The 57,671-nt window shown below is 69.1% G+C and carries 41 protein-coding genes, 5 tRNA genes, 3 rRNA genes, 7 pseudogenes and 1 riboswitch (2 of these 57 only partly in view); of the genes and pseudogenes, 34 read left to right on the top strand and 22 right to left on the bottom strand.

Annotation, left to right across the window (positions count from 1 at the left end):
- Window positions 1-606: the 3' portion of a DsbA family protein gene (locus OG609_RS19465; protein WP_327273987.1), read on the top strand. It extends 198 nt beyond the left edge of the window; only the last 606 of its 804 coding nucleotides appear in the window; its start codon lies off the left edge, out of view; the stop codon is at window positions 604-606.
- Window positions 603-1,451: a cytochrome c biogenesis CcdA family protein gene (locus OG609_RS19460; RefSeq protein WP_327273986.1), complete on the top strand. Its 849-nt coding sequence runs from the start codon at window positions 603-605 to the stop codon at window positions 1,449-1,451. Before OG609_RS19465 ends, OG609_RS19460 begins: the two co-directional genes overlap by 4 nt.
- 38 nt (window positions 1,452-1,489) lie before the next feature.
- On the opposite strand, the gene OG609_RS19455 is transcribed toward OG609_RS19460, so the two are convergent.
- The 3 genes from OG609_RS19455 to OG609_RS19445 form a co-directional block, all read right to left on the bottom strand.
- A tRNA-Phe gene (locus OG609_RS19455) sits at window positions 1,490-1,566 on the bottom strand.
- A gap of 22 nt (window positions 1,567-1,588) precedes the next feature.
- A tRNA-Asp gene (locus tag OG609_RS19450) sits at window positions 1,589-1,663 on the bottom strand.
- A gap of 38 nt (window positions 1,664-1,701) precedes the next feature.
- Window positions 1,702-1,774: transfer RNA gene (locus OG609_RS19445), tRNA-Glu, on the bottom strand.
- Between the two features lie 340 nt (window positions 1,775-2,114).
- Here OG609_RS19445 and OG609_RS19440 point away from each other — a divergent pair.
- The 5 genes from OG609_RS19440 to OG609_RS19420 all read left to right on the top strand — a co-directional run bounded on the left by OG609_RS19440 (window position 2,115) and on the right by OG609_RS19420 (window position 7,483).
- Window positions 2,115-2,465 carry a metallopeptidase family protein gene (locus OG609_RS19440; RefSeq protein WP_030929660.1) on the top strand — a complete coding sequence of 117 codons (351 nt, stop codon included), beginning with the start codon at window positions 2,115-2,117 and terminating at the stop codon, window positions 2,463-2,465.
- Window positions 2,466-2,624: 159 nt separating this feature from the next.
- Window positions 2,625-3,194, top strand: coding sequence for a hypothetical protein (locus OG609_RS19435; protein ID WP_327273985.1), 570 nt, complete (start codon window positions 2,625-2,627; stop codon window positions 3,192-3,194).
- Window positions 3,195-3,403: 209 nt separating this feature from the next.
- A complete protein-coding gene (locus OG609_RS19430) occupies window positions 3,404-5,614 on the top strand; it encodes a DEAD/DEAH box helicase (protein WP_327273984.1) in 2,211 nt (736 codons plus the stop codon).
- 103 nt (window positions 5,615-5,717) lie between these two features.
- Window positions 5,718-7,319 (top strand): amino acid permease, encoded by a 1,602-nt coding sequence (locus OG609_RS19425; protein WP_327273983.1) that lies wholly within the window; start codon window positions 5,718-5,720, stop codon window positions 7,317-7,319.
- Window positions 7,320-7,410: 91 nt separating this feature from the next.
- A tRNA-Lys gene (locus OG609_RS19420) sits at window positions 7,411-7,483 on the top strand.
- A 35-nt stretch (window positions 7,484-7,518) separates the two neighbouring features.
- Here the strand turns inward: OG609_RS19420 and OG609_RS19415 are convergent.
- Window positions 7,519-7,884, bottom strand: a pseudogene (locus tag OG609_RS19415) (site-specific integrase); the annotation flags it as partial.
- A gap of 73 nt (window positions 7,885-7,957) precedes the next feature.
- Here OG609_RS19415 and OG609_RS46225 point away from each other — a divergent pair.
- Complete coding sequence (locus tag OG609_RS46225; RefSeq protein ID WP_442818081.1) at window positions 7,958-8,179, top strand: aromatic-ring hydroxylase C-terminal domain-containing protein; 222 nt, start codon at window positions 7,958-7,960, stop codon at window positions 8,177-8,179.
- Between the two features lie 215 nt (window positions 8,180-8,394).
- Entirely contained in the window at window positions 8,395-9,861 is a 1,467-nt protein-coding gene (locus OG609_RS19410; RefSeq protein ID WP_327278107.1) for an IPT/TIG domain-containing protein, read from the top strand.
- Between the two features lie 220 nt (window positions 9,862-10,081).
- On the opposite strand, the gene OG609_RS19405 is transcribed toward OG609_RS19410, so the two are convergent.
- The gene (locus OG609_RS19405; RefSeq protein ID WP_327273982.1) at window positions 10,082-10,504 is read right to left on the bottom strand and encodes an arsenate reductase ArsC; all 423 of its coding nucleotides are present in this window, start codon (window positions 10,502-10,504) and stop codon (window positions 10,082-10,084) included.
- 94 nt (window positions 10,505-10,598) lie between these two features.
- On the opposite strand from OG609_RS19405, the gene OG609_RS19400 reads away from it, so the two are divergent.
- From OG609_RS19400 to OG609_RS19375, 6 genes and pseudogenes are all read left to right on the top strand, one after another.
- The gene (locus tag OG609_RS19400; protein ID WP_327273981.1) at window positions 10,599-10,907 is read left to right on the top strand and encodes an ArsR/SmtB family transcription factor; all 309 of its coding nucleotides are present in this window, start codon (window positions 10,599-10,601) and stop codon (window positions 10,905-10,907) included.
- Window positions 10,904-12,031 (top strand): ACR3 family arsenite efflux transporter, encoded by a 1,128-nt coding sequence (arsB, locus tag OG609_RS19395; RefSeq protein WP_327273980.1) that lies wholly within the window; start codon window positions 10,904-10,906, stop codon window positions 12,029-12,031. The genes OG609_RS19400 and arsB overlap by 4 nt, the downstream gene beginning before the upstream one ends.
- Complete coding sequence (locus OG609_RS19390) at window positions 12,031-12,252, top strand: DUF2180 family protein (protein WP_327273979.1); 222 nt, start codon at window positions 12,031-12,033, stop codon at window positions 12,250-12,252. Before arsB ends, OG609_RS19390 begins: the two co-directional genes overlap by 1 nt.
- Window positions 12,198-12,398 carry an FAD-dependent oxidoreductase gene (locus OG609_RS19385; protein WP_327273978.1) on the top strand — a complete coding sequence of 67 codons (201 nt, stop codon included), beginning with the start codon at window positions 12,198-12,200 and terminating at the stop codon, window positions 12,396-12,398. The genes OG609_RS19390 and OG609_RS19385 overlap by 55 nt, the downstream gene beginning before the upstream one ends.
- A pseudogene (locus OG609_RS19380) lies at window positions 12,377-12,694 on the top strand (pyridine nucleotide-disulfide oxidoreductase); the annotation flags it as partial. The gene OG609_RS19385 and the pseudogene OG609_RS19380, both read left to right, overlap by 22 nt.
- Window positions 12,695-12,722: 28 nt before the next feature.
- Window positions 12,723-13,040, top strand: coding sequence for a DsbA family protein (locus OG609_RS19375; RefSeq protein ID WP_327273977.1), 318 nt, complete (start codon window positions 12,723-12,725; stop codon window positions 13,038-13,040).
- Between the two features lie 7 nt (window positions 13,041-13,047).
- Here the strand turns inward: OG609_RS19375 and OG609_RS19370 are convergent, their stop codons facing one another.
- Window positions 13,048-13,296, bottom strand: coding sequence for a hypothetical protein (locus OG609_RS19370; RefSeq protein ID WP_327273976.1), 249 nt, complete (start codon window positions 13,294-13,296; stop codon window positions 13,048-13,050).
- Window positions 13,297-13,387: 91 nt separating this feature from the next.
- Entirely contained in the window at window positions 13,388-13,753 is a 366-nt protein-coding gene (locus OG609_RS19365; protein WP_327273975.1) for an ArsR/SmtB family transcription factor, read from the bottom strand.
- A 104-nt stretch (window positions 13,754-13,857) separates the two neighbouring features.
- Here OG609_RS19365 and OG609_RS19360 point away from each other — a divergent pair, with 104 nt between their 5' ends.
- Together OG609_RS19360 and OG609_RS19355 are read left to right on the top strand one after the other, a co-directional pair.
- Complete coding sequence (locus tag OG609_RS19360) at window positions 13,858-15,252, top strand: NAD(P)-binding domain-containing protein (protein WP_327273974.1); 1,395 nt, start codon at window positions 13,858-13,860, stop codon at window positions 15,250-15,252.
- A 64-nt stretch (window positions 15,253-15,316) separates the two neighbouring features.
- Window positions 15,317-15,481: pseudogene (locus OG609_RS19355) on the top strand (VOC family protein); the annotation flags it as partial.
- Between the two features lie 223 nt (window positions 15,482-15,704).
- Here the strand turns inward: OG609_RS19355 and OG609_RS19350 are convergent.
- From OG609_RS19350 to OG609_RS19340, 3 genes are all read right to left on the bottom strand, one after another.
- On the bottom strand, window positions 15,705-16,583 hold the full coding sequence (locus OG609_RS19350; protein WP_327273973.1) for a COG4705 family protein: 879 nt from the start codon (window positions 16,581-16,583) through the stop codon (window positions 15,705-15,707).
- Window positions 16,584-17,039: 456 nt separating this feature from the next.
- Complete coding sequence (locus tag OG609_RS19345) at window positions 17,040-18,428, bottom strand: FAD-binding oxidoreductase (RefSeq protein WP_327273972.1); 1,389 nt, start codon at window positions 18,426-18,428, stop codon at window positions 17,040-17,042.
- 228 nt (window positions 18,429-18,656) lie between these two features.
- A complete protein-coding gene (locus OG609_RS19340; RefSeq protein ID WP_327273971.1) occupies window positions 18,657-19,067 on the bottom strand; it encodes an SHOCT domain-containing protein in 411 nt (136 codons plus the stop codon).
- A 293-nt stretch (window positions 19,068-19,360) separates the two neighbouring features.
- Here OG609_RS19340 and OG609_RS19335 point away from each other — a divergent pair, with 293 nt between their 5' ends.
- The 6 genes from OG609_RS19335 to OG609_RS19310 all read left to right on the top strand — a co-directional run bounded on the left by OG609_RS19335 (window position 19,361) and on the right by OG609_RS19310 (window position 25,242).
- The gene (locus tag OG609_RS19335; RefSeq protein ID WP_327273970.1) at window positions 19,361-19,582 is read left to right on the top strand and encodes a hypothetical protein; all 222 of its coding nucleotides are present in this window, start codon (window positions 19,361-19,363) and stop codon (window positions 19,580-19,582) included.
- 96 nt (window positions 19,583-19,678) lie between these two features.
- The gene (locus OG609_RS19330) at window positions 19,679-20,878 is read left to right on the top strand and encodes an SPFH domain-containing protein (protein WP_327273969.1); all 1,200 of its coding nucleotides are present in this window, start codon (window positions 19,679-19,681) and stop codon (window positions 20,876-20,878) included.
- 121 nt (window positions 20,879-20,999) lie between these two features.
- Window positions 21,000-21,073, top strand: a tRNA-Met gene (locus OG609_RS19325).
- 314 nt (window positions 21,074-21,387) lie between these two features.
- Window positions 21,388-22,476 carry a PP2C family protein-serine/threonine phosphatase gene (locus tag OG609_RS19320; RefSeq protein WP_382907483.1) on the top strand — a complete coding sequence of 363 codons (1,089 nt, stop codon included), beginning with the start codon at window positions 21,388-21,390 and terminating at the stop codon, window positions 22,474-22,476.
- 335 nt (window positions 22,477-22,811) lie between these two features.
- Window positions 22,812-22,964, top strand: a riboswitch (cyclic di-AMP (ydaO/yuaA leader).
- An 11-nt stretch (window positions 22,965-22,975) separates the two neighbouring features.
- Window positions 22,976-24,157: a M23 family metallopeptidase gene (locus OG609_RS19315; RefSeq protein ID WP_327273967.1), complete on the top strand. Its 1,182-nt coding sequence runs from the start codon at window positions 22,976-22,978 to the stop codon at window positions 24,155-24,157.
- A 140-nt stretch (window positions 24,158-24,297) separates the two neighbouring features.
- Window positions 24,298-25,242: an aldo/keto reductase gene (locus tag OG609_RS19310; RefSeq protein ID WP_327273966.1), complete on the top strand. Its 945-nt coding sequence runs from the start codon at window positions 24,298-24,300 to the stop codon at window positions 25,240-25,242.
- Window positions 25,243-25,306: 64 nt separating this feature from the next.
- On the opposite strand, the gene OG609_RS19305 is transcribed toward OG609_RS19310, so the two are convergent.
- From OG609_RS19305 to OG609_RS19290, 4 genes are all read right to left on the bottom strand, one after another.
- Complete coding sequence (locus tag OG609_RS19305) at window positions 25,307-27,022, bottom strand: PrsW family glutamic-type intramembrane protease (protein ID WP_327273965.1); 1,716 nt, start codon at window positions 27,020-27,022, stop codon at window positions 25,307-25,309.
- A gap of 87 nt (window positions 27,023-27,109) precedes the next feature.
- The gene (gene trmB, locus OG609_RS19300; protein WP_327273964.1) at window positions 27,110-28,030 is read right to left on the bottom strand and encodes a tRNA (guanosine(46)-N7)-methyltransferase TrmB; all 921 of its coding nucleotides are present in this window, start codon (window positions 28,028-28,030) and stop codon (window positions 27,110-27,112) included.
- Window positions 28,023-29,279 carry an L-2-hydroxyglutarate oxidase gene (lhgO, locus tag OG609_RS19295; protein WP_327273963.1) on the bottom strand — a complete coding sequence of 419 codons (1,257 nt, stop codon included), beginning with the start codon at window positions 29,277-29,279 and terminating at the stop codon, window positions 28,023-28,025. The genes trmB and lhgO overlap by 8 nt, the downstream gene beginning before the upstream one ends.
- A gap of 198 nt (window positions 29,280-29,477) precedes the next feature.
- Window positions 29,478-31,175, bottom strand: coding sequence for a sporulation protein (locus OG609_RS19290; RefSeq protein ID WP_327273962.1), 1,698 nt, complete (start codon window positions 31,173-31,175; stop codon window positions 29,478-29,480).
- Between the two features lie 1,218 nt (window positions 31,176-32,393).
- On the opposite strand from OG609_RS19290, the gene OG609_RS19285 reads away from it, so the two are divergent.
- Both OG609_RS19285 and OG609_RS19280 read left to right on the top strand, forming a co-directional pair.
- Window positions 32,394-34,505 (top strand): asparagine synthase-related protein, encoded by a 2,112-nt coding sequence (locus OG609_RS19285; protein WP_327273961.1) that lies wholly within the window; start codon window positions 32,394-32,396, stop codon window positions 34,503-34,505.
- Window positions 34,506-34,641: 136 nt separating this feature from the next.
- The gene (locus tag OG609_RS19280; RefSeq protein WP_327273960.1) at window positions 34,642-38,034 is read left to right on the top strand and encodes an ATP-binding protein; all 3,393 of its coding nucleotides are present in this window, start codon (window positions 34,642-34,644) and stop codon (window positions 38,032-38,034) included.
- Here the strand turns inward: OG609_RS19280 and OG609_RS19275 are convergent.
- Both OG609_RS19275 and OG609_RS19270 read right to left on the bottom strand, forming a co-directional pair.
- A complete protein-coding gene (locus OG609_RS19275; RefSeq protein WP_327273959.1) occupies window positions 38,021-40,015 on the bottom strand; it encodes a sigma-70 family RNA polymerase sigma factor in 1,995 nt (664 codons plus the stop codon). The genes OG609_RS19280 and OG609_RS19275 overlap by 14 nt on opposite strands.
- Before the next feature lie 735 nt (window positions 40,016-40,750).
- The gene (locus OG609_RS19270) at window positions 40,751-41,650 is read right to left on the bottom strand and encodes a TetR/AcrR family transcriptional regulator (protein ID WP_327273958.1); all 900 of its coding nucleotides are present in this window, start codon (window positions 41,648-41,650) and stop codon (window positions 40,751-40,753) included.
- A gap of 339 nt (window positions 41,651-41,989) precedes the next feature.
- On the opposite strand from OG609_RS19270, the gene OG609_RS19265 reads away from it, so the two are divergent.
- Complete coding sequence (locus OG609_RS19265) at window positions 41,990-43,450, top strand: NAD(P)/FAD-dependent oxidoreductase (protein WP_327273957.1); 1,461 nt, start codon at window positions 41,990-41,992, stop codon at window positions 43,448-43,450.
- Between the two features lie 187 nt (window positions 43,451-43,637).
- Window positions 43,638-45,428 (top strand): ATP-binding SpoIIE family protein phosphatase, encoded by a 1,791-nt coding sequence (locus OG609_RS19260; protein ID WP_327273956.1) that lies wholly within the window; start codon window positions 43,638-43,640, stop codon window positions 45,426-45,428.
- 48 nt (window positions 45,429-45,476) lie between these two features.
- Here OG609_RS19260 and OG609_RS19255 read toward each other — a convergent pair whose 3' ends face one another.
- On the bottom strand, window positions 45,477-46,778 hold the full coding sequence (locus tag OG609_RS19255; protein ID WP_327278106.1) for an MFS transporter: 1,302 nt from the start codon (window positions 46,776-46,778) through the stop codon (window positions 45,477-45,479).
- Between the two features lie 155 nt (window positions 46,779-46,933).
- Here OG609_RS19255 and OG609_RS19250 point away from each other — a divergent pair, with 155 nt between their 5' ends.
- The 5 genes from OG609_RS19250 to OG609_RS19230 all read left to right on the top strand — a co-directional run bounded on the left by OG609_RS19250 (window position 46,934) and on the right by OG609_RS19230 (window position 54,376).
- Entirely contained in the window at window positions 46,934-47,491 is a 558-nt protein-coding gene (locus tag OG609_RS19250) for a MarR family winged helix-turn-helix transcriptional regulator (protein ID WP_327273955.1), read from the top strand.
- A gap of 691 nt (window positions 47,492-48,182) precedes the next feature.
- Window positions 48,183-49,708: ribosomal RNA gene (locus OG609_RS19245) — 16S ribosomal RNA — on the top strand.
- Between the two features lie 299 nt (window positions 49,709-50,007).
- Window positions 50,008-53,132, top strand: a 23S ribosomal RNA gene (locus tag OG609_RS19240).
- 79 nt (window positions 53,133-53,211) lie between these two features.
- Window positions 53,212-53,328, top strand: a 5S ribosomal RNA gene (gene rrf, locus OG609_RS19235).
- The 16S, 23S and 5S rRNA genes sit together here, the layout of an rRNA operon.
- A gap of 766 nt (window positions 53,329-54,094) precedes the next feature.
- The gene (locus OG609_RS19230) at window positions 54,095-54,376 is read left to right on the top strand and encodes a hypothetical protein (RefSeq protein WP_327273954.1); all 282 of its coding nucleotides are present in this window, start codon (window positions 54,095-54,097) and stop codon (window positions 54,374-54,376) included.
- A gap of 825 nt (window positions 54,377-55,201) precedes the next feature.
- On the opposite strand, the pseudogene OG609_RS19225 reads toward OG609_RS19230, so the two are convergent.
- The 4 genes and pseudogenes from OG609_RS19225 to OG609_RS46215 form a co-directional block, all read right to left on the bottom strand.
- Window positions 55,202-55,375: pseudogene (locus OG609_RS19225) on the bottom strand (TipAS antibiotic-recognition domain-containing protein); the annotation flags it as partial.
- A 128-nt stretch (window positions 55,376-55,503) separates the two neighbouring features.
- Window positions 55,504-56,016 (bottom strand): hypothetical protein, encoded by a 513-nt coding sequence (locus OG609_RS46220; protein ID WP_442818080.1) that lies wholly within the window; start codon window positions 56,014-56,016, stop codon window positions 55,504-55,506.
- Window positions 55,991-56,257: a hypothetical protein gene (locus OG609_RS19215; protein ID WP_327273953.1), complete on the bottom strand. Its 267-nt coding sequence runs from the start codon at window positions 56,255-56,257 to the stop codon at window positions 55,991-55,993. Before OG609_RS19215 ends, OG609_RS46220 begins: the two co-directional genes overlap by 26 nt.
- 95 nt (window positions 56,258-56,352) lie before the next feature.
- Window positions 56,353-56,616 (bottom strand): annotated as a pseudogene (locus tag OG609_RS46215) (helix-turn-helix domain-containing protein); the annotation flags it as partial.
- Here OG609_RS46215 and OG609_RS19210 point away from each other — a divergent pair.
- Entirely contained in the window at window positions 56,615-56,755 is a 141-nt protein-coding gene (locus OG609_RS19210; protein WP_327273952.1) for a hypothetical protein, read from the top strand. The pseudogene OG609_RS46215 and the gene OG609_RS19210 sit on opposite strands and share 2 nt — an antisense overlap.
- Window positions 56,756-57,000: 245 nt before the next feature.
- Here the strand turns inward: OG609_RS19210 and OG609_RS19205 are convergent.
- Window positions 57,001-57,465 (bottom strand): annotated as a pseudogene (locus OG609_RS19205) (NAD(P)H-binding protein); the annotation flags it as partial.
- An 85-nt stretch (window positions 57,466-57,550) separates the two neighbouring features.
- On the opposite strand from OG609_RS19205, the pseudogene OG609_RS19200 reads away from it, so the two are divergent.
- Window positions 57,551-57,671, top strand: a pseudogene (locus tag OG609_RS19200) (winged helix-turn-helix transcriptional regulator); it runs 293 nt beyond the window's last position.

Genomic DNA, 57,671 nt, shown 5'->3' with positions numbered 1-57,671 from the left:
CTGGCGAAGCTCGCCCGGCGCGACGCCGGTGACAAGCTCGCGCAGGGCAGGGTGGACGCGCCCGTCGTCCTCATCGAGTACGCCGACTTCAAGTGCGGCTACTGCGGCAAATTCGCCCGTGACACCGAACCGGCCCTGGTGAAGAAGTACGTCGAAAACGGCACCCTGCGCATCGAGTGGCGCAACTTCCCGATCTTCGGCGCCGAGTCCGAGGCAGCCGCCCGCGCCGCCTGGGCTGCCGGGCAGCAGGGCCGCTTCTGGCAGTTCCACCGTGCCGCGTACGCCGAGGGGGTCAAGGAACAGGGGTTCGGCAAGGACCGGCTGAAGGCCCTCGCCCAGCAGGCCGGGGTCGCGGACCTCGACCGGTTCGCGCGTGACGCCGACAGCTCCGCCGCCTCTGCCGCAGTGGGCAAGGACCAGGAACAGGGGTACGGGATCGGTGCGACCTCCACCCCGTCGTTCCTGATCAACGGCCGCCCGATTGCCGGAGCCCAGTCGGTGGAGACCTTCACCCGGGCCATCGAGGCGGCGGCCGAGAAGGCCCGCGACACCGAGGACGCCAAGGGCGGCGAGGATGCCGAAGGCGCCGGGGGCAGCGCGAAATGACGGCTGACATCGGCTACTTCGCGGCCTTCCTCGGTGGGCTGCTCGCTCTGGTCAGCCCGTGCAGCGCGCTGCTGCTGCCCGCCTTCTTCGCGTACTCCATCGACTCCACCTCGCGGCTCCTGGCCCGCACCGGCATCTTCTACGCCGGTCTGGCCACCACCCTCGTCCCGCTCGGCGCCGCGGGCTCGTACGCCGGACGGCTCTTCTACAGCCACCGCGACGCGCTCGTCCTCGGCGCCGGGTGGCTGATCATCGCGCTCGGCATCGCGCAGATCGTGGGTCTGGGCTTCGCCTCGCGCCGGATCGCCGCACTCAGCGGCCGGATCCGCCCGACCACCGCCGTATCCGTCTATGCGCTGGGCGCCGTATACGGACTGGCCGGTTTCTGCGCGGGCCCGATCCTCGGCAGCGTCCTCACCGTGGCGGCGGTCAGCGGCAGCCCGGTCTACGGCGGACTGCTGCTCGCCGTCTACGCCCTCGGCATGGCGGTCCCGCTCTTTCTGCTCGCGCTGCTCTGGGAACGCTTCGACCTGGGCCGACGGGCCTGGCTGCGCGGTCGTACCTTCCGGCTCGGCCGCTTCGAGCTGCACACCACGACCCTGCTGTCGGGGCTTTTCTTCGTCGGTCTCGGCGCGCTGTTCCTCGCGTACGACGGGACGACGGCGCTGCCCGGACTGCTGGACGTGGACGAGTCGTTCGCCGTCGAGCAGTGGGCCCAGCGCATCGGAGAGCATGTGCCGGACGCGATGGCGCTGGTGGCCGCGGTCGCGGTGGTGCTGCTGGTTCTGGCGGTACGGGCGTGGCGTGGCCGGGGCGTGAACTCGGGGGACCGGGAAGAGGTCTGAAACGGCGAAGGCCCCGTCCATCGGACGGGGCCTTCGGGTGGTGGCTGGGGCCGGGATCGAACCGGCGACCTATCGCTTTTCAGGCGATCGCTCGTACCAACTGAGCTACCCAGCCACGCAGCTCATAAGGGCTGCAGCGGTCCTGACGGGATTTGAACCCGCGGCCTCCACCTTGACAGGGTGGCGAGCACTCCAAACTGCTCCACAGGACCAAGCTTTTGTGCGACTAAGTGTCGCACAAGGTGGTGCGTGCCCCCAACGGGATTCGAACCCGTGCTACCGCCTTGAAAGGGCGGCGTCCTGGGCCACTAGACGATGAGGGCAGAACTGCTGGTGCTGCTGCTTCTGCGTCTGTCGCCCGAGGGGACCTGAGAAGCATGTGACTTCGCTTTCCCCCGAGAGGTTCCGCTTCTCCTTCAACCTCTGGGGTCTCAGAACGGTCAAGCCCTGACCGGCGCCCTTGGGCACGTCGGAGACTGTACTACGGCGTTTCGGCGTCAGCCAAACCGAATAGGCGAAGGGGTCGCTCCGGTCGGGTTCTCCTCCGGCAGATGGCGGCTGACCTCGCCCGTCGTCGGGCCAGGACCGCCCGGGGCGATCTCGGTCCGGGCTGGGGGCGGTGGCGACCAGGCTCGGCGCGTGGCCGTACGGGACAATGGCGGGGTGCTGGAGATGACGCGCGAAGAGTTCGAAGAACTGGTCGCCGAGGCGCTGGACCGGATCCCGCCGGAGCTGACGCGGCTGATGGACAACGTCGCGGTGTTTGTCGAGGACGAACCCGACCCGGGCGATCCGGAGCTGCTCGGGCTCTACGAGGGGACGCCGCTGACCGATCGCGGCGAGTGGTACGCGGGGGTGCTGCCGGACCGGATCACCATCTACCGCGGGCCGACGCTGCGGATGTGCGAGTCGCGCGAGGACGTCGTCGCCGAGACCGAGATCACGGTCGTCCATGAGATCGCCCACCACTTCGGCATCGATGACGAGAGGCTGCACGCGCTCGGCTACGGATGAGCGTGCGAGCGCCGTGCGGGTGGCGCGCAGGAGGCGTGCGGGAGGTGTGCGGGCCGGGCGCGGGGCGTGTCCCCGGCGGGGCAAAGGGAGTTGGGCACGGCGCCCCCCGCTTCTTCCCGTACCGCTCCGCCCCCTCTTCGTATCCCGGAGGTGCCTCCCGTGCGCCAGTTGCCCGCCCCCGTCCGATGGGCGGCCGTCATCGCAGTGACGGTCGCCGCGTCCACAGGCTGTATGAGCGTCGGCGACGACGGTGGGAAACCGGCGCCGTCGCCGACGTCCGAGCCGAAGGGGAGTACGGGGGGACCGGACGGCGGCACCGTGGCGGGCACCGGCGGCTCCCGCCACGGTGGTGGCGGTGCCGAGGCGCATTCCGAACGGGAGGCGGCCGAATCGGGGGAGCCGAGCGGCTCCGCCGGCCCTTCGGGCACGCCCGGCGGCGTACGCCCCGGCGCGAAGCCGGGTGATCCGGGGCCGGCGGGGGGTGGTGGGCTGCCGGTGCCCTCGGTCTCGCAGCCGGGGCCCGGAGTGCCGCATCAGCCCGAATCCCCGCCGCCGTCCGAGCCGGCCACCCCCGAGCCGCCCGCCTCCCCGGAGCCGGAGCCCTCGGAGCCGTCGCCGCAGCCGTCCGCCTCGTCGGCGGCTCAGCTCCGCAAGCACGCGATGCGTGTGCTGGAGGAGCCGTCGGTGATGCGGACGCCGGATGTCTCGCCGCAGGTGGGGCCGGTGTAGCAGGGGGTCGAGGGAGGGCGGTTTGCGCAATGTGGGGGGGAGTGCGTATGGTGGTAGATCGTTTGATCCCATTGCCCGGCGCCGAAACAGAAGCGCGCCGTGTGGCGCGTACTCTCCCTTGCCGTGGCTGGACCGCATTGAGGCGGTCGAAATTGCGAATCACGGAGTTACGGGCGCGTGCCGAGACTCCGGAAGGTTTCGCATTTCGCATGTCAATTTCCAGTTCTGACCACACCGTCATGCCCGAGAACATCGAGAACGACGAACTCGTCGAGGCCGCAGAGGCCGTCGTCGCCGAGTCCGCCGACTCCATCGAGGCAGACGCCACCCAGGCCGAGCAGGCCGACACCGACTCCGCCGTCGACGCGGATGACGACGCCGACGCCGAGCCGACCGTCACCTTCGGCGACCTGGGCCTGCCCGAGGGCATCGTCCGCAAGCTCGCGCAGAACGGTGTGACCGCGCCCTTCCCGATCCAGGCCGCGACCATTCCGGACGCCCTGGCCGGCAAGGACATCCTGGGCCGTGGCCGTACCGGCTCCGGCAAGACCCTCTCCTTCGGTCTGCCGACCCTGGCCACGCTGGCCGGCGGCCACACCGAGAAGAAGAAGCCCCGCGCGGTCATCCTCACCCCGACCCGTGAGCTCGCGATGCAGGTCGCGGACGCGCTTCAGCCGTACGGCGATGTGCTCGGCCTGAAGATGAAGGTCGTCTGCGGCGGTACGTCGATGGGCAACCAGATCTACGCGCTGGAGCGCGGTGTCGACATCCTCGTCGCCACTCCGGGCCGGCTGCGCGACATCATCAACCGGGGCGCCTGCTCCCTGGAGAACGTCCAGGTCGCTGTCCTCGACGAGGCCGACCAGATGTCCGACCTGGGCTTCCTGCCCGAGGTCACCGAGCTGCTCGACCAGGTTCCGGTCGGCGGTCAGCGCATGCTCTTCTCCGCCACGATGGAGAACGAGATCGGCACGCTGGTCAAGCGCTACCTGAACAACCCGGTGAGCCACGAGGTCGACAGCGCCCAGGGCAACGTCACGACCATGACGCACCACGTCCTCGTCGTGAAGCCGAAGGACAAGGCGCCGGTCACCTCCGCCATCGCCGCCCGCAAGGGCCGCACCATCATCTTCGTCCGCACCCAGCTGGGCGCCGACCGCATCGCCGAGCAGCTCGTCGAGGCGGGCGTCAAGGCGGACGCACTCCACGGCGGCATGACGCAGGGTGCCCGTACCCGCGTTCTTGAGGACTTCAAGAAGGGTTACGTCAACGCGCTGGTCGCGACCGACGTCGCGGCGCGCGGTATCCACGTCGACGGCATCGACCTGGTCCTGAACGTGGACCCGGCCGGTGACCACAAGGACTACCTGCACCGTTCGGGCCGTACCGCCCGTGCCGGCAAGTCCGGTGTCGTCGTCTCACTGGCGCTGCCGCACCAGCGCCGTCAGATCTTCCGCCTCATGGAGGACGCGGGCGTCGACGCCTCGCGCCACATCGTGCAGGGCGCGGGCGTCTTCGAGCCGGAGGTCGCAGAGATCACCGGCGCCCGTTCGCTCACCGAGGTCCAGGCCGACTCCGCGAACAACGCCGCCAAGCAGGCCGAGCGCGAGGCCGCCGACCTCACCAAGCAGCTGGAGCGCGTCCAGCGCCGTGCCGTCGAGCTGCGCGAGGAGGCCGACCGCCTGGTCGCCCGTGCCGCGCGCGAGCGGGGCGACGACCCGGAGGCGGCGGTGGCCGAGGTCGCTGCCGAGGCCGAGGCCGCGCTCGTCGCAGCCGTGTCCGTCCCCGAGCAGCCGGCCGCGCGTGACGACCGTCGCGACGACCGGGGCAGCTACGGCCGCCGTGACGACCGTGGCGGCGACCGTGGTGGATACCGCGGGAGCAACGACCGTGTCGGCGAGCGCAGTGGCCGTCCCTCCGGCGGGTCCGGCTACCGCGGAAGCAACGACCGTCCGTCCTTCCGCGGAAGCAACGACCGTCCGTCCGGTGGCTTCCGCTCCGGCGGCGGTGACCGTCGGGACGACCGTGGTGGCCGTTCGTTCGAGCGTCGTGACAACGACCGTCCGTCGTTCAACCGCGACCGTCGTGACGACCGCCCCTCCGGTGGCTTCCGCTCCGGCGGCGGTGACCGTCGGGACGACCGTGGTGGCCGTTCGTTCGAGCGTCGTGACAACGACCGTCCGTCGTTCAACCGCGACCGTCGTGACGACCGCCCCTCCGGTGGCTTCCGCTCCGGCGGCGGTGACCGTCCGTTCAACCGCGACCGTCGTGACGACCGCCCCTCCGGTGGCTTCCGCTCCGGCAGCAGCGACCGCCCGACCGGCCGTCGTGACGACCACCGCGGTGGCACCGGCACGGGTACCGGCACCGGCACCTTCGGCCGCCGCGACGACAAGCCGCGCTGGAAGCGCAACGGCTGAGTCCGGCTGACTCACTGAGCGGTCCCCGGGGCCCGTACAGCACTTCGGTGGTGTACGGGCCCCGGGGCGTTTCCGGAGAACCTGCGAGGGCATCGCTGGGGACATGACAAATGACGATGCCGCAGTCGCGGCACCTCCACCGGATGCCTCATCGGGCTCCTCACCTACGTCCGCCCCCGCTCCGTCCCCGACCACGGACGAGGAGCGGCTGGCCGAACTCGGCTACACCCAGGTGCTCGCGCGCCGGATGTCCGCCTTCTCCAACTACGCCGTCTCGTTCACGATCATCTCGGTGCTCTCCGGCTGCCTGACGCTGTATCTGTTCGGCATGAACACCGGCGGGCCCGCCGTCATCACCTGGGGCTGGGTCGGCGTCGGGCTGATGACGCTGTTCGTGGGTCTGGCAATGGCAGAGATCTGTTCGGCCTACCCGACCTCCGCGGGTCTGTACTTCTGGGCCCACCGCCTCGCCCCGCCGCGTTCGGCCGCGGCGTGGGCCTGGTTCGCCGGCTGGTTCAACGTGCTCGGCCAGGTCGCTGTCACCGCCGGCATCGACTTCGGGGCGGCGTCCTTCCTCGGGGCGTACCTGAACCTCCAGTTCGGCTTCGAGGTCACCCCCGGCCGGACGATCCTGCTCTTCGCGGCGATCCTGATCCTGCACGGCCTGCTGAACACCTTCGGCGTCGGCATCGTCGCCGTCCTCAACAACGTCAGCGTGTGGTGGCACGTGGTCGGGGTCGCCGTGATCGTCGGCGCCCTGACCTTCGTACCGGACTCGCATCAGTCGGCGTCGTTCGTCTTCACCGAGTTCGTGAACAACACCGGCTGGGGCAGCGGCTTCTACGTCGTGATGCTCGGCCTGCTGATGGCCCAGTACACCTTCACCGGCTATGACGCCTCCGCCCATATGACGGAGGAGACCCACGACGCGGCCACGGCAGGCCCGCGTGGCATCGTCCAGTCGATCTGGACCTCCTGGATCGCCGGCTTCGTTCTCCTCCTCGGCTTCACGTTCGCCATCCAGTCGTACGACGGAGCGCTGAACTCCCCGACCGGTGCCCCGCCCGCCCAGATCCTCCTGGACGCCCTCGGCGCCACCACCGGCAAGCTCCTGCTGCTGGTCGTGATCGGCGCGCAGCTCTTCTGCGGGATGGCGTCCGTGACCGCCAACAGCCGCATGATCTATGCCTTCTCCCGGGACGGGGCCCTGCCCTTCTCCCGTGTCTGGCACACGGTCAGCCCCCGCACCCGCACCCCCGTCGCCGCGGTCTGGCTCGCCGCCCTCGGCGCCCTGGCCCTGGGCCTCCCGTACCTGATCAACGTCACGGCGTACGCGGCGGTGACCTCGATCGCCGTGATCGGCCTGTACATCGCCTACGTCATCCCCACCCTGCTCCGCCTGCTCCGGGGCGACGACTTCACCCCGGGCCCCTGGCACCTGGGCCGCTGGTCCCGCCCGGTCGGCGTCGTCGCGGTGACCTGGGTCTTGATCATCACGGTGCTCTTCATGCTGCCGCAGGTCTCGCCGGTCACCTGGGAGACGTTCAACTACGCCCCCATCGCGGTCCTGGTGGTCCTCGGCTTCGCCGCAACGTGGTGGCTGGCCTCTGCCCGGCACTGGTTCCTCAACCCGAATCACAAACGCACTACCGCCCTCGACGAACCTCGCGGAAGCTCCGCCGACACCCCGGTGAAGCCCCTCTGATGCCTACTGATTCCGTCGCGACGGGGCCCGGCAACCGATACCCGATCGGCGGCCGGGCCCCGGCGGGCTATGCTCAGGGGTGATTCGCCGGGGGCCGTTAGCTCAATTGGCAGAGCAGCGGACTTTTAATCCGTTGGTTGTGGGTTCGAGTCCCACACGGCCTACCGCCAGCAGTGAGGGAAAACCCCCCTCTGACCTGCTACTTAGCGCCTCGATCGGTTTCATCCGGTCGGGGCGCTTCGCCTTCTCCGGCCTCGTGCGTGAGCGATGCGTGAGCGGACGGTCCGACAGCAGGGGTTACGGAGGGGGCCTTACGGGCACGTGGCACCAGCGCGGCGGCGGCTTCGGCGGCAGCTTTGTCGACCTCGGGCAGCAGGCTCGTGTACGTGTCCGAGGTCAACGTGATCGTGGAGTGGCGCAGCGTCTCTTTCATCGTGTGCAGATCGCCGCCCCCGCCGTGGGTGAGGGTGTCCGCGACGTGACGCAGATCGCGGAGGGTGATGGGCGGCAGCTCGGTGGTGGCAAGGATGCGTCGGAACGTCTCGGAGACCGTCTCAGGGTGCAGTCAGGAGCCGTCCTCGTAGTTGTCAAAGGGCCGGAGGCTGATGCCTCCGGCCCTTTGCCTATGAGCGGGAGGCATCCTCGCCCCGGGCGGCAGCCGAGTCCTCGAGGATGCGGCCGGATGGCGGGACCGCCTGTCGACCGTGGCGGCCGCCCCTGCCGACCGCGGCGATCCGTCGGCCGCGTTCATCCGCCCCGACGGCATCGTCGCCTGGGCACCGCCCCGGGCCTGCCCGCGGACACCGCCGCTCTGGCGACCGCGCTGCGCACCTGGCTCGGCGAACCGCACACACGTATGACGAACGGCCAACAAGGTGAACCTGGTCAACCTGAAGGCAGGAAAAGCACCGGACAACGCGGAGGGGAGGTCTGATTGTGTGCGATCCAATCTGACGGTCGGTTCGGCACAGATCTGCCCTGATGCTGCCGAAAGGCCGTCCCACCTCCGCACCGGCAAAACATCCGAGGAGCAGGAACGACGATGGCGCCCGATCCGACAATCGCCCAGGTGACCATGACCCTGGCTGCCCTTGCAGCCACCGGGGCTACCCCGCGTCCGTCCGGGGAAACCCCGGAGCATCAGACCGAGCGAATCCTCACCGGCATCGACGCGCAACTGAGCGATCCCAGCCTTGCGACGCAGGGCGCGTGGAAGCTGGTGTGGCTCGCCCTGAGCGAGGCCAACGCCAATATGGCCTACATCGCACAGAGCACCAACGGCTCGAACGAGTTCGCCGTGGTCGCTCGCGGAACGGACGCCGACCTGACCGACATCCTTGAGGACCTCGAGGTCGGCACAGTCGTCCCGTTCCCCGAAAGCGGATCGCCGAAGCCCATCGCCGTTTCCAAGGGGGCGATGGATGCGTTCAAACGGGTTGTCAACGCCCGCTCGATCGCCTCACCCTCCCCGAACGTCACGCTCGCTCAGGCGCTCGCCGCCGTGCTCAAGTCGGCGCCCTCCTCGCCGCAGCCGACCGTCTATCTGACCGGTCACAGCCTGGGCGGTTGCATCGCCACCATGCTCGCACCGTACCTGCAGGCACAGACCTGGCCGAAACAGCCGAAGTTCGCGGTGATCACCTATGCCGCTCCCACCGCCGGCGTGCAGAGCTTTGTCGACTACTTCGACTCCGTGCCGTGGGTCATCGACGAGCGCCAGAACAACGCCTACGACCTGGTACCGCACGCGTGGGCCGATCTCGACACCACCGCCGACTGGTACCCGAGCCCGGGACCGCAGGCGACCGAAGAAGTGAAGCTGCTCATCGGGGCAATCTCCAAGCGCACCAAGGCTAACGTCTACGTCCAGCCCGGCACGCTCTGCCTGATGAACACCGGATACACGAGCCTTGCCAAGAACCTGGTCAACAAGACCACCCAGGACTTCCTCGGCCAGGTCGCCTTCCAGCACGCCAACTCCACCTACCTGGACCTGGTGGGGGCGCCTGCCGTCCCTTCCGGGCCGGTGGTGACCGACGTGACCCCCACCTTCGGCGCACCAGGCACCACGGTGACCATCAACGGCACCGGTTTCAGTCCGGACAGCGTGGTCGACTTCGGCCACTTCGCCTGCACCAAGCGCGACATCGACCCCTCCGGCATCAGGATCACCGCTCAGGTCCCCAACGGAACCGGCGTCGTCCACGTCCGCGTCACCAACACCCTCGGCACCTCCCCGGCCGTCGCGATGGGGCAGTTCGCCTATGGCGGACCCGCACCTGTGGTGGTCAGTGCGGTCAGCCCGACCAGCGGAAAGGTCGGCACCCCGGTCACCATCAGCGGCTCGGGCTTCGCCGATGGCGCCACCGTGCACTTCAAGGACAAGGCATCCGATTCGGTCAAGTTCGTCTCCACCGGCCAGATCACCGCAACCGCGCCCGGCCAGCTCGACGACCACCAGACGGTTGACATCACCGTGACGGTCGGCAAGGCCACCTCTCCCACCAGCCCGGCCGACGAGTTCACCTACACCGGACGCTAGCGTCCGCACGCCCCGTTCCCGGGGTGGCCCTTCGCGCAGCCCCGGGCCCTTGCCGCCGACCGGTCGAACCGTGCCCGGGCGAGGGATCGCCGCAGGACCGTTCGCCCTGCGGCGAGCAGGCTGTGCCTGCCTCGTCTGGCAGTCGGCCCCCGCCCACCGCCTATATGTGCGGCCTTTAGTCGAGGGCCGGAACCGATGATGACGACGTCGCGTATGTCGCTCACGCCGTGGCCTCCGGGGCGATCTCGGCGATCAGGCCCTCGATGAGGGTCTTGATCTCGTCGCGGATGGGGCGGACCGCTTCGACGCCCTGTCCGGCCGGGTCGTCGAGCTTCCAGTCCAGGTAGCGCTTGCCGGGGAAGACCGGGCAGGTGTCACCGCAGCCCATGGTGATGCATACGTCGGACTCGCGGACGGCGTCGATCGTGAGGATCTTCGGAGTCTCGGCGGAGATGTCGATGCCGACCTCGGCCATTGCCTCGACGGCGGCCGGGTTCACGGCGTTGCCGGGGTTGGAGCCGGCGGAGCGGACCTCGACGCGGTCCCCGGCCAGGTGGGTCAGCCAGGCGGCGGCCATCTGGGAGCGGCCGGCGTTGTGGACGCAGACGAACAGGACGGACGGCTTGCCGGAAGACTCGGCCATGTTGATCGTTCTCTCTCGTCGCATGGCGGGACCAGCCGCCAATGACTTCAGCCCTCGCTGGTATCAGCAGGCAATGATGTGAAAGTATCAGTACATGCTGACTTCAGTCGATCCTGATCTGATCCGGGTACTGGGCGATCCGCTCCGCCTCCAGATCGTGACCCTGCTGGCCCGCGAGACGCTCTGCACGACGCACCTGGTCGAGGAGACCGGAGCGAAGCAGACCAACCTGTCCAACCACCTGAAGGTCCTGCGCGAGGCAGGTGTGGTCGAGACGGAGCCGTGCGGCCGCTTCACCTACTACAAGCTGCGCCCCGAGGTCCTGGCCGGCCTCTCCGAGCAGTTCGCCGCGCTGGCCGAGTCCGCCCGCAGCGCCGCCGGGAACAAGAGGGCCTGCCCGTGACCACCGCGCGTACCACGACGGCCACCGCTGCCGACCGAGCAGCGGGCGGGGACGACTCGATCGTCAGGAAGCTCTCCACGCTCGACCGCTACCTCGCGGTGTGGATCCTGCTCGCCATGGCCGTCGGCCTGGGCCTGGGGCGCCTGATCCCGGGGATGAACGACGCACTGGCGAAGATCGAGATCGGCGGGATCTCCCTGCCGATCGCGCTCGGCCTGCTCGTCATGATGTACCCGGTGCTGGCCAAGGTCCGCTACGACAAGCTCGACACCGTCACCGGCGACCGCAAGCTGATGGTCTCCTCGCTGGTCATCAACTGGATCGTCGGCCCCGCCGTCATGTTCGCCCTGGCGTGGATCTTCCTGCCCGACCTGCCCGAGTACCGCACCGGCCTGATCATCGTCGGCCTCGCACGCTGCATCGCCATGGTCATCATCTGGAACGACCTCGCCTGCGGCGACCGCGAAGCCGCCGCCGTACTCGTCGCCCTCAACAGCGTGTTCCAGGTCATCGCGTTCGGCCTGCTGGGCTGGTTCTACCTCGACCTGCTGCCCCGGTGGCTGAACCTCGGCAACGGCCAGGGCCTGGACGTCTCCGTCTGGCACATCGCCCTCAACGTCATCGTGTTCCTCGGCATCCCGCTGCTGGCCGGGTTCCTCACCCGCCGCATCGGCGAGCAGAAGATGGGCCGCGAAGGCTACGAGCAGCGGTTCCTGCCGAAGATCGGCCCCTGGGCTCTGTACGGGCTGCTGTTCACGATCGTGATCCTGTTCGCCCTGCAGGGGAAGACGATCACCTCGCAGCCCCTGGACGTGGTCCGGATCGCCCTGCCACTGCTGGTCTACTTCGCGATCATGTTCTTCGGCACCTTCCTGCTCGGCAAGGCCCTCGGGCTGGCCTACGACCGCACGGCCACGCTGGCGTTCACCGCGGCGGGCAACAACTTCGAGCTGGCCATCGCCGTCGCCATTGCCACCTTCGGCGTCACGTCCGGCCAGGCGCTGTCCGGCGTCGTCGGCCCGCTCATCGAGGTGCCCGTCCTGATCGGACTCGTGTACGTCGCGCTGGCCTGGCGCAAGAAGTTCAGCCCCGCAGCACTCACCACCCCGGGAAGGGGCGACTGATGCACTGCCTCGACTGCCGCACCACGGGAACGAACAGCACCACCGTCGGCGTCTGCCAGGGCTGCGGAGCCGGGGTCTGCGCCGCGCATGCCCGCATCGCGACCCGGAGCGTGCGACGTGGCGGTCTGATCGGAACCCCCGGTGAGGCCGAGGCGCGGACGGTGCTGTGCCCGGTGTGTGCCGCAGCCGAGGCACCGGCCGCATCGGCTCTGACCCGGTGACCGGCGTGGTGGACGTCGTGGTGATCGGCGGCGGGCAGGCAGGGCTCGCCGCCGGCTACCACCTGCGCCGCAAGAAGCTGGATTTCGTGATCCTCGACGCGCAGAGCACGCCCGGCGGGGCCTGGCAGCACACCTGGGACTGCTGAAGGCCCAGCCGATGTTCGAGCGGCTCGTGGCCGACGGCATCCGATGGGCCGACGGAACGTCCGCCCGTGCGGACGCGGTGGTCTGGTGCACCGGTTTCCGCCCCGCCCTTTCCCACCTCGCCCCGCTGGGCCTGCGCGGGACTCGTGGCCACATCGCCACCGACGGCACTCGCGCGGTCGGTGAGCCACGGCTGCACCTGCTCGGCTACGGCGACTGGACGGGGCCGGCCTCCGCCACTCTCATCGGAGTGGGGCGCCCCGCACGCGACGCCGTCCGGCAGATCGCCGAGCTACTGGCCCGAGTGCCTGGGGCATGCTGGAGGCATGCGGATCGAGGTCGTGGTCGTGAAGGAATGTCCGAACGAAGAGCTGGCTGCCGGCCGGTTGCGGCAGGCGCTGGAGGCGGCCGGGCTGGACGAGGCCGATGTCGTCACACGGGTGGTCACCGACCAGGCCGAGGCCGAACGCATCGGCTTCACCGGCTCCCCGACCATCCTCATCGACGGTGAAGACCCGTTCGCGGAAGCCGGACGGGCGCAGGGGATGACTTGCCGTCTCTACCGCACGCCCGAAGGCTTGGACGGCGCACCCAGCATCAGCCAGCTGCAACAGGCGCTCACGACCGCCTCCCATCACTCCTGATCCCGGTTCACCCGGCCACTGCGGTACGCATTCGCTTCAGGACGTGCCCGGCATCCCGGCCGACGCCGCGCAGGGTTTTGGAGGGGAAGCTGCGCTGGAACTCCATGCCGACGACGCCGAGACCCGGGACCGCGGTGGAGAGGCCGCCCTGATGCAGCGGCGCGCTGTTGGTGTCCAGAGCGCCCGCTCCGGTCAGGTAGGGGAAGGTGAGGCGGTATCCGGTGGCGAGCAGGACCGCCCGGGCCGACGGAGCCACGATGGCCCAGCGCGTCTGCGCCCTCCAGGCGTACCTGGCGCGGTGCTGCCCGCCCGACTGCACCGGCTGACCAGCAGGCGCCGGCCGGAGATCAGGTGCGCAGGTCGAGCAAGGCGGACATGGCCGCAACGACGGACGGCGCGACCTGGTAGTAGACCCAGGTCCCGCGCCGCTCGGAGGTCAGGAGACCGGCCTCGCGCAGCTTCTTCAGGTGGTGGGAGACGGTCGGCTGGGAGACACCGACGTCGGAGATGTCACAGACGCATGCCTCGCCGCCCGGGTGCGAGGCGATCTTGGAGAACAGGCGCAACCGCACCGGGTCGGACAGGGCCTTGAACATGAGGGCCATCTTCTCCGCGTCGTCCTGCGACAGCTCCCCGGCGGTGATCGGCGGACAGCACGGCACCACGGCCCCCGGGTCGAGGACCGGCAGCTCCGCAATCTCTGACTTCGACATATGTCTATGTTGACACTCATCGATACCCAGTGGCAAGCTCCAGATATCGACAGCAATCGAAACAGCGGCCGGACCAGCCGCCCATCTCGGAGGACATCACCGCCATGACCACCACTGCAGACCTGCCGGTCGTCGTCATCGGCGCCGGCCCCGCCGGGCTGGCCGCCGCCGCCCACCTGGTCGAGCGCGGCATCGAACCGCTGGTCCTGGAAGCAGGACCAGCCGCCGCCGCAGCGGTCCGCGACTGGTCGCACGTGCGACTGTTCTCCACCTGGGGCGAGGTCACCGACCCAGCCGCCGAGAAGCTTCTGGCTCCGACCGGCTGGACCAAGCCCGACGCGGCCACCTACCCGTCCGGCGGGGACTGGGCCGAGCAGTACCTCCAGCCGCTGGCCGACGTCCTGGGCGACCGCGTCCGCTACACCGCCACCGTCACCGGCATCTCCCGCACCGGCCGCGACCGCATCGTCGACGCCGACCGCGAAACCCAGCCCTTCGCCGTCCACTTCACCACCGCCGACGGCAGCGAGGAGCGCGCCCTCGCCCGCGCCGTCATCGACGCCTCCGGCACCTGGACCACCCCGAGCCCGGCCGGGGCCAGCGGCCTGCCCGCCCTCGGCGAGAAGACCGCGGCCGACCGCATCACCTACCGCGTCCCCGACCTCAAGGACCGGGCCGTCCGCGACCGTTACGCAGGCAAGCGCGCCGCCGTGATCGGCTCCGGCGCCTCCGCGTTCACCGCCCTGGCCACCCTCGCCGACCTCGCGAAGCAGGAGCCCGGCACACACGCGGTGTGGATCCTGCGCCGCGGCATCAGCGGATCCACGTTCGGCGGCGGCACCGCCGACCAGCTCCCCGCCCGCGGTGCCCTCGGCCTGGCCGCGAAGGCCGCCGTCGACAACGGCCACGCCGACGCGGTCACCGGCTTCCGCACCGAGAGCATCCAGCGCACCGATGACGGCCGCCTGACCCTGACCGGCGAGGACGGACACCGCCTCGACCCGGTCGACGAGGTGATCGTCCTGACCGGCTTCCGCCCCGACCTGTCCTTCCTCTCCGAGATCCGCCTCGGCCTCGACGAACGCCTCCAGGCTCCCGTCGAGCTCGCCCCGCTCATCGACCCCAACCAGCACTCCTGCGGCACCGTCTACCCCCACGGCCACCGCGAACTCTCCCACCCCGAACCCGGCATCTACCTGGTCGGCATGAAGTCCTACGGACGCGCACCCACCTTCCTCGCCATGACCGGCTACGAGCAGGTCCGTTCCGTCACCGCCGCCATCGCCGGTGACACCGAATCCGCCGACCGCGTCGAACTCACCCTCCCCGAAACCGGAGTCTGCGGCGGCGCCGGACTCTTCGACGATCCGGCAGCCGACCAGGCCGACGCCGGAGGCTGCTGCGCCACTCCGGTACCCGCACTCGTACAGATCGGCGTCGGCACCTCTCTGCCGGTCGCAGCCGCCGATGAATCGTCGTCGTCCGGCAGCTGCTGCTGACCTGACCCCAGCGCCCCGGCCCCCGACGGCCGGGGCGCTTCCACCTCGCGTCAGGAGGACCGTCATGTCCCGAGTACAGCTCGCGCTGCGCGTCCCCGACCTTCCCGCCTCGATCGCCTTCTACAGCAAGCTCTTCGGCACGGAGCCGGCCAAACTGCGCGACGGCTACGCCAACTTCGCCATCGCCGACCCCCCGCTCAAACTTGTCCTCATCCAAGGCGGGCGAGGGGGAAACCCCTCTGACCTGCGGCTCAGCGCCCCGACCGGTTTTTGCCGGGCGGGGCGCCTGGTTGTACGGGGCTCTTGCGCCAGTCCCCGTTCCGGTCCCTGGGCGGACCGAACACCAGGTCTCCTCCCGGGGCTTCGACGCTCCAGGTGCCTGTGCTTTACGAAGTGACGTCTCGGAGTGTCGGACGAGCCGTCGCGGTCGCGCACGACAAAGGAACGTGTGGTTACGACGGCTGGGCGTCGCGTTCGCCCCGTTGGGCGGTGTTCTTGCGCTCCTGCGCGTGGGCGTGGGCCATGAGGCCGAGGAGGATGACCAGGAGTACGGCCGAGGAACCCGGTGTGCCGAGATCGAGACCGCCCTTGGCGGCAGGCTTGGTGAGGAAGTCACCGGCGGTGGCGCCCAGGGGGCGGGTGAGAACGAAGGCGATCCAGAACAGCGCGACATTGGGGACGGCCGGCACCCGCATCAGGGCTGCGAGTACGGCCAGGAGTGCTGTGACGAGCAGGGCGCCGCCGGCGTAGCCGAGGCCGGAGCTGTCGGAGAGAAAGTCGCCCATGGACGTGCCCAGTGTGTTCGACACCAGGATCGCGGACCAGAAGAGGGCCTCACCGCGGAAGGTGACGATGTCGCGGATGGCGAAGGTCTGTCCGGTGAGCTTCCAGACGATGAAGATGGCCATCAGCAGGGAGATCAGGATCGCGGCACCTGCGGGGTATCCCAGGCCCAGGCCCTGCGGGCCCCAGCCCAGCGAGGTCGTGCCCGCCGTGAGGTACTCGGCGCCGGCGTCACGGTTCATGAAGTCCGACATGGTCGTGCCGGCCATGCTTGTGGACAGGATGACCGTCCAGTAGAAGAACGGGTTGTAGCGCTTGGACCGCAGCTGCACCACCAACGTCACCGCGAACACCAGGAACAGTGCGATCGTGGTGAGGAAATAGCCCAGTTGCAGCGTCTGGGAGAACAGATCTCCGGCCGTCTCACCGAGGGTGGTGGCGGCGATCTTCATGATCCAGAAGGCCAGAGTGACCTCCGGGAGCTTCTTCATCACGTACCGGCGCTCACTGGCGACATCCACCGCGGTGAGGAATTCCGACTGTCCCAAGGCGCACTCCTGGTCGACGGTTCGGCGCTTCACTGCGCGGGCAGTGGGCGACCCGTTGTTGTGTGACAGCGGTGAACGGCATCAGTCGCCCGGCTCGGGCGCCGGCCCCTCGCCGCATCTCTACGCCTGTGCAACGTAGACCGTCTACAGTGATGTAGACGGTGTGACACTCCCGTGGACGGTGAGCTGTACGCGGCCGTTACCGGATGCCGGCGCGGGTCTTCGCGCGTATGGGGCCGGAAGGGGGCGACGGCGATGTGCTGACGGCCGGTCCGACTGACGGTTGCTCAGATTCCGGCGATGCGATGACCACGATCGATCCGGGGGTGGGGCAGTCGGTCAGCGACGGCTGAGGGGCCACGACGGCGCCGCTGTCGCCATGGATACCGAAAGCGGTCGAGCGCCCGCAGCCCGCAGCCCGCAGCCCGCGGCCCGCAGCCCGCTCCCGAGGCCGGGTCAGGCCACCGGCTCGATGTTCTGGTTGGCGTGGAAGAAGTTGTGCGGGTCGTAGGTGCGCTTGATGGCCGCGAGTCGCTCGTAGTGGTCGCGGTAGGTGGCGCGTACCCGGTCCGGGGTTTCGCCCGCGCCGATGAAGTTCACGTACGTACCGCCCATGGAGTGCGGGTGCAGCTCCTCCCAGTAGTCGACGCACCACTGCCTGAGCTTCTCGGCGTTGTCCGGGTCCGGATCGATGCCCGCGATCACGCCGGACCAGACCGCGTCCCGGTAGGCCCAGGCGGTGTCGTCGGCGCCCGGCCGGTGGGCGGCGCCGTCGACCGGGTACAGGTGCGTGGTCGACAGGTCGGTGGGGAGGTTCTCGGCGTACTTGGCGTGTACGGCGATGGCGTCGTCGGTGATCCGGTCGAAGAAGTTGCCGCGCCAGTACCACTGCAGGCCGGCAGGGAGCAGCTCGTCGAACATGGACTGCAGGGCGGTGTAGGGCATCGGTGCTGTGAAGTGGAAGGCGGGCGGGCCGGGGTCGTTCACGGGTTTCAGGGTGGCTTCGAGGAGGTCGGGGTCGCCCGTCCAGCACCACACGACACCGCACATCTTCTGACCCTGGACCTCCTCCGGGAACGGGGGACCGGGCGGCACGGTGAGCGCGGCGAAGAAGCCGTTCAGGTCCTCGGGGGCCTGGGGCAGGAAGTCGCGGTACCAGCGCAGTATTTCGGGGGTCCGGTCGACCGGCCAGAGGGTGATGGCGACGCCCACGGTGTCCACCGGGTGCATCCGGAAGGTGAAGGAGGTGACGATGCCGAAGTTGCCGCCCCCGCCGCGCAGCGCCCAGAACAGGTCGGGGTGGGTGGCGCCGCTCGCCGTCACCGCAGTGCCGTCCGCCAGGACCACGTCCGCGGCCAGCAGGTTGTCGGCCGTCAGGCCGTATCTGCGGGTGAGGTGGCCGTGGCCGCCGCCCAGGGTGAGCCCGCCGACGCCGGTGGTCGACTGGATTCCGGCGGGGGTGGCCAGTTGGAAGGCGTGCGCCGCGTGGTCGAGGTCGCCGAGCGTGGCGCCGCCGCCGACCGTGGCCGTTCGCGCGGTGGGGTCGATGTGTGCCCAGCGCATCGGTGACAGGTCGATGGTGACGCCGTCGTCCGCCAGGCACAGGCCCGCGCCGCTGTGTCCGCCGCCGCGGACCGCGAGCACGAGACCCTCGTCCCGGACGAAGTCGACCGCGGCCATGACGTCCGCCGTGTCGCTGCACCGCACCACGGCCGCCGGACGTTTGTCGATCATGGCGTTGTAGATGGTGCGGGCGGTTCGGTACTCCGGGTCCTGCGGACCGATGACGGGACCGCGCAGCGCGCTCCGCATCGCGTCCAGGGTTTCGAGCGTGGTGCCGTTCATGGTCCGGCCATCTCCCTGCTCGCCGAGATGGGCACCGCACTCCGCCCGGCCCGCTCTGTCGGGCCGTCGGAGTGTGCAGATGTACGCCGGTGCTCCGGCACCCCCAGAACCGCGGGCGGAAGCGGCCACCCTGGGCTGATGTCTCAAGCCTCCCCGCGGTCCGGCAGCCGTGCCAGTTCGCCGGACCGGGTGGAGGGAGACATGCGCGTCACGGCCGCGGGGATGTGCTCAGACGAGGAGCTTCGTCTTCGCCCGCTGGTACTCCTCGTCCGTGAGGGCGCCCCGGTCCTTCAGCTCGGCGAGTTTCGCCAGGTCGTCGACGTGACCGCCCTTCTTCGGGCCGCTCGCGTCGGAGGTGCCTGCGGCTTCCCGTACGTACGCCTTGAAGGCCGCTTCACGTTGCTGCGCCTCCTTGATGTCCCGCTTCCCCATGGATTTGCCGCGCACGATCACATACACGAGCACGCCGATATATGGCAGCAGCAGGGCCACGATCAGCCAGCCGGCCTTGCCCCAGCCGCCGAGGTCGTCGCTGCGGAAGATGTCCGCGATGACCTTGAAGAGCAGGAACAGCCACATGATCCAGAGAAAGAACCAGAGCATGGTCCAGAAGAGGTTGAGCAGGGGGTAATTGTCCACTGTCGGCTCCCCGATCAGCGCGAGTCCATCGCGTCGACTGGCTGGATGGTAAATCAGTCATATCACCACATAACTACCCTCGCTCGTTGTCGTTCGGGGCCGTCCTCCGGGCGATCCTCCGGGGCGGGTGCGGAGTACCGTGGAAGTGTCGAGGGAGGCTCGGGCCTCCAGGAGGCGGGGTCGCCTCGTGTTCATGAAGCGGCGTGAGAAACGGCGTGGACAGCGGTGTGAGATGCGACGCGGAGAGCGGCGTGAGCGGCGGTGTGAGCAAGCAGGGACGCTCGCGAGGGCGCATGCACACGGCAGATGAGTCCGCCCGGAGCCCGGTCGGGGCGATCGGTCGCGTCACCGTGCCGATTCCCGCCGATGGTCCGGGCGAAGTGCTGGTGGCCGTACGGGGTGGGTCGGAGGCCTACACCGCATGGTCGGCGACGTCGATCGACAGGGACACACGCGTCGTTGTCGTCGACTCGGTCTCGGCGCGGGGCGTGATCGTGGAACGACTGCCGTCCTGAGCCGAAGCAATGACGTCGCCACGCCGAGCAGTGAGGCACCTGCGTCGAGCAGTGACGTAGGTACATCGAGCAGTCACGTACGGCAGGAGTCTTCCGATGTTCTTCTGGCACGTTCCCGCCCCCAACGAGGCGATGCTCATATCCGGTTCCAAGGGGCAGACGCTGGACACCCAGTTCCGGATCGTCACCGGACACGGCAGTTTCGTGCTCCCGGTGAAGCAGAAGGCGCGCATGCTCTCCCTGGCGCTGCGCGAGGCGGAGATCACCGAGGACTGTGTGACACAGCAGGGAATCCGTCTCAACGTCCGCGCGGTCGCCGTCTTCAAGGTCGGTGACGACGCTGTCTCCATCGCCAACGCCGCACGCCGCTTCCTGTCCGAGCAGGAACAGATGGAGGAGCTCGCCGGCCGGATATTCGCCGGTCACCTGCGTTCCATCATCGGCGGGCTGACCGTGGAGCAGATCATCCGCGAGCGCAACCGGGTCTCCCAGGAGGTCATCGCGGGCAGCCACGGCGAGATGGAGAAACTCGGCATCGTGGTGGATGCCCTCCAGATCCAGGAGATCGACGACGCCACCGGCTACATCAACAACCTCGCCGCCCCGCACGCCGCCGCGGTCGCCAGCCAGGCCAGGATCGCCGAGGCCAAGGCCGACCAGGAAGCCAGCCAGCGCGAGCAGCAGGCCGCCGCGCTCAAGGCGGAGTACGAACGTGACACCGCGATCAAGCGGGCCGGCTTCCTGGCCGAGACCGAGCAGTACAACGCCCGCGCCGCGCAGGCCGGACCGCTCGCCCAGGCCAGGGCCTCGCAGGAGGTCATCGAGGAGCAGACCTCGCTGGCCGAGCGGCAGGCCGCACTCGCCGCGCAACGGCTCGAAGCGGAGGTCCGGCGTCCGGCGGATGCCGAGGCGTACCGTCAGCGCACTCTCGCGGAAGCGGCCCGTGACCGGGTGAAGTTCGAGGCCGATGGCAGCGCGTACACCGAACGGACCCTCGCCCAGGCGCAGGCCGACGCCAACAGCGTGCGCGCCACCTCGCTGCGCGACGGCAACCAGGAGCTCATCGCGGCCAACCGCATCGTGGAGAACCTGCCCGCCCTGGCCGACGCGGCCGCCCGTGGCATGTCGGGGGCCGACCTCACCGTTCTCAACGGCACCAATGGTGTCAACGAGATGGCGGCGGGCGTGGTCAGCCAGGGGCTGGCGATCCTCCACTCGCTGCAGCGCGGCGCGAACCCGATGAAGCCCGCGGCGGTCGACGGGAAGGCCACTCCTCGCATCACCGAGACGAACTGAGGGGGCGGGGGCCACGCTGCTCGGCGTCACCACGCCGGGCACACGGGCCGGGCGCCGAGTGGCCATGATTCGCCGAGTGGTCATTCGCGCGCCGGACATGCCGTAGAGTTGTGTTTACCGACGCGGGGTGGAGCAGCTCGGTAGCTCGCTGGGCTCATAACCCAGAGGTCGCAGGTTCAAATCCTGTCCCCGCTACTGAAGAATCAGGCCCGGCACGCATGCAGCGTGCCGGGCCTGATTCATTTCCGCGTCGCGTTCCGGGGCGTGGCGCGACCGGCCTGCGGGCCCATGAAGGAGCAGGTCCGGGCGGTGTGTGAGCTGTACCACGTACGTACCCCCATTGGTCGATGCGGAGTCGCCGCACGGCTCCGCTCCGGCGAGCCTGGGGGTGGGGCGCGGTACCGTCCGCAGCCGCGCGCGTACCGGGCAGGAGACCACAGGTGTGGAAGCGGCTGAAGCGGCGCGGCAGACATGCCGAGGGTGGCACCCGTTCCCGGCGGTTCGTCCGCATGCTGCCCGCCCTGATGATCCTCGGTGGGCTGGTGTTCGATCTCCTCACCCCGCCGGTCTTCACCGCCATTCCGCTGTTCGTGGCGGCGCCGCTGATCGCCGCGCCGTTCTTCTCGCTGCGCAGCACCATCGGTACCGGCATTGCCTCGATGGTGGCCGTCACCTTGCTGCGGTGGTACAGCAACCCGTTGCCGTTGGTCGTGCCGTTGATCGAGCTGCTCACTCTGGCCACCGTCTCGGTCCTCGCGGTGGTGATCAACACGGTCGTACGGCGCGGCAATGAGCAACTGGCCTCCGCGCGGGTCATCGCGGAGACCGCCATGCGGGCGGTGCTGCCGAAGCCGTCCGACCGGATCGGCGGGCTGCATGTGGCGGCGCGGTACGAGGCGGCGCAGGCGGACGAGTTCGTCGGCGGCGACCTGTTCGCCGTGGCGGACACCCCGCAGGGGGTGCGCCTGGTGGTCGGGGACGTACGGGGGAAGGGGCTCGACGCCGTGGAGTCGGTGGCGGTGGTCATCGGGGCGTTCCGGGAGGCGGCCGAGCAGGAGCGCTCGCTGGAGGGCGTGGCGCAGCGGCTGGAGCGGGCGCTGGCGCGGGAGGGGGCGCGGGGCGGGCTGGACGCGGTCGAGGGCTTCATCACTGCCGTACTGGCCGAGATCCCGTCCGGAGTGTCCCGGGTGCGGATCGTCAACCGCGGTCATCCCGAGCCGATCCTGCTGCACCCGGACGGGGCGGTGGAGGTGCTGGGGTCCACGGTGCCCGCGCTACCGCTCGGGATGGACCTGGGGGTGTGGCCCGACCGGGCGGACGAGTGGGATCTGCCGACGGGGACGACCCTGCTCCTCTACACCGACGGCCTCTCCGAGGCACGGAACGCCGATGGGGTCTTCTACGACCCGGCGGCCCGGTTGCGCGGGCGGATCTTTCCGGGGCCCGAGGAGCTGCTGTCCGCGCTGACCGATGACGTGCGGCTGCACACGGGCGGTGAGACGACCGACGACATGGCGCTGCTCGCGGTCGTACGTCCCGCGGAGGGGCAGCCGGACCGGCGCAGGACCGTGAAGATCGTGGGCCTGGAAACGGCGTGACGGGTAGGGCGGGTGCTTCGCGTGAATCGGGTGCCTCGTGCGGGCCGGGTGGCTCGTGCGGGTCGGGTGTTTGGCGCGGCCCGGGGCGCGGCCTTGTGCGCGCGATGCCACCGTACGTAACCGAAAGGCGTCGCTCCGCATAACATTTGACGCAACGTCAGGAACCGGGTAATGACTGAGGGGCGATCAACTCGTCCGATTCCACCCGGTTGTGTCCCGTAAAGTCCAGGCCAAAGACCTGAACGATCAGTGGGAACAGCTTGGAATCAGGCCCGTGTGTCTATTAACGTTCGATAACGCAGCGCGGTCGTCCCAGCCGTCGTCAGTGGCGGCACCGTGCGCGAGCGCCGAATTCCGCAAGGGAACCGGGGAACCACCTACATGGGGTGAATCGGACACCTGTGTCTCGTGAGAGGCAGAGGGGCCCGTAGGAGACCTTCCTGCTCCGAACCCGTCAGCTAACCCGGTAGGCGAGAAGGAAGGAAAGGAGTGCGCCCCCGTGGCGTCCAACAAGCCTGCCCCCGAGGCCCCCTCTCGGTTCAACCCCGAGTTCAGTTCCGACTTCGGCGCCGACTTCGGATCCGATTTCGGCTCCGACTACGGAACCGCTGGGACGGGAACGGCGTTCGGCGCCGAGACGGGCGGCGACTTCGCCGGTGAGTTCGGCAGCGAATTCCGCGCCGACGGCAACAGTGAGCCCGACAGAAGCTGGGACGAGTGGAATCCCACCGAGGAGTCCGTCCGCCCCGTACGCGGCAAGCACCGCGTCGCCAAGCAGCGCAACGGACTTGCCCGTAGCTCCACGGTGCTCGGGGTCGGTGTCATCGCGGCAGTCGGCGCGGGCGGCATGGCCACCGCGCAGAGCAAGCCGCCGGTCTCCATCTCCCTTCCCGACTCCATCTCGGACAACCTCCCCGACGCCAAGTCCCTTCCCGGCGTGGGCTCCCTGTTCTCCGGTGAGTCCGAGGCCGACAAGGCCGAAGCCGCCGCCGCTGCCGCCCCGCTCACCACCGCCGGCCTCACCGCCGCCGAGGCCGAGCAGGGCACGACGGACGCGGGCGAGGCACTCCGGGCCCGCATCCTCCAGCAGGCCGAGCAGCAGCAGGACGCCGCCGACGCCGAGGCCAAGGCGGCGCAGGAGAAGGCGGCCGCGGAGAAGGCCGCCGCCGAGGCCAAGAAGCAGCAGGACGCGGCCGAGGCCAAGGCCGCCGCCGAGAAGAAGAAGGCGGAGGCGGAAGCCAAGGCGAAGGCCGAGGCCCTGCGGCTCGCCAAGCTCGCCGCCAGCTACGCCATCCCGACCTCCTCGTACACGATCACCTCGACCTTCGGCCAGGCCGGCTCGATGTGGTCCTCCGGCTACCACACCGGCCTCGACTTCGCGGCGCCGACCGGCACCCCGATCAAGGCCGTACACGGCGGCACCATCAAGTCGGCAGGCTGGTCCGGTTCGTACGGCTACCGCACGGTGCTGGAGCTCGACGACGGTACGGAGCTGTGGTTCTGCCACCAGTCCTCGATCGGCGTCAGTGTCGGCCAGAAGGTCACCACCGGTGAGACCATCGGCCGGGTCGGCGCGACCGGCAATGTCACGGGCGCGCACCTCCACCTGGAGGTCCACACCCCCGACGGTACGGGCATCGACCCGATGGCCTGGCTGCGCGACAAGGGCCTCAATCCCTGATCCGCCGGCCGCCTCCCGGCCTTCGTGATCCGAGCCGGTTCACAGGCCGTTGAACCCCGGCAGTCCTGACGCTCACCCCCCGACGTCAGGGCTGCCGGTCTGCCGGAATAGCGGACTCGCCGGAATCCGTTGATCTGGATATGACTTCTCTTCGTAAGCTGGGCCCTTCCGACCTTCAGGTCTTCCCGCTCGCCCTGGGCGGCAACGTCTTCGGCTGGACCGCCGACGAGGCGCAGTCGTTCACCGTGCTGGACGCCTACGCCGCGGCGGGCGGCAACTTCATCGACACCGCCGACGCCTACTCCGCCTGGATCCCGGGCAACGAGGGCGGCGAGTCGGAGACCGTCATCGGCAAGTGGCTCGCGGCACGCTCCAACCGTTCCGACATCGTGGTTGCCACCAAGGTCGGCGCCCACCCCTCGTACAAGGGTCTGTCCGCCGCGAACATCAAGGCCGCGGCCGAGGAGTCGCTGCGCCGGCTCGGCACCGACCACATCGATCTGTACTACACGCACTTCGACGACGAGACCGTCCCGGTCGAGGAGATCATCACCGCCCTCGATCAGCTGGTGAAGGAGGGCAAGGTCCGGGAGATCGGCGCCTCCAACATCAGCCCCGAGCGGCTCCAGGCGTCCCTGGACTTCTCGGAGCGCGAGGGGCTGGCGCGTTACGTCGCCCTGCAGCCGCACTACAACCTGGTCTCCCGCGACACGTACGAGGGTGAGCTCCAGGACACGGCTGCCCGGGCCGGGCTCGCCGCCGTCCCGTACTTCGCCCTGGCCTCCGGCTTCCTCACCGGCAAGTACCGTCCGGGTGCTTCGGTGGAGAGCGCGCGGGCCGAGAAGGCCGGTCAGTACCTGGAGTCGGAGCGGGGGCAGAAGGTCCTGGCGGCACTCGACAAGGTCGCCCAGGAGCGCGACGCGGAGATCGCGACCGTCGCGCTTGCGTGGCTCGCGTCCCGGCCGACCGTCGCCGCGCCGATCGCCTCGGCCCGTACGGTCGAGCAGCTGCCCGCGCTGGTGGCCGTCGCCGACCTCTCGCTGACCGAGCGGGAACTGGCGGACCTCACCGAAGCATCCGCCTGACGAGGGCGGCGCAGCCGTCCACGGATCTCGGACGACTGCTCGCGAACGCCCCTGGAGCGCTGTGCTACTGCGGTGGCGGCGGTCGGTGCGGGGTCAGATAGGGGTTGTGGCCGTAGCCGCCGTACTGCGTGTGCTGCGGGAACGGGTATGCGTAAGGGGCCGTCGGCAGGCGGTGGGGGTGCAGGCGGCCCGTCGCCTGCGCCGCGTACGTCAGGGCGGGAGCGGCCACGTCCCTGCGCTGCCAGAGGTGGTGCAGCAGCTCCAGCTCGCGCTCGGCGAAGTCCGGGCCCGCCGCGCCGCGGCGGGCCTGCCGACGCAGCGATGCCAGTGATGTCGCGAACGATTCGTACTCGGCCACGGCGCGGGCGGCAGCCCTGCCATGAGCCTTGGCCTGTGCTTTGGCGTGTGCTTTGACCTGGGCCGATGGTCCGCGCCTGGGCGACGCATGCTGCCCCGGCGGCGCGAATCCCGGTCCGTGTCCCGGCCCGTACGGGGGCGCGTATGCCGGTCCGTACGGTGGGGCGGACCCCGGTCCGTACGGTGGGGCGGACCCCGGTCCGTACGGTGGGGCGGACCCCGGTCCGTACGGTGGGGCGGACCCCGGTCCGTACGGTGGAGCGGACCCCGGTCCGTACGGTGGGGCGGACCCCGGTCCGTACGGACTTGCCCAGTTCTCCCGGGCTGCGAGGGTGTGCCGGTGGCGTGCCACGTCGCGTGCCATACCGCGGGCCCGCATCGAGGAGAGGGCGAGTGGTTCGGCGGGGGTCAGCCAGCCGGCCGCCGCATAGGCGGGCAGCTCGGCCGAGAGCGTACGCAGCTCCCGCCGGCGCGACCAGATCGCCAGCCAGGTCACCAGGCCGAAGACCGGGACCATGAACACCCCGTACACGGCATAGAAGCCGTACGGGCCCAATGACGCCGACCCGTTCCACAGGGCGTGCATGCCCATGGCGAGGACGAGACCCAGCAGCGGCAGCGCGATGCGGCGGATCCGGTGGTGCCGCGCACTGACCGCGGCGAGCCCGAAACCTATTCCGGTCAGCACCGTGAAGAGCGGATGCGCGAACGGCGACATCACCGCCCGTACGAAGAACGTCGCGGCGGTCATCGAGACGACGCCCGAGGTGCCTATCTGCTGGTCCTCACCGAAGGCGGTGCCCAGGTAGAGGATGTTCTCGGTGAAGGCGAAGCCGCTCGCGGTGAAGCCGGCGATGACGACACCGTCGACGATTCCGTTGAACTCCCGCCTTCGGAACAGGAAGATCAGCAGGACGGCCGCGGCCTTGGCGCTCTCCTCGACGACCGGTGCTATGACCGTGGCGCCGAGGGTGTCGGCGTCCGACGGGTCGGCGGTGGCCGTGGCTATCCAGCGGGTCGCGAACGAATTCGCGATGATCGCGACCAGGGCGGCCGCGAACGCACCCCAGGCGAAGGAGAACAGCAGATTCCGCCACGGCGCCGGTTCGACCCGGTCCAACCAGCGGAACGCCGCCATCAGGAGTGGGACGGGCAGCACGGCGAGACCCAGACCTACCAGAAACCCCTCGGTGCCCGTCTGATCGCGGACCAGGGCCAGGATCGCCAGACCGCACAGCGCGAGCACCGTGAACACGGCCGCGATGCGGAATGTCCTGCTGCGCCACACCATGCCGACGCGGCGCGGCCGGTAACGCCAGTGCCTGCGCTCCGGCACGGCAGCCAAAATCTCGCCGACCCGCTGCTCCTCGAGAAGCGGGACGGCCGGCTGCGACTGCCGTTGCTGGACAGACTCGTCGGACACCACCCGATGACCCTAACGAGCAGCACTGACAGCCGGCCATGGGGCGACGGGTCCGTCAGGTCTCGTCACCGGCTCCGCGCGCAGGTCTCAGCGGCGGGCGAAGAGCAGGTCGTGCACGACATGGCCCTTGTCGAGGCCCTGCCCCTCGAACCGGGTCAGCGGCCGGAACGCCGGCCGCGGCGCATAGCCGCCGTCCGCCAGGGTGTTCTCGAAGAGGGGGTGCGCGGTCAGCACCTCCAGCATCTGCTCGGCGTACGGCTCCCAGTCGGTCGCACAGTGGATCACGGCCCCCGGCTTCAGCCGCTGCGCCACCAGATCGAGGAACTCCGGCTGGATCAGCCGCCGCTTGTGATGGCGCTTCTTGGGCCATGGGTCGGGGAAGTACACGCGCAGTCCGTCCAACGAGTCCGGCTTCAGCATCTCGCGCAGCAGGATGATCGCGTCGCCGTTGGCGACCCGGATGTTGGACAGGCCGTTCCGGTCCGCGAGACCGAGCAGATTGCCCTGGCCCGGGGTGTGCACATCGACGGCGAGAATGCCCGTACCCGGGTCGTCGGCCGCCATCTGCGCTGTGGCCTCACCCATTCCGAAACCGATCTCCAGTACGACCGGGAGCCCGTCGAACAGCTCGGGCAGGTCGAGGACGCACTGCCCGTCGATGTCCAGGCCCCACTTCGGCCAGAGCCGCAGCAGGGCGTCCTCCTGGCCGGGCGTGACGCGGCTGCGGCGCGGCTGGAAGCTGCGGATCCGGCGCTCGTGGTGCGATCCGGCCGGATCGATCGCGGGTCCGCCGGGGAAGCGCGGCTCCTGGCGCAGCCTGCGCTGCCGCTCGAAGGAGGCGGCGCGCAGATCGTCCGGAATCCCGGCAGCGGCGGAGGCGGGGGCGTGGACCGAGGAGACGGTGCCCGTCCCGGCTGCGGAGCCGCTCGCCCCGGCTGCGGCCTCGCCGGGCGTCGGAGCGGAAGGATTCGAGGAGGGATCTGCGGAGGGGTTCAAGGACTCAGACACAATGCCCCGATTCTACGGCGGGCGGCTTCCACCCCGTCCCCCGTGCCCGGAGCAGCGCCCTGCGTGCCACCTCCCGCCCGATGGGCAGGGAGGCCGTCGCGGCGGGCGACGGAGCGTTCAGCACGTGCACGGTGTGCGGGGCCTCACGGATCAGGAAGTCGTCCACCAGTGTGCCGTCCCGCAGCACGGCCTGGGCCCTGACCCCGGCCGGGGCCGGACGCAGATCGGACTCCGTGACCTCGGGCAGCAGTCGCTGCACGGCTGCCGTGAACGCCCGCTTCGACAGCGAACGGTGCACCTCGCCCGCCCCGTACCGCCAGTGTCTGCGCGCGATCTGCCAGGTGCCGGGCCAGGCCAGGGTGTCCGCCAGCTCACGGGGGCGTACGACGGGCCAGCCGTACCCCTCGCGCGCCAGCGCCGGCACCGCGTTCGGCCCGACGTGGACGTTGCCGTCGTGGCCACGGGTCAGATGCACGCCGAGGAACGGGAACGCCGGATCGGGCACCGGATAGACCAGGCCGCGCACCAGCTCCGGCCGCGCCAGCTCGTAGTACTCCCCCCGGAAGGGCACGATCCGCACCCCCGGGTCGTCGCCCGCGAGCCGCGCCACCCGGTCGCAGTGCAGCCCCGCGCAGTTGACCAGCACCCGGGCCCGCACCACTGGACCGTCCGCCGTACGCACCGCCACCCCCCAGGGGCGCCGGTCGATCGCGGTGACCTCCGCCCCGTAACGGATCACTCCGCCCGCCCCGCTCACCTCGGCGGCGAACCGCGCCGCGACCGCCCCGAAGTCGCACACCCCGGTCGTCCCGACGCGGATCGCGGCGAGCCCGTGGACCTGCGGCTCGTACTCCGCGATCTGGGCGGGCCCCAGCTCGCGCACCGGCAGCCCGTGCTGGCGGCCGCGCTGGACCAGTGCGTGCAGCCGGGGCAGCTCGGACCGCTCGGTCGCGACGATCAGCTTGCCGGTCACCGCGTGCGCGATGCCGTGCTCGGCGCAGAAATCCACCATTTCGGCAGCGCCGCGCACCGCGTAACGGGCCTTGAGCGAGCCGGGGCGGTAGTAGATGCCGCTGTGGATCACTCCGCTGTTGCGCCCGGTCTGGTGACGGGCGGGGCCCCACTCCTTCTCCAGCACCGCCACCCGGGTGCCCGGAGCGGTGCGCGTGATCGCATACGCCGTCGACAGGCCGACGATCCCGCCGCCGATCACCAGCACGTCGCAGTCGTACGCCGCGTGCGTCATCATCACGCCACCTCCCACCCCGATAGTGCACTGACCCACTGACATCGCATTCAAACCAGCGAAGCCCAGCGTGGCGCCGAATCCTTACGCCTGGCGGCGGCCGGATGCCGCCAGGACGCCGTCCGGACACTGTTTGTATGCCGCAAGGACGTCATGGCGACACGGTGAGGAGGTGCGCGGATCCGTCCCGCGCGGTCCCGGCTACGCGGGCGCCACCAGCAGCGGCCGGGCCCTTTCGCGCAGCTCGGCGACGCGCGGCTCGTGCCCGTACGGTTCGAGCCGGTGCAGCAGATCCCGTACGTACTCCGTGGTCCGCGCCGAGGAGATGCGGCCCGCCACCTCCACCGCCCGGGTGCCCGCCGCGCAGGCCGCGTCCAGATTCCCCGACTCCAGCTCGGCCACCGCCGACACCACGAGCCGCAGTCCGTGCGAGCGGACGAATTCCTCGGTGGGCCTGGACAGGGCCTGCTCGGTGAAGCGCCGCACCTGCCGGGGCGCCTTCAGATCGAGGTGGCACTCCGCGGCATCGGCCGCGAACCTGTCGTACGAGTAGAAGCCCAGCCAGGAGGGGTCCGCATCGCCGTCCCTGGAACGCTCCAGCCAGCCCTCGGCGGCCTTCAGCGCCGCCCCCGCGGCCGGTGCGTCACTCGCCTTCGCATGGGCGCGCGCCTCCACCAGGCGGAAGAAGCTCATGGTGCGGGCCGTGGCGAGCCCCCGGTTGCGTTCGACGGCGGCCTGCGCGAGGTCGACCCCCTCGTCGGCGAAGCCGCGGTAGGTCGCCTGCAGTGACATCGAGGCGAGCACATAGCCGCCGAGAGGTACGTCGGCCGCGGCCCGCGCGAGCCGCAGTGCCTGGATGTAGTAGCGCTGCGCGGCCTCCTGCTGGCCGGTGTCGAAGGCCATCCACCCGGCGAGTCTGGTCAGTTCGGCCGCTGCGCCGAAGAGCGCCCGGCCCACCTCGTCGCTGTACGAACCGAGCAGCAGTGGCGCGGCATCCACGCGTAAGCACTCGGGGACCATGGAGGAACGCCAGTCCCCGCCACCGTACTTGGAATCCCAGCGGCGGGCGTCCTGGGCCGCCTCGCGCAGCTTGGAGACATCGCTGTGGCCGACCCGCAGCGGGGAGATGTCGCTCGTGATCGTGTTCGCGCTGGTGGGCGTGGACGCGGTCTCCGGGCCCGGCTGGGCGGGGATGGACGGTGTCCGCTGTGTCCCCGGGGTTACCGTCGTCGCCTGAGCGGCCAGGGCCCCCGCCGCGCCGGATGTGCCCGCCGTTCCTGCCAGGCCCGGCACGCCGGACTCCGCCTCCGCGCTCTGCCCCGCTGTGGCGCCCGCCGTACCCGGCGCCCTCTGCGCCCCTGCACCGGGGCGTGCGCCCCTTGCGCCCTGGGTGCCGAGGATGGCTGCCTCGGCGGCTGTCGAGTCGCGCGCCACCGACGGGTCGGCGGGGGATATCAGCCAGCGGGACGCGGGCGTCGCGTACGCACTCACCGAGAACGAACCCGCCAGCGACTGCCAGATCCCGCCGCTGCCCGCCCGTCGCCCGGCCAGATCCAGCCGGTACAGCTCGGTCGCCGAACGGACGGCCTCGGACACATCGCGCGGAAAGGCCAGTCCGACCTCCGGCGCCGGATCGGCGTCCGCGAGCCCGATCTCGTGCAGCGGGACCGGCCGGCCGAGTTTGGCGCCGATCGCCGCCGCGATGAGATGGGGCGCGGCGCCCTGCGGCACCATGCCCTTGGAGACCCACCGGGCCACCGACGTCTTGTCGTACCGGAGTGTCAGACCGCGCTGCGCCCCGAGGTCGTTGACCCGCCGGGCCAGCCCGGCGTTGCTGATTCCCGCGAGGGCGAGAACGGTTCCGAGCTTCTCGTTCGGTCCGCGTTGCTCCCTGGACATGCGCCACCCCTCGACACACAGACGGCAGCCGCGTCACCGTTGCGGCGCGCGGCATTCGTACCGTGTCCTCCCCAGGGACGAACCCCGGCACTCCGGCCGCACACGCATTTGGCCGAGCCCCGAGGAATATGCCTCCTGCCGAGAACCTCAGTAAACCCAGCGTAGTTCGCCGCATCCCTACCGTTAAGGGGCAGACGTCCGTATGGCGGGATTGTTGTCCGTGCGGATGCGAGCGGCTTCGCGGCGCCGCTCCGGTCGCCACCGCGGTGCCGCTCCGGTCGCCGCGCACAGCGGCCCGGAACCCGGCTCGGACCCGGCTCGGGACCCCGCTCGGCGCCCCGTTCGTGCGCTCCCGGAGGCACCGTTCGCACGTGGCGGCGACACCGCCCGCCGAGCCCTGTACGTGCTCCTGGTGTGTGGCCGTGCGCCCGGCCGTGCGCTCTCGTACGGCCGTTTCGGAAGCGCTTCCATAGTTGCTGCGTGGGTCGGTCCACTGCATTGGACTCAGTGGGCTGGGGGACACTGCCGCCTCATTCCCCGCAGGCGGCGGACCGGTCCGGGAGGTGAACAGCACCTCCCGGACTGTGCGTTGGCGGCGGTACGGGGCCGGGTGCGGGGCGTGTGCCGGGGCTGCCCGCCGTCCCGGTGGCGATCTCCTGCGGCCGACGGAGGATTCAGGGAGGGATTCGGGAAGAATCGGGGAATGGAGTGGGGCGAAAAGGGACTTCTGATGCGTCGAGTTCCCTGTCGTCGGGTTGCAGTGTGCTCTGAGAATGGCTGAATGTCGTCGGTCGCCCTAGGTTGGGCCGAGCGATTCGCGGACATCGCGTCGACCGTTCGGAGGTCGTCCGCCACCGGTCCGCGGATGGTTCGGGGTGTGGCTGGATTTCGGCTGGTGGATCTCGCGCGTACGGGGAACGCAACACGCCCGAGCCGTAAGCCCGTTGGCGCATCAGCCGCCTCGCGCGGGACGCGTGCCGGTCGGCCCTCGGGAAACCCGCCGCCGGTTGTCACCCCGACGTCCGTCCGTCCACACCGTCCGCCGTCCGCCCCGGTCCGGCCTTTGCCAGGGGCGCATGCGCTTCCGACGTGCGCCGTCCGTAGCCCCTCCTGCGCGCCTTCGTCGTGGCAGCATGTTCGCAACGGCGCCGCGCGTTAACGCAGTTCTCCCGGTACTTTCCTGCTGCGCCGTTTTGTCCACAGCCTGTGGAGGCGGCGATGCGTTGGTTGGTGGGGTGGAGCAGTATCGCCGCGAGCTTCGGCACGGCCGGTGCCGTCGGCGCCGCCGACGAGGGGCGCACGATGCACCCCGTCGGATCCCAACTCCTGTGGGGAGACCCCGATCCTCTCTGGGCCGTCGGCGACTGGCGCCCCGACGAGATCCGTATCAGCGCGGCCGAAACCGCCGAAGGCGCGCCCACCGCCCGGCTCGCCGTCCTCGGCTGCTGCAGCGCCACCGACGAGCAGCTGCGCGCCGGCCTCCTCGCCGCCCGCGGCGGAGCCCTGCGCCATCTCACCTCCTGGCCCGGCAGCTACACGACCGTCGTCCAGGTCGGCCGCCGGATCACCGTCATCGGGGACCTCGCCGGAGCCCGCCCGGTCTTTTACACACCCTGGGCCGGCGGTACGGCGTACGCCACTGCCGCACTCCCGCTCGCCGACCTCATCGAAGCCCAGCTGGACATCGGTCACCTGGCTGCCCTGCTCGCCTGCCCCGAAACACCGGAGGCACTGCGCGACGGCACCCCGTACGCGGGAGTGAAGCGCATCCCGCCGGGGCACGCACTCATCCTCCGCGAGGGCTCGCGCGAGATCACCGGGTACGAGGCGGTGGCCTCCCTCGCCGTCGCCGCGCCCCAACTCGACCCGGTCAGCGCCGTCGACGGGGTGCGCGACGCACTGGTCGAAGCCGTGCGCGCCAGGCTCACCGCCCCGCGCCATGCACCCGAAACCCTGCCGCCCGACCCCGGACCGGTCCCCGGCATGGGGCCCGCCGAACGACGCGCCGCCCGCGGCGCACCCGTACCCGGCATCGGCGCAGACCTCTCCGGAGGCAGCGCCTCCGCCACCCTCGCCCTGCTCGCCGCCGGACTGCCGGGCCTGCCCGGCACCCTCCTCGGCCACGGTACGGGGGCGGGGGAGCGGCTGCTCGCCGTCACCTTCAACGACCTCACCGCACACGGACACGAGGACGAACTCGAACGCGCCCGGGTCATCGCCGCCAACCCGCGCCTGCACCATGTCGTCGTCGCCGCCGGGGAAGAGGCCCTGCCCTACGCCGACCTGGGCGCCGGCCCGCTCACCGATGAACCCGCCCCGTCCCTCGTCGTCGCCGAGCGCCACCGCCGCCGCCTCGCCTCCGGCAGCGCCGACCACTTCGTCGGCGGCGGCGCCCGGCAGGTGCTCGACGCCCACCCGGCCCGCCTCGCCGACCTGCTGATGGACCGGGGCCGACGCCATCTGCTGCGTCCGGTCGCCGCACTCGCCAAGGCCGAGGGCCCGACCGCGCACTCCCTCTTCGTCCCGCTGACCGTCTACCGCGCGGCCCGCCGCCTGTCCCGTACGTCGTACCGCACCGGCCTGGAAACGGCGGCCGACCGGCTGCCGGACGCCAACCGCCACACCCCCGACCTCGACACCCCCGCCGACGCCTCGCTCGCCGCCCTCGCCTGGTCGCGGCCGGGACCCGCAGCGCGCTGGCTCACGGGGGAGGCGCTCGCCGAAGTATCGGTTCGTCTGCAGGAGGCGGCGATCCGCCCCGCCTCCATCCAGCGCCCGGGCGAGGCCCGCGCCCGGGCCGCCCTCGCCCGGTACGCCGCCGACCACCGGATCCTGGAACAGGCCGCGGAGAACCGCAGTCAGCGGCTGCACGCCCCGTTCCTCGACAATCAGGTCGTACGCGCCGCCCGCGCGCTCCCCGAATCGCTCCGGGTCCAGCCGGGCGCCCGCGCCGCGGTCCTGCGCCGGGTGCTCGCGGGCGCAGGCATCCACGAACTGCCGCCCGGCTGGGGCGCCCCTTCCCTCGCCACCTCGAACGCGACCGCCCGCACCGGACTGCGCGCTGCCCTCCCCGACCTGATCGCCCTCTTCGACGCACCTCTGCTCGCCGACGCGGGCCTGGTCGAGGCCCGTGTCGTACGAAAGGCCCTGCGCGCGGCTTCGGAGGGCGAACCGCTCCCGCTGGACGGCCTGGCGCACCTGGCGGCCACGGAACTCTGGCTCCGCCGCCTCGTCTCGCGGCGCGGCACCTGCTGGACGGGCACGGCGGCACCCCGCCAGCGTGCGGTCGCGGGCGGAGTCGTCCCGACGAGGCGGACGCTGCAGCCATAGCAGCCATAGCAGCCATAGCAGCCATAGCGGCCATAGCAGCCATAGCGGCGATAGGCGCCGTAGTAGCCGCAGTAGCTGTAGCAGCCGTTGTCGGTGGGCCCCCGCTTCCGGCCGCCCCACGGGACAGAATGGCCGGGTGCGGTACCTGATCCTGGGCGTCACCGAGGCGCGAGACGAGAACGGCAGTGCGCTGCCCACGGGCGGTACGCGGCTGCGCGCCCTCCTCGCCGCCCTCGCCCTGCGTACGGGCCGGCCCGTCCCCGTCGCCGATCTCGTCGACGACGTATGGGCCGGCGATCCCCCGTACGACGCTCCCGCCGCGCTCCAGGCCCTCGTGGGCCGGCTGCGCCGTGTGCTGGGCAGGGATGCGATCACGAGCACCCACGGCGGCTACCGCCTGGAGGCCGCGCCCGACGAGGTCGACCTGCATGTGTTCGAGCGGCTGTCCCGGCAGGGGGCCGCCGAGCTCGACGCGGGCGACCCCGTGACGGCGGCCCGCACGCTCCGTACCGCGCTCGCCCTGTGGCGCGGCCCGGCCCTGGCCGACCTGCCGGACCGGGACCACGGCCACGGCCTGCGCCCGGAGGCCCACCGCCTGGCCGCGCTGGAACGCCGCATCGAGGCCGACCTGCGGTGTGCGGGGGCGGGTGCCGCTGTCGGAGTGGGGCCTGCTGCCGGCCCGCGCACCCTCGTACCGGAGCTCAAGGAGCTGACCGCGGCCCACCCGTACGACGAACGCTTCCGGGTTCAGCTGATCCGCGCCCTGCGCGCCGATGGCCGCCAGGCCGACGCGCTGGCCGCTTACGAGGACGCTCGCCGCGCCCTCGCCGACCGCCTCGGCACCGATCCCGGACCGGAACTGATTGCACTCCACCGGGAGTTGCTCACTCCTCCGTCGGGGGCGTCATCCGAAGCAGCCGCACCGGCTGCATCAGGCTCACCCGACACACCGAACCACGCCCCCCGCCGAGGCAACCTCCGCCCCCGGCTCACCTCATTCGTCGGCCGTGAGCCCGAACTGCGCTCCATCCGCGCCGATCTGACCCGATCCCGTCTGGTCACCCTCACCGGCCCCGGCGGCTCCGGCAAGACCCGTCTCGCCGAGGAGGCCGCCGCCCAGGGAGGCCGGGCGGTCCCGGGCCCCACGGACGCCTGGATCGCGGAACTCGCCCCCTTGGACGACCCCGTAGACGTTCCCGGAGCCGTATTCTCCGCTCTCGGCCTGCGTGAGACGACCCTTCTCCGGGACAACAACCGCGACGGGCAGCCGCTGCGCACCGACCCGACCGACCTTCTCGTCGAGCACCTGGCGCACTGCTCCCGCATCCGCCCCTTCCTGCTCATTCTGGACAACTGTGAACACGTCATCGACGCGGCCGCCGCCCTCGCCGAGACCCTGCTCACCCACTGCCCGCAGCTGCGCATCCTCGCCACCAGCCGCGAACCCCTCGGCGTCCCCGGCGAGTGCGTACGCCCGGTCGGCCCGCTCCCGGCCGACCCCGCCCACAGGCTGTTCGCCGAGCGCGCCCGCGCCGTACGTCCCGACTTCGACCCCGAGCAGGAGGCCGCACACGATCCGGACGCCGTCGCCGAGATCTGCCGGCGGCTCGACGGGCAGCCGCTCGCCATCGAACTCGCCGCTGCCCGGCTGCGGCTGCTCAGCCCGCGCCAGATCGCGGACCGGCTCGACGACCGGTTTCGTCTGCTGACCGGCGGAGCCCGTACCGTACTGCCGCGTCAGCAGACGCTGCGCGCCGTCGTCGACTGGTCCTGGGACCTGCTCGACGAGGACGAACGCACGGTTCTGCGGCAGGTCTCCGTCTTCGCGGGCGGCTGGGACCTGCCCGCCGCAGAAGCCGTGACCACGGCTGGGGCAACCCCTGCCGCCGAGGCCCCGAGCACCGAAGCCCTTGCCCGGCACTCCACCGCCGACCTGATCGGCGCTCTCGTCGACAAGTCCCTCGTCGTCGCCACCCCGACCGCCTCCGGCGAGATGCGCTACCGCCTTCTGGAGACCATCCACGAGTACGCCACCGACCGCGCCGCCGAGACCCCGGACGTCCGCGCCGCCGCCGCGAGCGCGCACACCGCGTACTTCGTCGCACTGGTCGAGGAGGCCGAGCCCCGCCTTCGCTCCGGCGACCAGCTCCCCTGGATCGCACGCCTGGAGACGGACCTCGACAACATCCGGGCCGCCCTGCACCGCTCCATCACCACCCCGTCCGAACCGGACGCGGTGCGCCTGGTTCTCGGTATGGGGTGGTTCTGGTTTCTGCGGAACTTCCGTCCCGAGGGCCTCACCTGGGCCGAGCGGGCCGTGGCGCTCGGACCGGAACCGGACGACGGCAGCGACCCTCGCTTCTGGCCGCGCATGCATCTGGAGGTACTGCGGTACTTCCTCGCCGCGGAGAGCGGCCCGGCCGACGACATCCGCGGTGATGACCGGCGCCGGGCCCTGATGGGCCGGGTGGCCGACGCGTTCGGGTCGTCCGGTCCGCAGTCCGCCCGTTTCCCGGGACTGATCTGGCCGATCACCTTGTTCGTGAGCCGCACCACCGCCGAAGCGCACGAGATGATCGATATGGCGGTCGCCAACGCCCGTATCCACGGCGGCGGCTGGGAGTACGGCGTCACGCTGTTGTTCCGTACCCACATGGTCGTCGACATGCCCGGCGGCATGCCCGGTGTCGACGACGATCTCGCCGAGCTGCGCGAGTTGAGCCGCCGCGTCGGCGACCGCTGGCTGCGTGCGCAGGTCGCGGGCGCCGCCGCGGAGGCCGGCATGGTGCGCGGACGGTACGAGGAGGCGCGCGTGGCGTACGAGGAGGCGTTGCTGCTCGCCCGCGAGGTCGGGGCGCACGCCGAGGGACCGTTTCTCCTCGCCCGCCTCGCCGAACTCGACTACCGGACCGGGGACATGGCCGGTTTCGAGCGGACTCTGGCCGAGTCGGAGACCGAGGCGGAGCGCTACCAGGTGCACGACGCCCGCGCCTACACCCACTTCCTGCGCGCCACCCTGGCCCTGGACCGCGGCGAGATCGCGAAGGCGCGACGGCTGGTCACCGAGGCGGAGGCCTCGGCCGGACGCGGCAGCCCGCCGTCGCACTTCACCGCAGTGGTCGAAGGGCTGGCTGCCCGGATCGCCGTGCACGAGCCGGGCCCCGAGGGCGGCCCGGCGGCCGGGGTACGGGGTCTGACGCTCGCACTCCGCGCGGCGCGGGACGCCCAGTGCGCCGAGCTCGTCACCGGACATCTGGCGGACGCTGTGGCGAGCGTGCTACCGAAGGTGGGCCGCCACCGAGCTGCCGTACGGATCCTGGCGGCGGCCGACGGCTGGCGCCTGTCCGGCCTCAGAACCAAGGCGCAACAGGCCGAGGCGGACGAGGCCGGGCGACGGGCATGCGAGGAACTGGGACCTCAGCTGTACGAGTCGGAGCGCGCCGCAGGCCGCACGCTGACGGTCGACGACGTCATCGAGCTCCTGACCCGCATCACCGCAGAACTCCCGGGCCCCCTCACCGACAACTGATGGTCGAATCCGCCCAGTCGGCGAGGGCCGCTCCGCCGCCCGGTTTTTCCCGCTCGACGACGAGCCGGATCCTTTGCTGACCGGTGATACCGACCCCGACGGGTACGGCAGGGTCGTTACCGTTCATCACCGGGGACTGCCACAGCCGCGTCCCGTCACCGTTGAAGACGGAGAAGCGCACCGAGCCGAACCCCATCGTCAAGTCGTCGACCCCGACCATGGCCTCGTACCGAGTGCACTGCCGGTTCAGCTGAATGGTGACCGAGGACTTGCTGTGGACGGTCACCCCGTGCGTGTACTGCGTGCCGCCGATCGACAGGTTGGAACGCTGCCAGATCCAGTTACTCTCACCGATCACCACCTCCGGTCGGGTGTGGTCACCCAGCATCGAGTAGCTCAGTTCGCTGACCCGGTAGAGGGTCGGCGCGGGCGGAGCCGGCGGCGGAGGCGGGGTTGGGGTCGGGGTCGGGGTCGGGGCGGGCGGTTGCGACGTGGCAGGCGTCGAGGGCTTGGGGGTGGGCGTCGGCGTCGGCTTGGGGGTGGGCGTCGGTGTCGGAGTAGGCGTCGGCGTTGGCTTCGGTGTCGGCGTCGGGGACGGGGCAGGCGGTGCGGGCGGTGCCGGCGCATCGGGCTTCGGCGGTGTCGGCTTCGGCCTCGGCGGTGCGGGAGTCGGCACCGCGGGCGCCACGGCAGCCGGCTTGGCCGCATGTCCGACCTCGGGCTCCGGCTGGTCGTTGCCGACCAGTGCCCAGGCCAGTCCGGCCGTCACGGCCACGGCAGCCGCCGCAGCGATACCGGCCTTCGCCGGGGCACCGAGCCCTTCCGAGAGCGCGGCACCACCGGCCGAGCTCCCGGACGAGCTTCCACCGGTCACCGCTGCGGCGGCAGCCGCGCCCGTGGCTCCCGCCGCGCCACCGGCGACGATTCCGGCAGCCTTGAGCACATACCCGGCGGCGAACCAGCCGATGACCGCGACCGGCAGCAGCGCAGGAATCCCGGCGTTGACATGGGCCAGTTCGCCCGCGGCGAGCCGGCACTTCGCACACTCGTCCAGATGCCCCCGCAACCCGCGCTCGGCGCGCATCCGGAGTCCACCCCGGGCATACGCGCCGAGGCGGTCGGCGTAACGTGCACAGTCGCCGCCCGAGGTGAGCGCCTGGCTCACATGCGCCTGCAGGTAGGCCTGCTTGAGCCCTTCGCGGGCCCGGCTGGCCAGCACCGCCGTGGCATTGGCGGTCAGCCCGAACAGCGGGGCGATATCGCTGGGCGACTCCTCCTCGACGGTGGTGTGCCACAGCACCGCCTGCCAGCGCTCCGGCAGACTGCGGAACGCCCGCATCGCCATCGCCTGCTCGGCCTCGTGCATCGCCAGCACATCGGCACCGAGGTCGAGCGTGTCCGCGTCCGACACCTGGGAGGACTGGGATGCCTGGGTGGCGAACACCGCGAAGTCATCGACCAATTGCTCCCGCTTCGCGGTCTTGGTCCACGCGGCTCCGACATGCCGGACAGCCGTCATGAGGTAGGCCCGTACCGCCTCTTCCGGCCCCTTGCCTCTGCGTACCGCCTGCAGTGTGCGGGCGAAGACCTCGGCCGTCAGGTCGTCGGCGGTGTGCGCGTCCCGGCAGCAGGTCCGCGCGTAGCGGCGCACCGCGTCCGAGTGCCGCCGGAACAGCTCCTCGTACGCGAGATCGTCGCCGTCCCGCATTTGCCTGATCAACTCGGCGTCGGAGAAAGCGGAGCCGGAGGCATCGGCGGCGGTGGTTCGGCCGCCTTCCCGCTGCATCGGCACCGCGACACCGGCCTCGACAGGTCCCGGCCACGGACCGGGCAGGACGGTACCGCCCTCGGCTTCACCACTCGACCGCCCGGGTCCGCCCTGACTCGGTACCTGCCGGGAGGTCAGCCCACCGGTCTCCGCCACACCACCCGCGGCGGAAACGTCGTCGAACGACTCTTCCTGCTGCCCGTCACCGCTCATCGCGGAAGCCCCCGTATGCGCTTTCGGACCCGAACACCGGGCAAGAGTGCCACATGGCGCAATCACGCCGAACCTTCAGCCCCTGCAACCACTCATCCGGGGCGTTTTCCCGAATGTGAGCACTAGCGGCTACTCATTCGGGGAAGGCTCAATGAGTTTTTTTCTGCACGGGTGGGTTCAAGGCCAAGGGCGGCAGCCCCACCGACAAGAGCCGATCAAGCGCGGGAGAAACGCCGATCAAGAGCCACTCGAGCGACGTTCGAGAGTCGGTCAAAGAACCGGAGGAGAGCCGAGACGGCGCCACAGACAGCCGGTCGGCGGGCAGAGAACGCCCCGGTCCAGGCCCGGTCGAGAGGACGGACGCGGAGGCCGGAAGGGGAGGACGAGCGGTCCACGAGCGACGATGGGCTGCCGACCGGGACCCGCCTGAACGGGCCACGCCCACCGCTCAACGCCCAGCGGATTCACGCCAGGCCAATCGCACCTGACGCCGCGCCCCAGCCACCCGGTCCGATCCGACGGCGCGCCCCAGCCACCCGCCCCGGAGAGCCGGCGCACCCACGCACAACACGCCCGCGCACCAGCACCCTCAGGCGTCACCGTGCTCACGCGCCGCCACAGTCACCACGCCAACGCGCCGCGCTCACACGCCGACGCCGCCACCTCACCGAGCCGGCACGCGCACCACGCTCACACGCCGGCACGCACGCGCACTCCGCTACCGCGCAGCCCCTCTCACGCGACCGGTCGAGAGCGCAGCCCCTCCAGCAGGATGTCCAGCAGTCGGCTCGAAGCCGCAGCCTGCTGATCCGCGTCGGGCAGCGAAGGCGCCGCCGTCGCGATGACCAGCAGCACATCCGCCACCGTCACATCACGGCGCAGCTCACCGGCTGCCCGTGCCCGGTCCACCAGCCGGCCGACGACCTCCAGCAGTTCGCCGGCTCCCGTGTCGTCGTCCTCGATGCCGGTCTCCGTGAGGGAAGGCCCGTCGGCCGGCCGGAGGTCGGCCTGACCCGCGCCCTGCCGCTGCTGAGGCACCCGCGTCTCGCCCCGAGCACTGCCCGGACCCGAGTCCGGTACGGAGGCCGCTATGGCCTGCGGCTCCCCGACCGCGTTCGAGTCGTCGGCGTCGACCCCGACCCGCAGCACCTGCGGCGGCAGCAGCCGCCCTGCGCCCGACGCCACGGACGTTCGCAGGAAGCACGACAGCGCCGACCACGGCTCTTCCTCCTGGCCCAGCGCGGTCCGCGCCTGGTCCGTCAGCCGGGAGGTCTCCTCCTCGGCTATCCGCCGAACCAGCACGTCCTTGCTCGGGAACCGCCGGTACACCGTGCCGACTCCGACTTTGGCGCGACGCGCCACGTCCTCCATCGGAGCCCCGTATCCCAGCTCACCGAACACCTCGCGTGCGGCTCGCAGCACATGCTCCAGATTGCGCTGTGCGTCCACGCGGAGCGGAGCCGAGCGCCCGTTCGCTCCGGCGGCCCCGGCTGTTCCGGCCGTGCCGGCTGTTCCGGCTGCAGCGACCGGACCCACCGTGTCCACTGTCCCCACCGCTCCGTTTCGTCCGTTTCCGTCGGACGAATGGGACGTAACTGCCGTAGCAGTCTGCCAATGAGAATCCTGAATGTGCATAACTGTTCCCCCGGTTATGACGTCTCCCCCCGGAGACTTCCCGCCGTTTAGTCAGAGTGTGGATCATGGTCTCAACCCGACACCCCGACGACATACGAACATAGTTGAGCCCGGGTCAATTCAGAAGGGGGTAGTTCCGCACGGAGCGCCCCCCGATCGGAGCAAGGACCGGTTGGTTACTGATTCGACCCCCGCCCGCGACCCCCACTCCAACCCCTGACCTGCGCAGCTTCCGTGTTGTCGCCGCGATCGGCAGCAGCAGCCCGTCCAGAACCTCCGGTCACACAATTTGCCGGGGCTGTGGACAAACCCTTGAGCACGTTGCGTCATGGGGTGGTGATGGCTTCAGATTCCGGGGGAACACCCCCCGGCCCCCCGCCGGGTGTGCGCGTTCTCGTCGTCGGCGGCGGCTACGTCGGGATGTACACAGCGCTGCGTCTCCAGCGGAAGCTGAAGCAGAGACTCAGAAACGGTGAGGCCGAGATCGTCGTCGTCACGCCCGAGCCTTATATGACGTATCAGCCATTTCTGCCCGAAGCGGCTGCCGGCTCGATCTCACCGCGCCATGTCGTCGTGCCGCTCCGCCGGATCCTGGCGCACTGCAAGATCGTGATCGGTGAGGCACAACGCATCGACCACGCCAAACGCACGGCGACCGTCACCACCCTCGCCACCGGGGAGGACGGCACCGGCGCCGTCGAGATCCCGTACGACGAACTCGTCCTCGCACCAGGCTCCGTCTCGCGCACCCTCCCGGTCCCCGGCCTCGCCGACCACGGCATCGGCTTCAAGACCATCGAGGAGGCCATCGGCCTGCGCAACCATGTCATCGAGCAAATGGACATCGCCTCTGCCACCCGCGACCCGGCCATCCGCGACGCCGCCCTCACCTTCGTCTTCGTCGGCGGCGGATATGCGGGCGTCGAGGCCCTGGCCGAGCTGGAGGACATGGCCCGCTACACCTCGCGGTACTACCACAACATCAAGGCAGAGGACCTGAAATGGATCCTCGTGGAGGCGACCGGCCGAATCCTTCCCGAGGTCGGCGACGCCATGGGCACCTACGCGATCCGGGAGCTGCGAGGCCGCAATATCGACGTACGCCTCGACACCCGGCTGGAGTCCTGCGAGGACCGCATCGCCGTCCTGAGCGACGGTTCCCGCTTCCCGACCCGCACCCTCGTGTGGACCGCGGGCGTCAAACCCGCGCCGATCCTCGCCGCCACCGACCTGCCGCTCAACGAGCGCGGCAGGCTCACATGCACGGCGGAACTCACCGTCGAAGGGGTCGAGCATGCCTGGGCCGCCGGGGACGCCGCGGCCGTACCCGACCTGACCGCCGCGGAAAACGGCAAGGAGACCGCCCCCAACGCCCAGCACGCCGTGCGCCAGGCCAAGGTCCTCGCCGAGAACGTCCTCGCGTCGATCAGCGGAGAACCCCTCAAGGAGTACCGGCACAGCTACGCGGGCTCCGTCGCCTCACTCGGTCTCCACAAGGGCGTCGCCCATGTCTACGGTCGTAAGCTCAGGGGCTACCCAGCCTGGCTGATGCACCGTACGTACCACCTCAGCCGCGTCCCGACGTTCAACCGGAAGGCCCGTGTCCTTGCCGAATGGACCCTCGCCGGGCTCTTCAAGCGCGAGATCGTCTCCCTCGGTTCGCTGGAACACCCGCGCGCCGAGTTCGAACTCGCCGCAGGAGGCAAACGCCCCGGGCGGACCGGCCCGCCGAACGCCGACGGCACGCCGGGACCCGGCTACCCGCCAGGGCCCGAGGGCCCGCCGAGGAACGGCGGCTGACTGCCCGTCGGCCCGTCTGCGCACCCACCCGGGACCCGTCCGTACCGACAACTGTCAGTACGGTCCGTCACACTGGACGTGTGACCATGGGTGGACCCACACCTGCACAGAGTGACCCGGCCGGCAGTGACCGACAGTGAGCAGCCCGCCCGAGCGGACCAGACCGACACACGAGGCCAGAAATTCCGTGAACTTCACGCGTTGGAGCGCCCGCCTACCCGGAACGCAGCGCCGCGCCGCCGCACGGGACGACCGCAGTCCCGTGCCCTCGGCCCGCGCCGAGTACGCTCAGCCCGAGACCGGGCCCTGCCCGCCGGACGGCGACACGCGCAGTGACACGCCTGGCGACAAGAGCGGCGACACGCACCACGACACGCACGGCGAACCTCCCTGGGACCGCGGCCCTGCCCTGGAGGATCTCTCCGCCCGGGACATCCTCGGCCAGCTGCCCGCCCTGGTGGCCCTGGTGTACGGCCCCGACCACCGGATCGCGTACGTCAACGACGCCTACGTCGCCGCCTTCGGACCGCGCCCGGCCGGTGCCACCGCCGCCGAGGCCATGCCCGAGCTCACCGAGCTCAGCCTGCTGCCCCTCATGGACCAGGTCCTACGCAGTGGCACACCCCGTACGGTCAAGTCCCGCAAGGTCCGCAACGGCAATTCCTACACCGTGACCTGCACCCCGGTGCACAGGGACAGCGACGGCGAAACCGACGGCCGCGACGGAGACGGAAACAAGAAACAGAACAAGGGCAGCCGGATCGGCAAGAACAGGAACGAAGGCAGCGAAGGCGGAGTGCTCGTGTACGCCGTCGATGTCACCGACCACGCCGAAGCGGCCGAACGGCTCCGCGCCAGCGAGCGCCGCCACCGCGAAACGGCCGTCACCCTCCAGCGCTCCCTGCTCCCGCAGGAGCTGGAGCAGCCCGACGACCTGCGGATCGCCGCCACCTACCAGCCAGGCGGCACGGATGCCGCGGTCGGCGGCGACTGGTACGACGTCATCACCCTCGGCGCAGGCCGCACCGCCCTGGTCATCGGGGATGTGATGGGCCGTGGGGTGCGAGCCGCCGCCGTCATGGGCCAGCTCCGGACGGCCGTGCGCGCCTATGCCCGCCTCGACCTCCCGCCGCACGAGGTGCTCCAGCTCCTCGACGGTCTCGCCGCCGAGATCGACGCCAGCCAGATCGCCACCTGCGCCTACGCGGTCCACGATCCGAACGAGGGCCGGCTCGTCTACGCCTCCGCCGGGCACCTCCCGATCCTGGTGTGCCACGAGGACGGTACGGTCCACCGCGCCGAGGACCCGACTGGACCACCGCTCGGCACCGGCGGCTGGATCCACACATCGGGCACGATCGCGCTGCCGCCCGGCTCCACCGCGGTCCTCTACACGGACGGCCTGGTGGAGCGCCGCAGCGAGGACATCGACGAGGGCGTCGCCGCTCTGGAACGCGCCCTCTCCGGTGCCAAGGGTTCACCCCAGGTGGTCTGCGACCGGCTGATCCGCTCCCTCGGCGTCACCGCGGAGCACGACGACGACGTGGCGGTGCTGGTGGTCCAGCACCCCGCCCGAACGGGGGCGAACGCGGAGCTGTTCCACAATGCCTCGCTCGATCTTCTCGGCGGCATCGAAGCGGCCCCGCGCGCCCGCGCCTTCGCGACCGGCGTCCTGACCTCGTGGCGTTTCCCGGTCGAACTCTGCGACCTGGGCGTCCTGGCCGCCGGCGAACTCGTCGCGAATTCCCTCAAGCACGGCACCCCGCCGATGCGCCTGGGCCTGCGCCGCACCGATCGCCGCCTGATCATCGAGGTGACCGACGGCGACGACCACCTGCCGCGCCGTCGACGAGCCGACCCGGCGGACGAAGCGGGCCGCGGCATCTCCATCGTCGCGACGATCGCCACATCCTGGGGCAGCCGCCGCACACCTGGCGGCGGCAAAGCGGTCTGGTGCGAATTCACCCTGCCGCAGTAGGGGCCCTGCCGAAGCAGGACCCCTACTCGCCTGTACCGCTCCACCGCCTCAGCGAGTGGTGACGGCGGAGGCAACCACGGGCTCGGCCTCCGGCAGTGACACGGCCACCACCCTGGACGGCACCGTCTCGATCGAAGGCTGATCCTGTACGGGAGTGAGCCGCCGGCCGAGCCGCAGTGCCAGCACCGTGATGCCCAGCGAGAACAGCACGAACGTCACGATGTACGGGCCGTGCAGCGTCGCCCCCATCGGCCCGCCCACGGCCGGTCCGACCGCCAGCGCGAGCTGCTTGCAAAGGGCGAACGCGGAGTTGTACTGCCCGACCATCGACTCCGGCGCCAGATCGGCGACCAGGGGCGCCACGGTCGGCGACAGCATCGACTCACCGAGCCCGAACAGCGCGTACGTGGAGATCATCGCGGCCGTTGCCATGGTCTGGCTGCCGTGCCCGAGCCCCGCGTACCCGGCCACGATCCAGGCGAAGGCCCAGATCAGACCGACCGAGGCGATGACCCGGCTGCGCCTGCGGCGCTCCACCAGACGCAGCACGACGAACTGAGCCACGACGATGACGGCGGTGTTGGCGGCCAGCGCGATACCGAGCGTCGAGGGCTGGATTCCGGCGGCCTCGGTGCCGTACGCCGCGAGCCCGGACTCGAACTGTCCGTAGCAGGCGAAGAACAGCACGAAGCCCAGCACACACAGCTGCACCATGGCCCGGTGCGAGAGCAGCGACCGCAGCCCGCCCGGCGCCTTGGAACCGTCGGTGGGCCTGGCGTCGGAGAAGGAAGGCGTACGGGACAGCCGCACCGTGGCGGTGATGACACCGAGCACGATGAACATCGCGGCCTCGATGAGGAACAGCAGGGTGAAGGTCTCCGGCCGACTCGTGTCGACGATCTGTCCGCCGACCAGCCCGCCGATGCCGAGCCCGAGGTTCTGCAGGAAGAACTGCATGGCGAAGGCGCGAGTGCGGGTGGCGGTGCTGGAGCACCACACGAGCATGGTGGCGAGCGCCGGCTGCATGACCGCCGTACCCGCGCCGAGAACCGCGGCCGACAGCACGGCGGCGGTCACATCCGACGACAGGCCGAGGGCGGCAGCACCCAGGGAAGCGACGACCGAGGCGACGACGAGTACGGGCAGCGGCCCGCGCCGGTCGATGGCACGCCCGGTGAACGGCAGAACGGCGAGCGCTGCCATGGCGAAGACCGCCAGCACGACTCCCGCCGTACCGGCACCCAGATCCCGTACCTGTGCCACATAGACGTACAGATACGGAACGGTGAACCCCAGCCCGAACGCGCTCAGCGCGCTCCCCAGCTGGATCCGCCGCAGTGCTGCACCCATCTCCCTGGTCACACTCACCTACCTCAAGGTCTCGAAGCGACTTGCCGAGCCATCCGAACGACTCGAACCCGAAGACTTTAGCACTAAAGTTAGAAGCTCAACAATTCAGACCGAAGGACTTCGACGGCTATTGAGGGCGTGCGATACTGCCCGCCATGCCTGACACCACCGAGCAGCCCGGCCCCCAGGAGCCGAGCCTCGACGAGCAGATCGCCGCCTATCAGCGCGAGTTCCGTGACCTGGACCCCCAGGTCGAGCAGGTCGTCTCGGCCCTGGGCCGACTGAACCGCCGGATGAACGTGGCGTACGGACGCCAGGTCGCCGCCCTCGGCATCAGCAACGCCGAGTGGGAAGTCCTCAAGACCCTGGTCCTGGCCGGCTCCCCGTACCGCCTGGGCCCGGGAGAGCTGGCCAAGCGCCTCGGTCTCACCCCGGCGGCGATGACCCACCGCATCGATCGCATGGCGGGCGAGGGCCTGGTCACCCGCGACCGGGACGAGAACAACCGGGTGCGTGTGATCGTCGAGCTGACCGACGAGGGCCGTACGAAGTGGCTGGAGGCGATGCGCATGGCCTCCGACTTCGAGGAGGACCTGCTCCAGGACCTCACGGGCGACGAACGCGGCGTCCTCGGCGACATGCTGATCCGCCTCCTGCGCCGCGTGGAACACGCCCAGCCGGACGCCGGCGGCCGCCTCACCGACCTGGACTGACCAGGGCCGGACGATCGGGGAACGAGCGGTGAAAACGGCTTGACCTGGCGGGGTTGACGCACCTCTCGCTGATCCGTAAAGTTCTCCGAGTTGTCGTGGAGCCGGAACGGTTCCCCGGCAGCCGATCCCGCCGCTACTGCGGCAACCAAAACTCTGCATGGTCTCCCGCTCGGGATGATTTCGGTATGCCGGAATTCATTTTGAGGGTGCGGTTATGAATTGCGGGGGCGAATCCGCTAGAGTTTCGGTGTCGGAACGGCTCAACGGCCGGGAAGACAAACCTCGCTGACTGGGAATCAGGCCCGAAAGGATCTGATAGAGTCGGACTCGCCGGAAAGGGAAACGCGAAAGCGAAGAACTGGAAAGCGGCCCCGTTTCGACCGGGAATCGGACACGAAAGAGTCTGGTAGAGTCGGAGACGCAAGACCGAAGGGAAAAGCCCGGAGGAAAGCCCGAGAGGGTGAGTACAAAGGAAGCGTCCGTTCCTTGAGAACTCAACAGCGTGCCAAAAGTCAACGCCAGATATGTTGATACCCCGGCCTGTTTCGGCAGGTTGGTGGTTCCTTTGAAAGTCCTGCCGGGCCTCACGGTTCCGGTGGGCAATTTACACAGCGAGGACGCTGTGAACGATCGGTCTTATTCCGGCTGATCGTTCCGCTCTCGTGATGTGTGTCCCGATTACGGGAAAACATTCACGGAGAGTTTGATCCTGGCTCAGGACGAACGCTGGCGGCGTGCTTAACACATGCAAGTCGAACGATGAAGCCCTTCGGGGTGGATTAGTGGCGAACGGGTGAGTAACACGTGGGCAATCTGCCCTTCACTCTGGGACAAGCCCTGGAAACGGGGTCTAATACCGGATAACACTCTGTCCCGCATGGGACGGGGTTGAAAGCTCCGGCGGTGAAGGATGAGCCCGCGGCCTATCAGCTTGTTGGTGGGGTGATGGCCTACCAAGGCGACGACGGGTAGCCGGCCTGAGAGGGCGACCGGCCACACTGGGACTGAGACACGGCCCAGACTCCTACGGGAGGCAGCAGTGGGGAATATTGCACAATGGGCGAAAGCCTGATGCAGCGACGCCGCGTGAGGGATGACGGCCTTCGGGTTGTAAACCTCTTTCAGCAGGGAAGAAGCGAAAGTGACGGTACCTGCAGAAGAAGCGCCGGCTAACTACGTGCCAGCAGCCGCGGTAATACGTAGGGCGCAAGCGTTGTCCGGAATTATTGGGCGTAAAGAGCTCGTAGGCGGCTTGTTGCGTCGGTTGTGAAAGCCCGGGGCTTAACCCCGGGTCTGCAGTCGATACGGGCAGGCTAGAGTGTGGTAGGGGAGATCGGAATTCCTGGTGTAGCGGTGAAATGCGCAGATATCAGGAGGAACACCGGTGGCGAAGGCGGATCTCTGGGCCATTACTGACGCTGAGGAGCGAAAGCGTGGGGAGCGAACAGGATTAGATACCCTGGTAGTCCACGCCGTAAACGTTGGGAACTAGGTGTTGGCGACATTCCACGTCGTCGGTGCCGCAGCTAACGCATTAAGTTCCCCGCCTGGGGAGTACGGCCGCAAGGCTAAAACTCAAAGGAATTGACGGGGGCCCGCACAAGCAGCGGAGCATGTGGCTTAATTCGACGCAACGCGAAGAACCTTACCAAGGCTTGACATACACCGGAAAGCATCAGAGATGGTGCCCCCCTTGTGGTCGGTGTACAGGTGGTGCATGGCTGTCGTCAGCTCGTGTCGTGAGATGTTGGGTTAAGTCCCGCAACGAGCGCAACCCTTGTTCTGTGTTGCCAGCATGCCCTTCGGGGTGATGGGGACTCACAGGAGACTGCCGGGGTCAACTCGGAGGAAGGTGGGGACGACGTCAAGTCATCATGCCCCTTATGTCTTGGGCTGCACACGTGCTACAATGGCCGGTACAATGAGCTGCGATGCCGCGAGGCGGAGCGAATCTCAAAAAGCCGGTCTCAGTTCGGATTGGGGTCTGCAACTCGACCCCATGAAGTCGGAGTTGCTAGTAATCGCAGATCAGCATTGCTGCGGTGAATACGTTCCCGGGCCTTGTACACACCGCCCGTCACGTCACGAAAGTCGGTAACACCCGAAGCCGGTGGCCCAACCCCTTGTGGGAGGGAGCTGTCGAAGGTGGGACTGGCGATTGGGACGAAGTCGTAACAAGGTAGCCGTACCGGAAGGTGCGGCTGGATCACCTCCTTTCTAAGGAGCACTTCTTACCGGGCTTGCTCGGTCAGAGGCCACTACGTCGGCAAATGTTCGGCGGTGGTTGCTCATGGGTGGAACGTTGACTATTCGGCACGACAGGTTGTTTTTCACTAGTACTGCTTCGGCGTGGAACGTGGGAAGGGATCGGTTGTGTCGGGCACGTTGTTGGGTATCTGAGGGTACGGCCGTAGTGGTCGCCTTCAGTTGCCGGTCCCAGTGAACTCGCCTTTCGGGGTGGGGTGATGGGTGGCTGGTCGTTGTTTGAGAACTGCACAGTGGACGCGAGCATCTGTGGCCAAGTTTTTAAGGGCGCACGGTGGATGCCTTGGCACCAGGAACCGATGAAGGACGTGGGAGGCCACGATAGGCCCCGGGGAGCTGTCAACCGAGCTTTGATCCGGGGGTGTCCGAATGGGGAAACCCGGCAGTCGTCATGGGCTGTCACCCGCTGCTGAACACATAGGCAGTGTGGAGGGAACGAGGGGAAGTGAAACATCTCAGTACCCTCAGGAAGAGAAAACAACCGTGATTCCGGGAGTAGTGGCGAGCGAAACTGGATGAGGCCAAACCGTATGCGTGTGATACCCGGCAGGGGTTGCGCATGCGGGGTTGTGGGATCTCTCTTTCACGGTCTGCCGGCTGTGAGACGAGTCAGAAACCGTTGATGTAGGCGAAGGACATGCGAAAGGTCCGGCGTAGAGGGTAAGACCCCCGTAGCTGAAACATTAACGGCTCGTTTGAGAGACACCCAAGTAGCACGGGGCCCGAGAAATCCCGTGTGAATCTGGCGGGACCACCCGCTAAGCCTAAATATTCCCTGGTGACCGATAGCGGATAGTACCGTGAGGGAATGGTGAAAAGTACCGCGGGAGCGGAGTGAAATAGTACCTGAAACCGTGTGCCTACAAGCCGTGGGAGCGTCGCTGTTGTTCTTCGGAGCAACGGTCGTGACTGCGTGCCTTTTGAAGAATGAGCCTGCGAGTTTGCGGTGTGTTGCGAGGTTAACCCGTGTGGGGAAGCCGTAGCGAAAGCGAGTCCGAATAGGGCGTTTCAGTAGCACGCTCAAGACCCGAAGCGGAGTGATCTAGCCATGGGCAGGTTGAAGCGGAGGTAAGACTTCGTGGAGGACCGAACCCACCAGGGTTGAAAACCTGGGGGATGACCTGTGGTTAGGGGTGAAAGGCCAATCAAACTCCGTGATAGCTGGTTCTCCCCGAAATGCATTTAGGTGCAGCGTCGTGTGTTTCTTGCCGGAGGTAGAGCACTGGATAGGCGATGGGCCCTACCGGGTTACTGACCTTAGCCAAACTCCGAATGCCGGTAAGTGAGAGCACGGCAGTGAGACTGTGGGGGATAAGCTCCATGGTCGAGAGGGAAACAGCCCAGAGCATCGACTAAGGCCCCTAAGCGTACGCTAAGTGGGAAAGGATGTGGAGTCGCAGAGACAACCAGGAGGTTGGCTTAGAAGCAGCCACCCTTGAAAGAGTGCGTAATAGCTCACTGGTCAAGTGATTCCGCGCCGACAATGTAGCGGGGCTCAAGCGTACCGCCGAAGTCGTGTCATTCGTACATGTATCCCCAACGGGAGTACGGATGGGTAGGGGAGCGTCGTGTGCCGGGTGAAGCAGCCGCGGAAGCGAGTTGTGGACGGTTCACGAGTGAGAATGCAGGCATGAGTAGCGATACACACGTGAGAAACGTGTGCGCCGATTGACTAAGGGTTCCTGGGTCAAGCTGATCTGCCCAGGGTAAGTCGGGACCTAAGGCGAGGCCGACAGGCGTAGTCGATGGACAACCGGTTGATATTCCGGTACCCGCTTTGAAACGCCCAATACTGAATCAGGCGATGCTAAGTCCGTGAAGCCGGCCCGATCTCTTCGGAGTTGAGGGTAGTGGTGGAGCCGACGAACCAGACTTGTACTAGGTAAGCGATGGGGTGACGCAGGAAGGTAGTCCAGCCCGGGCGGTGGTAGTCCCGGGGTAAGGGTGTAGGCCGTGTGGTAGGTAAATCCGTCACACGTTAAGGCTGAGACCTGATGCCGAGCCGATTGTGGTGAAGTGGATGATCCTATGCTGTCGAGAAAAGCCTCTAGCGAGTTTCATGGCGGCCCGTACCCTAAACCGACTCAGGTGGTCAGGTAGAGAATACCGAGGCGTTCGGGTGAACTATGGTTAAGGAACTCGGCAAAATGCCCCCGTAACTTCGGGAGAAGGGGGGCCATCACTGGTGATCCGATTTACTCGGTGAGCTGGGGGTGGCCGCAGAGACCAGCGAGAAGCGACTGTTTACTAAAAACACAGGTCCGTGCGAAGCCGTAAGGCGATGTATACGGACTGACGCCTGCCCGGTGCTGGAACGTTAAGGGGACCGGTTAGCTGACTTTCGGGTCGGCGAAGCTGAGAACTTAAGCGCCAGTAAACGGCGGTGGTAACTATAACCATCCTAAGGTAGCGAAATTCCTTGTCGGGTAAGTTCCGACCTGCACGAATGGCGTAACGACTTCTCGACTGTCTCAACCATAGGCCCGGTGAAATTGCACTACGAGTAAAGATGCTCGTTTCGCGCAGCAGGACGGAAAGACCCCGGGACCTTTACTACAGTTTGATATTGGTGTTCGGTTCGGCTTGTGTAGGATAGGTGGGAGACTTTGAAGCAGCCACGCCAGTGGTTGTGGAGTCGCCGTTGAAATACCACTCTGGTCGTGCTGGATGTCTAACCTGGGTCCGTGATCCGGATCAGGGACAGTGTCTGATGGGTAGTTTAACTGGGGCGGTTGCCTCCTAAAGAGTAACGGAGGCGCCCAAAGGTTCCCTCAGCCTGGTTGGCAATCAGGTGTTGAGTGTAAGTGCACAAGGGAGCTTGACTGTGAGACCGACGGGTCGAGCAGGGACGAAAGTCGGGACTAGTGATCCGGCAGTGGCTTGTGGAAGCGCTGTCGCTCAACGGATAAAAGGTACCCCGGGGATAACAGGCTGATCTTCCCCAAGAGTCCATATCGACGGGATGGTTTGGCACCTCGATGTCGGCTCGTCGCATCCTGGGGCTGGAGTCGGTCCCAAGGGTTGGGCTGTTCGCCCATTAAAGCGGTACGCGAGCTGGGTTTAGAACGTCGTGAGACAGTTCGGTCCCTATCCGCTGTGCGCGTAGGAATATTGAGAAGGGCTGTCCCTAGTACGAGAGGACCGGGACGGACGAACCTCTGGTGTGCCAGTTGTCCTGCCAAGGGCATGGCTGGTTGGCTACGTTCGGAAAGGATAACCGCTGAAAGCATCTAAGCGGGAAGCCTGCTTCGAGATGAGTATTCCCACCAACTTGATTGGTTAAGGCTCCCAGTAGACGACTGGGTTGATAGGCCAGATGTGGAAGCCCGGTAACGGGTGGAGCTGACTGGTACTAATAGGCCGAGGGCTTGTCCTCAGTTGCTCGCGTCCACTGTGTTAGTTCTGAAATAACGAACGGCCGTGTTGTGTTCCGGTGTTGGTTAATTTCATAGTGTTTCGGTGGTCATTGCGTTAGGGAAACGCCCGGTTACATTCCGAACCCGGAAGCTAAGCCTTTCAGCGCCGATGGTACTGCAGGGGGGACCCTGTGGGAGAGTAGGACGCCGCCGAACTCCTTTTACGGGAAAGCCCCGCACCTCTGGTGCGGGGCTTTTCTGCGTTCACAGGGCCGGGAGGTGCGACAATCCTGCGGTGCCTGACGAGTCATAGTGCTGGTACCGGGGCCGTTTGGTCCTTGGCCCGTTCAAGCCGTGCGAGGCCGACGAGCTTGAAGGTCTCGAGCGGGAGATCGGGCTGCCTCTGCCGGCGCCGTACCGCTCGTTCCTGGGAGCTGCAGGCGGGAAGAGTCTTACCTCCTCGGTTCACTTGCCGGATTGCGAATCGGAGCCACTTCAGAGCTTCGGCGACCTTTATCAGCTCGGCCGTGCCGACCTCGGAACCAGCGTGGTTGTTCAGTCTGCGTTGGTGTCATGCCCACTCGGCAAGACCTCTATCGAACTCGTACGGCCCGACCGAACTCGTACGGCCCCACGTGCTCGTCCTCGACGCCTTCGCCATGCGTCGGCTCTCCGCAGCCCACGCCGACGACCTCCACGAGTTGGTCAGCGAATGACGGGGCCGGCCTGTGATCACCACCAACAACCGGGCACCTGGCGACCGATATCGCCTTTTCTCCGGCCTCGTCGCCGCCGAGTCGTTCATAGACCGCCTCTTTCGGATCACCGCGCGGTTCTACATCCCCACCCCTCTGGTCCTGGAGCGACGGCTGTCACTCAATCCGTGTCCCGGTGAGGGCGATGTTTTCGCTCGTCAGGCATAAGGCGGGTGACTTCGTGGGAGTCGCGGCCTGTAGTTTCGTCGCTCCCCGGGAGGTCGCGGATGCCGTCGATCGTCGGACTACTGGAACAGCAAGAGGTCGCTGCTCGCCGTCGAGTTGGCGGGCTGCGTGAAGAGGCCGACCGCATCCAGGCCGAACTGGCCGCAGCCGAGCAGGAAGGGCAGGAGCGGGCGATCGCCCGCAGGCGGGTCGATACGGTGCTGGCTCCGGACGGCGGCAACACCGCCGACGTCAAGGTCGCCCAGGATCCGCGGGATGTGGATGCGCAGCTCGGCGCCCCAGGATGCGGCGAAGCCGAAGACCATGGTGCCGGTGTGGCGTGAACAGCCCGGCGGCAGGTAGGCACGGCGTGATCGACGTTGCGGTCATCGGCGCCGCGGTGTCCGGGGCGTACGCCGCCCGGCGACTGCTCGGCCCGGAAGCCAAGCCCGCTCTCCGACGCCAACCAACCTGTGCGTCTGCGGATCGGCGTGGTCGACCGGTCAGGGCTGGGTCTACGGCGCGCTCACCCAGGCCGAGCTGATGCTCGAGGAGCACTTCGGCCTTGTGTCCCCGTCCGAAGTGGCACTCGCCGGACGTCTACCTCGGCCCGTAAGCCGCCAAGGCGGCACGTCGGCCGGGCAACCACGGACGGTCGTCGCGCACCGTGCCAGGGGTACGGCTTCCCGCTCACCGGCAGCGACGGCAACGGCAACGGCAACGGCGCGATGCATCCTGCTGTCGGCTTCGGATCCCGGTCGGCACCCTCACGGACGCGCGCGGACGGTTGCGCAACTCCTTGACCGGGCCCCGCCTCCGGCGGCGCCGGCGGAAGGCGTAGACCCGGTCCCATGCGGGGAGGTCCGCGGGCATCGCCCGCCACTTGATGCCGTTGTCCGCCGTTGTCCACCAGATAACGGACCGCGCTGATCATCTGCCGGTGGCAGTAGTTCTCGGGCTGCCCGGCCCTCCATCCAGCCAGGCACCGGCAACACCGCCCGGATCTCGGTTCACTCATGTCCGACGGAGACCGCCCACACGCTCAGCCTGAATGGCCGCGTTCCCGTAATCATGCGATGGAGCAGCCGAGTTGGACGCGGACGCGTAGAGTCGATCGGGCACAGCCCGCGCTGTGGGTAGGTGTCTCGATGGCGGCGGGCCAGTGCTTCTCAGTTCAGACAGGATGTGGCGTAGGCGTCGATGGCGGCCCGCTGGTATGCGGCCAGGCCCGGAACGACCGCCTCGTACGCCGCTCGCCACTGCTCGTTGCTCACACAGGAACGGCCGATCGCGTGGTATTCCTCGGCGGAGACGGGGCGCAGTGCGGTCAGTGCCTGGTACCGGGGCCGGTCTTTCCGGCCCTGGTCAGGACCGTAGAAGCTGCCGCTGCGGCAACTTCAAGCCCAACACCCGTGATTTCCCCGCTCCCCCTCCGCACCTCGGAGTGCGGGTATGCCCAGACGGGTGTATGTCAACGTTCCGCCGTCTGCGAGCAACGGCCGGGTTGTGCAGCGGGACATCTGGCGACGGACCCGGCTCCAGCTGTCTTCGCCGAGGTCGGCTTCACACCGCTGCTGAGCGAGGTCGCCGTGTTGTGGAGCGGCAAGCCCGTCGCAGTTCGGCTCGACGACCTGGAAAAGATATGTGTGGGCGCTGGGCTGCACGGTCGCCGACCTGACGCAGGCCGAGCCAGAGGCTCACCGGGTTGTGCGGGAGTGGGACTCACGCGTTCGCCCAGAGGGCTACGTCGGCCGGGCTCCGGGTCCGCCCCCGTGCCAGATGTCGCCTTCAGCCGTACAGTGCCGCCGACGCCCGGGGCCGCAGTAGCGATCTGCTCCCGCAGTCCAGGTGGGCTCAGCACCTCCACGCGGGCGCGCAGCCTGAGGATCTCGCCCTCCGCATGTGTGAAGTTTTCGATCGGGATGAGGACGCGGCGCCAGCCACCGGGGCGCTCCTCCTCACCCGCCTCGGCCGCGTCGGCCACCGCCCGCACCGCCAGTTCCCGCAGCCGCGCCAATCCGGCCGGTCTTCTCGTCCATGGACAGCACCACCCCACCGTCGGGTGGGGTGAGGAACAGGCCGCAGATGTCGGCGGCCCGCTGCCAGAAGTCCGGCGTGTCCCGGCGGGTGAGCCAGCCCCGCACCTGGTGCGGTTTAGGGTCCAAGTCCGCCACGATCCGGCCGACCTGGGACGGCGAGATCGCGGCGAAGAGCGTGCCAGCCACCTGAGTGGCGATCCTCTGGTGGGACCAGGTCGACTCCGGGTGCGGGGGCGTGCTGGTGGCTGTGGCCACCGCTGCCCGTAGATACGGAGCCGGCTGGGCCGTTTCGCGTCCTTGAGAGCGGCCAGGGCACTGGCGGCGAACCGGCCCCGCCACTTGTGCACGGTGTTGACGCTGACCTTCAGCTCACGTGCGATCGCAGCATTGGTTAGTCCGTCGGCCGCGGCGAGGATGATCTCTGCCCGCAGTGCCTGCCGCACCTGCGCGGTCACTGACGCTGCCAGCCGCCGCAGGCGTGTTCGCACCGGCACGGCGAGTTCCACCACAACCGCCGTCGGGACAGCCTTGGTTGCGCAAGGCATGAAACTGTCCTGGCTGCGCAGGGTCTTTGCTCTGGGACTACGCGAGGGCCGCTGCGAGCGAGGAACGGGGCTCGCGGCCGAGGAGTTGACGCAGGTCGCCGCCGTGCGGGACATGAATCCGGCAGCGATGGCGGAGTAGGTGCCCACCAGCATTGGCACCTGGAACGGCTTGGCGTCGGAAGCGGCGATGTGCGCGCGGGCCTGGGCGAGTGTCTCCGGCTCATAGGTGACGTGCGGCCCTTGTGCGTGCGCGAGGTCGGTGCCGCCGATGGCCTGCTCACCGACGAGTTCGTAGACGCGCCCCGCATGGTCGGGGGCCTCCACAGCCACACGTACCGCGGCATCGGCCAGATCCGCGCGTGCCACGGCTGCCAGCCGACCCTCGCCGAGCGGGGCAGTGATCCGCCCGTCCGCCGATGGCGCCGCGAGCCAGGCCAACAGCTCTGCATACAAGCCATTGCGCAGGATCGTCCAGGCCATGGTGCTCTCCTGGAGCCGACGCTCGGTCCAGCGGTGCGGCAGGGCGTAGGGGAGATGGTCGCCGTCAGCGGTGAGGCTTGTATAGACGACATGCTCCACCCCGGCCTTCTCGGCCGCGTCGATGGCGGCATCGTGCCGGGCTATGACGATGTCATCCTCGCCGTAGCCTGCGGAGATCATCAGCAGCACGTCCACGCCTTCGAAACCCGTGATGAGTGTGTCGGGATGGTCGAAGTCGATGCGGCGGACAGGCAGCGAAGCCTGAGGCTGCTGAGGATCACGCGTTCCAAGGACGGTGTCGTCACGGCCGGCCAGCTGCTCGGCGATCAGCGCGCCCAAGCCGCCGGTGGCTCCAGTAACCAGGATCATCAGGGTCTTCCCGTTCCGGTAGGTTCTCTTCGGTAACCGGGATCATCCTGCGGGTTTGCGCCAGGGAGCGTAAGGAGGCACTTCGATGTCAGTGGGGCACACGGAGGTGACCACCGAACCCGTCGTCAGCTGTGGGGACGAGCACGAGGACTGCGGGATCCGCGAGGTGCTCGACCGGATCGGGGACAAGTGATCGGTCCTGATCG

The sequence above is a fragment of the Streptomyces sp. NBC_01224 genome, from assembly GCF_036002945.1.
GTDB lineage: Bacteria > Actinomycetota > Actinomycetes > Streptomycetales > Streptomycetaceae > Streptomyces.
This window is presented reverse-complemented; position numbering and strand designations above follow the sequence as displayed.

Coding starts and splice junctions, on each gene's coding strand:
- OG609_RS19460 (WP_327273986.1), top strand. CDS start 603: ATGACGGCTGACATCGGCTACTTCGCGGCCTTCCTCGGTGGGCTGCTC.
- OG609_RS19430 (WP_327273984.1), top strand. CDS start 3,404: ATGTCAATTTCCAGTTCTGACCACACCGTCATGCCCGAGAACATCGAG.
- OG609_RS19425 (WP_327273983.1), top strand. CDS start 5,718: ATGACAAATGACGATGCCGCAGTCGCGGCACCTCCACCGGATGCCTCA.
- OG609_RS19410 (WP_327278107.1), top strand. CDS start 8,395: ATGACCCTGGCTGCCCTTGCAGCCACCGGGGCTACCCCGCGTCCGTCC.
- OG609_RS19405 (WP_327273982.1), bottom strand. CDS start 10,504: ATGGCCGAGTCTTCCGGCAAGCCGTCCGTCCTGTTCGTCTGCGTCCAC.
- OG609_RS19400 (WP_327273981.1), top strand. CDS start 10,599: ATGCTGACTTCAGTCGATCCTGATCTGATCCGGGTACTGGGCGATCCG.
- OG609_RS19390 (WP_327273979.1), top strand. CDS start 12,031: ATGCACTGCCTCGACTGCCGCACCACGGGAACGAACAGCACCACCGTC.
- OG609_RS19375 (WP_327273977.1), top strand. CDS start 12,723: ATGCGGATCGAGGTCGTGGTCGTGAAGGAATGTCCGAACGAAGAGCTG.
- OG609_RS19365 (WP_327273975.1), bottom strand. CDS start 13,753: ATGTCGAAGTCAGAGATTGCGGAGCTGCCGGTCCTCGACCCGGGGGCC.
- OG609_RS19360 (WP_327273974.1), top strand. CDS start 13,858: ATGACCACCACTGCAGACCTGCCGGTCGTCGTCATCGGCGCCGGCCCC.
- OG609_RS19345 (WP_327273972.1), bottom strand. CDS start 18,428: ATGAACGGCACCACGCTCGAAACCCTGGACGCGATGCGGAGCGCGCTG.
- OG609_RS19335 (WP_327273970.1), top strand. CDS start 19,361: ATGCACACGGCAGATGAGTCCGCCCGGAGCCCGGTCGGGGCGATCGGT.
- OG609_RS19330 (WP_327273969.1), top strand. CDS start 19,679: ATGTTCTTCTGGCACGTTCCCGCCCCCAACGAGGCGATGCTCATATCC.
- OG609_RS19320 (WP_382907483.1), top strand. CDS start 21,388: ATGCTGCCCGCCCTGATGATCCTCGGTGGGCTGGTGTTCGATCTCCTC.
- OG609_RS19310 (WP_327273966.1), top strand. CDS start 24,298: ATGACTTCTCTTCGTAAGCTGGGCCCTTCCGACCTTCAGGTCTTCCCG.
- lhgO (WP_327273963.1), bottom strand. CDS start 29,279: ATGATGACGCACGCGGCGTACGACTGCGACGTGCTGGTGATCGGCGGC.
- OG609_RS19290 (WP_327273962.1), bottom strand. CDS start 31,175: ATGTCCAGGGAGCAACGCGGACCGAACGAGAAGCTCGGAACCGTTCTC.
- OG609_RS19285 (WP_327273961.1), top strand. CDS start 32,394: ATGCGTTGGTTGGTGGGGTGGAGCAGTATCGCCGCGAGCTTCGGCACG.
- OG609_RS19275 (WP_327273959.1), bottom strand. CDS start 40,015: ATGAGCGGTGACGGGCAGCAGGAAGAGTCGTTCGACGACGTTTCCGCC.
- OG609_RS19270 (WP_327273958.1), bottom strand. CDS start 41,650: ATGCACATTCAGGATTCTCATTGGCAGACTGCTACGGCAGTTACGTCC.
- OG609_RS19265 (WP_327273957.1), top strand. CDS start 41,990: ATGGCTTCAGATTCCGGGGGAACACCCCCCGGCCCCCCGCCGGGTGTG.
- OG609_RS19255 (WP_327278106.1), bottom strand. CDS start 46,778: ATGGGTGCAGCACTGCGGCGGATCCAGCTGGGGAGCGCGCTGAGCGCG.
- OG609_RS19250 (WP_327273955.1), top strand. CDS start 46,934: ATGCCTGACACCACCGAGCAGCCCGGCCCCCAGGAGCCGAGCCTCGAC.
- OG609_RS19230 (WP_327273954.1), top strand. CDS start 54,095: ATGCCGTCGATCGTCGGACTACTGGAACAGCAAGAGGTCGCTGCTCGC.
- OG609_RS19210 (WP_327273952.1), top strand. CDS start 56,615: ATGAAACTGTCCTGGCTGCGCAGGGTCTTTGCTCTGGGACTACGCGAG.